This window comes from Massilia sp. CFBP9026, from assembly GCF_034045165.1.
GTDB lineage: Bacteria > Pseudomonadota > Gammaproteobacteria > Burkholderiales > Burkholderiaceae_D > Telluria > Telluria arenae.
This window is the reverse complement of record NZ_JAXCWH010000001.1, coordinates 979,415-1,025,691: the sequence shown is the minus strand read 5'-3', so window position 1 is coordinate 1,025,691 and position 46,277 is coordinate 979,415. Positions and strand designations below refer to the sequence as shown.

The 46,277-nt window shown below is 66.5% G+C and carries 38 protein-coding genes (1 of these 38 cut by a window edge); 20 read left to right on the top strand and 18 right to left on the bottom strand.

Features of this window, described 5'->3' with window-relative positions; translation table 11 throughout:
* Window positions 1–609: 609 nt before the first annotated feature.
* From SOM28_RS04170 to SOM28_RS04155, 4 genes are all read right to left on the bottom strand, one after another.
* Window positions 610–969: a transposase gene (locus tag SOM28_RS04170; protein ID WP_123072076.1), complete on the bottom strand. Its 360-nt coding sequence runs from the start codon at window positions 967–969 to the stop codon at window positions 610–612.
* A gap of 127 nt (window positions 970–1,096) precedes the next feature.
* Window positions 1,097–1,696 (bottom strand): TetR/AcrR family transcriptional regulator, encoded by a 600-nt coding sequence (locus tag SOM28_RS04165; RefSeq protein ID WP_123071496.1) that lies wholly within the window; start codon window positions 1,694–1,696, stop codon window positions 1,097–1,099.
* A 72-nt stretch (window positions 1,697–1,768) separates the two neighbouring features.
* Window positions 1,769–2,677 carry a ZIP family metal transporter gene (locus SOM28_RS04160; RefSeq protein ID WP_320467305.1) on the bottom strand — a complete coding sequence of 303 codons (909 nt, stop codon included), beginning with the start codon at window positions 2,675–2,677 and terminating at the stop codon, window positions 1,769–1,771.
* Window positions 2,678–2,736: 59 nt separating this feature from the next.
* Window positions 2,737–3,738: a manganese catalase family protein gene (locus SOM28_RS04155; RefSeq protein ID WP_123071494.1), complete on the bottom strand. Its 1,002-nt coding sequence runs from the start codon at window positions 3,736–3,738 to the stop codon at window positions 2,737–2,739.
* A gap of 349 nt (window positions 3,739–4,087) precedes the next feature.
* Between SOM28_RS04155 and SOM28_RS04150 the strand changes: the two genes are divergently transcribed.
* Window positions 4,088–4,690, top strand: coding sequence for a hemerythrin domain-containing protein (locus SOM28_RS04150; RefSeq protein WP_123071493.1), 603 nt, complete (start codon window positions 4,088–4,090; stop codon window positions 4,688–4,690).
* Window positions 4,691–4,836: 146 nt separating this feature from the next.
* Here the strand turns inward: SOM28_RS04150 and SOM28_RS04145 are convergent, their stop codons facing one another.
* The 5 genes from SOM28_RS04145 to SOM28_RS04125 form a co-directional block, all read right to left on the bottom strand.
* Entirely contained in the window at window positions 4,837–5,868 is a 1,032-nt protein-coding gene (locus SOM28_RS04145) for a patatin-like phospholipase family protein (RefSeq protein ID WP_320467304.1), read from the bottom strand.
* A 67-nt stretch (window positions 5,869–5,935) separates the two neighbouring features.
* Window positions 5,936–6,673, bottom strand: a complete 738-nt coding sequence (locus tag SOM28_RS04140; RefSeq protein ID WP_123068117.1) for an LrgB family protein — start codon at window positions 6,671–6,673, stop codon at window positions 5,936–5,938.
* Window positions 6,666–7,019 (bottom strand): CidA/LrgA family protein, encoded by a 354-nt coding sequence (locus tag SOM28_RS04135; RefSeq protein WP_123068118.1) that lies wholly within the window; start codon window positions 7,017–7,019, stop codon window positions 6,666–6,668. The genes SOM28_RS04140 and SOM28_RS04135 overlap by 8 nt, the downstream gene beginning before the upstream one ends.
* Window positions 7,020–7,112: 93 nt before the next feature.
* Window positions 7,113–8,207, bottom strand: coding sequence for a 4-hydroxyphenylpyruvate dioxygenase (gene hppD, locus SOM28_RS04130; protein WP_123068119.1), 1,095 nt, complete (start codon window positions 8,205–8,207; stop codon window positions 7,113–7,115).
* A 34-nt stretch (window positions 8,208–8,241) separates the two neighbouring features.
* Window positions 8,242–9,150 carry a LysR family transcriptional regulator gene (locus SOM28_RS04125; RefSeq protein WP_123068120.1) on the bottom strand — a complete coding sequence of 303 codons (909 nt, stop codon included), beginning with the start codon at window positions 9,148–9,150 and terminating at the stop codon, window positions 8,242–8,244.
* A 180-nt stretch (window positions 9,151–9,330) separates the two neighbouring features.
* Here SOM28_RS04125 and hmgA point away from each other — a divergent pair, with 180 nt between their 5' ends.
* The 6 genes from hmgA (at window position 9,331) to SOM28_RS04095 (ending at window position 16,185) form a co-directional block, all read left to right on the top strand.
* Window positions 9,331–10,638, top strand: a complete 1,308-nt coding sequence (gene hmgA, locus SOM28_RS04120; RefSeq protein WP_320467303.1) for a homogentisate 1,2-dioxygenase — start codon at window positions 9,331–9,333, stop codon at window positions 10,636–10,638.
* Between the two features lie 120 nt (window positions 10,639–10,758).
* On the top strand, window positions 10,759–12,084 hold the full coding sequence (locus SOM28_RS04115) for a hemolysin family protein (protein WP_320467302.1): 1,326 nt from the start codon (window positions 10,759–10,761) through the stop codon (window positions 12,082–12,084).
* Window positions 12,085–12,214: 130 nt separating this feature from the next.
* On the top strand, window positions 12,215–12,967 hold the full coding sequence (locus SOM28_RS04110; protein ID WP_320467301.1) for an SDR family NAD(P)-dependent oxidoreductase: 753 nt from the start codon (window positions 12,215–12,217) through the stop codon (window positions 12,965–12,967).
* Window positions 12,968–13,022: 55 nt separating this feature from the next.
* Window positions 13,023–13,844: a TlpA disulfide reductase family protein gene (locus SOM28_RS04105; RefSeq protein ID WP_320467300.1), complete on the top strand. Its 822-nt coding sequence runs from the start codon at window positions 13,023–13,025 to the stop codon at window positions 13,842–13,844.
* Between the two features lie 41 nt (window positions 13,845–13,885).
* Entirely contained in the window at window positions 13,886–14,587 is a 702-nt protein-coding gene (locus tag SOM28_RS04100; RefSeq protein WP_123071823.1) for an MBL fold metallo-hydrolase, read from the top strand.
* Window positions 14,588–14,832: 245 nt separating this feature from the next.
* Window positions 14,833–16,185 (top strand): amino acid permease, encoded by a 1,353-nt coding sequence (locus SOM28_RS04095; RefSeq protein ID WP_123071822.1) that lies wholly within the window; start codon window positions 14,833–14,835, stop codon window positions 16,183–16,185.
* Here the strand turns inward: SOM28_RS04095 and SOM28_RS04090 are convergent.
* On the bottom strand, window positions 16,182–17,480 hold the full coding sequence (locus tag SOM28_RS04090; protein WP_320467299.1) for a S41 family peptidase: 1,299 nt from the start codon (window positions 17,478–17,480) through the stop codon (window positions 16,182–16,184). The genes SOM28_RS04095 and SOM28_RS04090 overlap by 4 nt on opposite strands.
* Before the next feature lie 404 nt (window positions 17,481–17,884).
* On the opposite strand from SOM28_RS04090, the gene SOM28_RS04085 reads away from it, so the two are divergent.
* From SOM28_RS04085 to lpdA, 4 genes are read left to right on the top strand one after another with little or no spacing between them, the layout of a single operon-like run.
* A complete protein-coding gene (locus SOM28_RS04085) occupies window positions 17,885–19,117 on the top strand; it encodes a 3-methyl-2-oxobutanoate dehydrogenase (2-methylpropanoyl-transferring) subunit alpha (RefSeq protein ID WP_147935464.1) in 1,233 nt (410 codons plus the stop codon).
* A 37-nt stretch (window positions 19,118–19,154) separates the two neighbouring features.
* Window positions 19,155–20,165, top strand: a complete 1,011-nt coding sequence (locus tag SOM28_RS04080; protein ID WP_320467321.1) for an alpha-ketoacid dehydrogenase subunit beta — start codon at window positions 19,155–19,157, stop codon at window positions 20,163–20,165.
* A gap of 4 nt (window positions 20,166–20,169) precedes the next feature.
* A complete protein-coding gene (locus SOM28_RS04075; protein WP_123071819.1) occupies window positions 20,170–21,510 on the top strand; it encodes a dihydrolipoamide acetyltransferase family protein in 1,341 nt (446 codons plus the stop codon).
* 4 nt (window positions 21,511–21,514) lie between these two features.
* Complete coding sequence (lpdA, locus tag SOM28_RS04070) at window positions 21,515–22,909, top strand: dihydrolipoyl dehydrogenase (RefSeq protein ID WP_320467298.1); 1,395 nt, start codon at window positions 21,515–21,517, stop codon at window positions 22,907–22,909.
* A 36-nt stretch (window positions 22,910–22,945) separates the two neighbouring features.
* On the opposite strand, the gene SOM28_RS04065 is transcribed toward lpdA, so the two are convergent.
* Both SOM28_RS04065 and SOM28_RS04060 read right to left on the bottom strand, forming a co-directional pair.
* The gene (locus SOM28_RS04065; RefSeq protein WP_320467297.1) at window positions 22,946–23,590 is read right to left on the bottom strand and encodes a TetR/AcrR family transcriptional regulator; all 645 of its coding nucleotides are present in this window, start codon (window positions 23,588–23,590) and stop codon (window positions 22,946–22,948) included.
* 92 nt (window positions 23,591–23,682) lie between these two features.
* Window positions 23,683–24,045 (bottom strand): hypothetical protein, encoded by a 363-nt coding sequence (locus SOM28_RS04060; RefSeq protein WP_320467296.1) that lies wholly within the window; start codon window positions 24,043–24,045, stop codon window positions 23,683–23,685.
* A 275-nt stretch (window positions 24,046–24,320) separates the two neighbouring features.
* Between SOM28_RS04060 and SOM28_RS04055 the strand changes: the two genes are divergently transcribed.
* The 7 genes from SOM28_RS04055 (at window position 24,321) to SOM28_RS04025 (ending at window position 39,756) form a co-directional block, all read left to right on the top strand.
* A complete protein-coding gene (locus SOM28_RS04055) occupies window positions 24,321–25,919 on the top strand; it encodes a methyl-accepting chemotaxis protein (protein ID WP_320467295.1) in 1,599 nt (532 codons plus the stop codon).
* A 208-nt stretch (window positions 25,920–26,127) separates the two neighbouring features.
* Window positions 26,128–27,741 (top strand): methyl-accepting chemotaxis protein, encoded by a 1,614-nt coding sequence (locus SOM28_RS04050; RefSeq protein WP_320467294.1) that lies wholly within the window; start codon window positions 26,128–26,130, stop codon window positions 27,739–27,741.
* 257 nt (window positions 27,742–27,998) lie between these two features.
* A complete protein-coding gene (locus SOM28_RS04045) occupies window positions 27,999–30,248 on the top strand; it encodes a TonB-dependent receptor (RefSeq protein WP_320467293.1) in 2,250 nt (749 codons plus the stop codon).
* Between the two features lie 47 nt (window positions 30,249–30,295).
* A complete protein-coding gene (locus SOM28_RS04040) occupies window positions 30,296–31,687 on the top strand; it encodes an oxygenase MpaB family protein (RefSeq protein WP_320467292.1) in 1,392 nt (463 codons plus the stop codon).
* A gap of 2 nt (window positions 31,688–31,689) precedes the next feature.
* On the top strand, window positions 31,690–35,166 hold the full coding sequence (locus tag SOM28_RS04035) for a hybrid sensor histidine kinase/response regulator (RefSeq protein WP_320467291.1): 3,477 nt from the start codon (window positions 31,690–31,692) through the stop codon (window positions 35,164–35,166).
* Between the two features lie 151 nt (window positions 35,167–35,317).
* Window positions 35,318–38,836 (top strand): hybrid sensor histidine kinase/response regulator, encoded by a 3,519-nt coding sequence (locus tag SOM28_RS04030; protein ID WP_320467290.1) that lies wholly within the window; start codon window positions 35,318–35,320, stop codon window positions 38,834–38,836.
* A complete protein-coding gene (locus tag SOM28_RS04025; protein WP_320467289.1) occupies window positions 38,833–39,756 on the top strand; it encodes a diguanylate cyclase domain-containing protein in 924 nt (307 codons plus the stop codon). Before SOM28_RS04030 ends, SOM28_RS04025 begins: the two co-directional genes overlap by 4 nt.
* A 3-nt stretch (window positions 39,757–39,759) precedes the next feature.
* Here the strand turns inward: SOM28_RS04025 and SOM28_RS04020 are convergent, their stop codons facing one another.
* Window positions 39,760–40,368, bottom strand: coding sequence for a DedA family protein (locus tag SOM28_RS04020; RefSeq protein WP_147935475.1), 609 nt, complete (start codon window positions 40,366–40,368; stop codon window positions 39,760–39,762).
* Window positions 40,369–40,384: 16 nt separating this feature from the next.
* Entirely contained in the window at window positions 40,385–40,828 is a 444-nt protein-coding gene (locus tag SOM28_RS04015) for a helix-turn-helix domain-containing protein (RefSeq protein WP_320467288.1), read from the bottom strand.
* Between the two features lie 162 nt (window positions 40,829–40,990).
* Here SOM28_RS04015 and SOM28_RS04010 point away from each other — a divergent pair, with 162 nt between their 5' ends.
* Window positions 40,991–41,617, top strand: a complete 627-nt coding sequence (locus tag SOM28_RS04010; protein ID WP_320467287.1) for an IS607 family transposase — start codon at window positions 40,991–40,993, stop codon at window positions 41,615–41,617.
* On the top strand, window positions 41,608–42,798 hold the full coding sequence (locus tag SOM28_RS04005) for an RNA-guided endonuclease InsQ/TnpB family protein (RefSeq protein ID WP_320467286.1): 1,191 nt from the start codon (window positions 41,608–41,610) through the stop codon (window positions 42,796–42,798). The genes SOM28_RS04010 and SOM28_RS04005 overlap by 10 nt, the downstream gene beginning before the upstream one ends.
* A 34-nt stretch (window positions 42,799–42,832) precedes the next feature.
* Here SOM28_RS04005 and SOM28_RS04000 read toward each other — a convergent pair whose 3' ends face one another.
* The 4 genes from SOM28_RS04000 to SOM28_RS03985 form a co-directional block, all read right to left on the bottom strand.
* On the bottom strand, window positions 42,833–43,465 hold the full coding sequence (locus SOM28_RS04000) for a response regulator transcription factor (protein ID WP_123070160.1): 633 nt from the start codon (window positions 43,463–43,465) through the stop codon (window positions 42,833–42,835).
* A gap of 65 nt (window positions 43,466–43,530) precedes the next feature.
* A complete protein-coding gene (locus SOM28_RS03995; protein WP_123070159.1) occupies window positions 43,531–44,091 on the bottom strand; it encodes a TMEM175 family protein in 561 nt (186 codons plus the stop codon).
* A gap of 9 nt (window positions 44,092–44,100) precedes the next feature.
* Window positions 44,101–44,784 (bottom strand): YoaK family protein, encoded by a 684-nt coding sequence (locus SOM28_RS03990; RefSeq protein ID WP_370663542.1) that lies wholly within the window; start codon window positions 44,782–44,784, stop codon window positions 44,101–44,103.
* 2 nt (window positions 44,785–44,786) lie between these two features.
* Window positions 44,787–46,277 carry the 3' portion of an amidohydrolase gene (locus SOM28_RS03985; protein WP_320467285.1) on the bottom strand. 405 nt of this gene lie beyond the right edge of the window, so the window shows 1,491 of its 1,896 coding nt (coding positions 406–1,896); the start codon falls outside the window, past its right edge; the stop codon is at window positions 44,787–44,789.

Sequence of the window (46,277 nt, the reverse complement as noted above, 5' to 3'; positions counted from 1 at the left end):
GAGGCGGCGATCCTCGCGCTGAAGGAATGGCAAGAATAAGCATCGCGCATAGCTGATGCTGGAATCAAAAAAACGCGGCAAGCCGCGGTTTTTTTACGTCCGGACGGGGCAGGCCAAGCCCGCCACCGATCCGCTTACTTTTTCGCGGCGGCCGCGGTCGCCTTCTTGGCAGGCGCTTTCTCTGCCACAGCCTTCTTCGCCGCTGGCTTGGCGGCCGATTTCGCCGGCGCCTTGCGCGCTGCCTTCACCGGCGCTGCCGCGCCATCGGCGCCCGGGTCACAAATCGGGGTCACAAATCGGGGTCAGGTCAGAAATCGGGGTCAGGTTGAGATGGTCCGGGTTTCATGGACTTCCGAATAGGGGACAATATGCCCCGGGAGGATTTACAGGGTCACAAATCGGGGTCAGGTCTGACATTTGGACACGACCTGAACTATGTCATGGAGGACTATTGCAGAGGCCGTGTCCGAATGTCAGACCTGACCCCGCTTGTGCGAAGGCTCGGCGTAGCCTTCTTGTACGCGTAGTACAGGCTGCGGCTGATTTCGAGACCATGGCACAGCGCCTTCACAGGAAACTCGTTGCGATGCTCGTCGATGAATGCGTACTTTACTTCTTTAGGCGAGTTAAGTACGCATCGAACTTTTTTAGGATGGCCAGCTCCTCTTGAGTCTTGGCCAATTCGCGCCGCAACTTCTCGATTTCGCTCAGCTCGTCAGTGGCTGGCCTGCCAGGCGCGCGCAGCTCCTTGTCTGGCGCTTGCTTCTCGATCTTGTCGGACCACTTGTAGAGCATGTTGCGGCGAATACCCAGTTCGATGGCCAAGTCGGTGGCGCTTTGCTCTCCCGAATGCAGCCGCGCTACCGTCGTCCTTTTGAACTCATCGGTATAGGTGGTCCGCTTGCGAGGGGTGGCTTCGGATGAAGCGGGAACGATCTCCCGCTTCGAGGGCAACTTCTTGTTTGTCATGTAAATCCTCCCGGGGCATATTGTCCCCTATTCGGAAGTCCATGAAACCCGGACCATCTCAATCTGACCCCAATTACATGACCCCAATTACACACTTACAGGCGAACGCGTACTGACAGGCTGGGATTCAGGCAGGCTGGCATGCGTACTGGGTCAGCAAGGCTTGCCGGCTGGCCGCCAGCATCGCACTGCCTTGCGGGTCGGGCCCGAAGGTGCGCGCGATCTGCAGGGCGCCGACCATGGCGCCGGCCAACGCCAGGGCCTGGCCAGCGGTGTCGGTGCGCCCTTCTTGTTCCAGCGCCGCCTGGACCTGCCCTACCAGCCGCTCGATGCGGCCCCGCGCAACCTCGCGCAGCGGCGCCTCCTGGCGCGCCATTTCCGAGCCGAGCGCACCGACGACGCAGCCCAGGCCTGATTCATGGGCGGCCAGGTGATCGTCGGACAGGTAAGCCGTGACCAGCGCCGCCAGCGGACTGGCGCCGTCCACGCGCAAGGCGGCCGCGCGGCGCTCGAGATTGACGGTGGACGCGGCATCGGCATGCTCGAGCGCCTCGACCAGCAGGGCTTCGCGCGAGTCGAAGTGGGCATAGAAGCCGCCGTGGGTCAGGCCGGCGCCCTTCATGACGTCGGCCACGCCGACGCCTGCGAAACCGTTACGGCGCAGCGCGCGCGCCGCAACGTCAACGATACGCTGATGGGTTTGTTCCCGTTTGGAGGGGATGGTCATGCCGTGCTTGCGGAAATGGGATGATCTTCATGCTACGACCATCCCACCATGGTGGTCAACCGTGTTCGGAAGTCACGACAGCGCCGTGTCGAGCACCGTCATCAGGATGAACCCGAAGATCAGTGCGATGCTGGCCTGTGTGCCGTTACCCGACTGGCGCGATTCGGGGATCACGTCGTTGACGATCACCAGCAGCATGGCGCCGGCGGCGGCCGCCAGGGCGTACGGCAGCAGGCCGGCCGAGATGCCGATGAGGGCCACGCCGAACACGGCGGCGATCGGCTCGACCAGGCCCGAGGCCACGCCCATGGCGACCGCGGTCAGGCGGCTGTAGCCGACGGCGTGCAGCGCCAGCGCCACCACCAGGCCTTCGGGCACGTCCTGGATCGACACGCCGGTGGCGAGCGAGGTAGCTTTTTCGACGTCGATGCCGGCGAAGGCCACGCCGATGGCCAGGCCTTCCGGCAGGTTGTGCAGGGCTACGGCCCACACGAACAGCCAGGCGCGGCGCAGCGATACCTTGTCGGGATCGTTGGTCAGGATGCCCTCGGTGCGCACCGCGCGACCGAGCAGCAGGATCGCGCCGGCGCCGAACATGATGCCGGCGCCGACCATGAGGCTCGATTCCCAGTTGCCGGCGCCGGCCGTCTTGGCGGCGCTCAGGGCGGGGATCACGAGGGAAAACGCGGTGGCGCCAAGCATGACGCCGGCGCCGAAACCAAGGAAGCAATCGTAGGTGCGCTTGGTGAAATTCTGTGCGAACAGGACCGGCAAGGTCCCCAGCGCGGTCGCGGCCGCCGCGGTGCTGCCGCCCGCCAGGGCCGCCAGCATCTTGGGATTGGCATTCATGATCTGCTCGATCATGCTGCCGAGCAGGACGAGGAAGCCGATGGCGCAAATGCCGAAACCGATGGCGCGGCGTGGGGTCAGCCAGCGCGGCAGGCCACGAGGGTGTTCAGTTTTCTCGGTCTGGATATCCATGCATCTTCCTGTAAAGACTGCGCCGGGCCGCATGTCGCACGCGGCCACGGCGCCGGGGATTACTTCAGCGGCTTGCCGCTACCCATCGGATTACCGATGCCGGTATCGTCCAGCGGTCCACCCATCGAAGCGACAGTGGCCTGGCCTTTGGATTCATCGCCCGCGTTGGCAATAGTACCACCGCTTGCCGATTGCATCATGCCCAACTCAGCCCCCGTACGAGGGGTTGCCGCCGGGTTCGACATCGTGCGCGCAGCCATCTGCTGGAGGATGTCGATGTCTTCGTTCGGCAAGGCCACTTCGGCCTGGCCCGAGCCGCCATCGACCGCCATCTGCTTTTCGCGATCGCTGATGAAGTCCCAGTCGGGACCCTGGTTCCAGGAGCCGCGCATTTCGCCTTCGCCCTGCGACATATTGTAGTAGACGCTGGCGAAGGCCGGCACCACCGGCATTTTCCCGGGCGGGAAGTTCGGCTCCATCGAGTACAGCGCCTTCTCGAACGATTTCAAGTGGGCGACTTCGCGCGTCATCAGGAAGCCCAGCGCGTCCTTCACGCCCGGATCGTCGGTCAGCGCGATCAGGCGCTCGTAGACGATCTTGGCGCGGGCTTCGGCCGCGATATTCGACCGCAGGTCGGCGGTCGGCTCGGTGATCGAGTCGATATAGGCGGCCGTCCACGGCACGCCGGCGGAGTTGGTCAGCGGCGCGCCGGCGCCGTACAGCACCTGCGTGATGTGGCTGTCGTTGCCGGCGCCGGTGATCGACTTGTACATCTCGGCTTCTTCCTCGGCCGCCTCGGCCAGGCGGCCCTTGGCGCCCTTGTTGAGCATGGCAACGATGTGGCCGATGACCTCGAGGTGGCTCAGCTCCTCGGTCGCGATATCGAACAACATGTCCTTGCGGCCTGGATCGTCTTCGGCCACCGCCTGGGTGAAGTAACGCATGGCGGCAGCCAGCTCGCCCTGCGGACCACCGAACTGCTCCAGCATCAGGTTGGCCAGGCCAGGGTTCGGTCCGCTGACCCGGACTGTATATTGCAAGCGCTTATTGTGTGCAAACATGACAGGTATCTCCGATTGAAGTGAGAAATCAAACCAGCAGCAACGCGTCCTGCGTGACGCTGCCAGGGACGGGTCGCCGCCGGGATCGGCAACCCAATGCATGCATGTTCTCAGGTCGACCGTGCCGTTTCAGTCAGGGGCACTCCCGTGTCCGTGTAGGACAAATGTGACAATCTGTTATTCCAGATAAACAATCCTCCTATCACCTCACCGGTCATCCTGTGCGTCGTACCACGTGTGCCGCTGTGTGCGCCCCTTGCTGACACCCCACCGGCACGCGCGCCTACAGTCATGATGCGCAGGCGAGGACTACCATATTGTTCAAACAATCACGAACGGGGGTATTACCATGAATCTCAAGCAACTGAGCCCAAGCATTACGGACATGATCCGCTTCGACCACTCGCATGTGATGGTCACCTTCCACCAGTACTCCAAGGACAAGAGCCCGACCGTCAAGAAGGCGCTCGCCGACACCATCTGCGACGGCCTGGAGATCCACGCCACGCTCGAGGAAGAGATCTTCTATCCCGTGATGCGCCAGCGCGACGGCAGCGAGCCCTTCATTCACGAAGCCGAGCCCGAGCACGATGAAATGCGCCGCTTGATCGCCGAGCTGCGCGCCACCTCCGGCGCCGATCCACGCCACGACAAATTGGTGATGGAACTGATGCGCGACGTGATGCACCACGTCGCGGAGGAAGAAACCAAGCTGCTGCCGGACGCCGAGGCGATCCTGGGGAAGCAGCGCCTGTCCGAACTGGGGGCCGACATGACGCGCCGCCGCATGCAGCTGGTGGGACCGAAGGCCGGCAAACTGGCCAAGGAACACCTCGTCGGCTTCTCGGGCAGCACCGCGGCAATGGTGGTCGGGGTGGCCGGCGCCCTGCTGGCGGCGTTCGCGCTCAAGCCGAAGAAGAACACCTGGAAGACGCAGCCGGCGAATACCTGAGGATTTGGTAGTACCGAGGGCCTTCGATACGTCGTCCCCGCGAAGGCGGGGACCCAAGTTTGCCAGCAATTCGACAACGCTCGCAGTACTTGGGTCCCCGCCTCCGCGGGGACGACGTTTTTGAGCTAGGCTCTCAGCGCGGATGCTTACATCTGCTCTGGGAAAAATACCGGCATCAGGTCGAGGGTCGATTTGACCCCGAGATGGGCGCCCTGCTCCTTCAGCCAGAGATCTGCGGTCTTGACGCCCTGGTCGTGCAGCATCTGGAGGAAGGGCATCTCGGCATTCATCTTGGCCGACATACCGTGGTCCTGCAAAAACTCGTTTCCGCTGATCAGATGCAGGTGCTTGGTGTTGGGCGCCGCGCCTGCGCCGCGGCTCTCGTCGGGCACCCCGCTCAAATATTGCAGGGCGCTGACCTCGCGCACGAAGCTGATATTGAAAGCGATCTCGTTCGAGCGATTGGCGATGTCGGCAATATTGGTCGGCATTTCGCTGCGCGCGATCGGATTGTTCTGAATGATGATCAGGTCGCTCGCGGTCGAATGCCGCACCAGCGGCTCCAGCGGCGGATTGGCGACATAACTGCCGTCCCAATACATCTCGCCCTCGACCTCGACCGCTGCAAACACCGTCGGCAAGCAGGCCGAGGCCACCAGACGCTGCACGTCCATCTCTTCTCGCCGGAACAGTTTGCCGGTGCCGGTCCGTACATTGGTCGCGGCAATGAACACCTGCAGCTCCTCGCAGTCGCGTACCCGGTCGAAGTCGATCATCGTGGCCAGGAAGTTGCGTAGAGGGTTAAGGGTGAGCGGACCTTCACGCACCGGCCCCATCATCGCGCCCATCATTTCGAGCAGATGGTAGGCCGGCGAAAATGCCATGGTGAAGGTGGGCGCCATGCGGTCGAGCGGCGTTCGCTGCAGCGGACTCAGGGCCGCCGCGCTGCCGAGGGTGCGCCAGAACCGGTCCAGCGCGCGGCACGCGCCTTCGCGGCCGCCGCCGCGCGCATAGCCGTCGGCCACGACCACCGCATTGATGGCGCCGGCACTCGAGCCGCTCAGGGCGTCGATCACCAGGTCTTCCTCTTGCAGCAACCGGTCGAGTACGCCCCAACCGAAGGCACCGTAGGTTCCCCCGCCCTGGATGGCGAGGCTGATCTTCTTGTAAGTGGTCAAAGTCCGCTCCATCGTGATTGATGCAGCGAGCTTAACGCGGCGTCCGATGTTGCGGCGCAGCGTAGCCTCAGGCCATCCACCCAATCACCAGCGGCACCAGCCACGGCGCCAGCAGCGCCGTCAGTGCGCCGTTCAGGCCCATCGCGAGGCCTGCGAAGGCGCCCATCTCGGGGCTGACCTGGAAGGCGCGCGCCGTGCCGATGCCATGCGATGCCAGGCCCAGCGCGAAGCCGCAGGCGGCGTCCGATCGGATGCCCAGCAACATGAAGACGTAGCGCCCGAACACGGCGCCGAAGATACCCGTGCCGATCACCAGCGCCGCGGTCAGCGCCGGGATGCCCCCTAGCCGCTCGGCCACCGCCATCGCGATTGGTGAGGTGGCCGATTTTGGTCCCAGCGTGTACGCCAGCTCCGGCGTCGCGCCCAGCAGCAGCGCCACGACCACGGCCGACACGATGGCCGTCACGCTGCCGGCCAGCAGCGCGGCGCCCAGCGGCAAGGCGGCGCGGCGCAGGCGCGGCAACTGCCGTACCAGCGGCACCGCCAGCGCGACGGTGGCCGGTCCAAGCAAGAAGTGGACGAACTGGGCGCCGGCGAAGTAACGTTCATAGGACATCCCGGTGAGCCACAGCACGGCCACGACCAGAGCGACCGCGATCGCCACCGGATTGGCCAGCGGCGAGGCCTTGCACAGGACGAAGATGCGCTGCGCCGCCAGGTAGGCGCACAGGGTCATGGTCAGGCCCAGCAGGGGCGAGGCGGACAGATAGACCCAGAAATGGCTGAACTCGGCGAAATCAGGCATCGCCGTCCTTCCTGGCGTCGCCCATCCCGCGCAGGATCAGGCCAGTGACGGCCAGGGCCAGCACGGTGCTGACCACGAGCGAGGCCAGGATGGCGATCCAGTGGCCGCTGCCGCTGCCTGCCGCGACCAGGATGCCGACGCCGGCCGGCACGAACAGCAGCGACAGGTGCGACAGCAGCGTATTGGCGGCTTGTTCGACCAGCGCCTGGAGCTTCGGCATGGCCAGCAGCGCCGCCATCAGCAACAGCATCCCGGCGACCGGCCCCGGCAAGGGAAGATGGAAGACGAATACGATGCCTTCGCCCAGGCATTGGAACAACAACAGGACCGCGAACGCAGCCAGCATACCTCTACTCCTGACGCAAGACGGCGGCCACAGGGGTCGCCGAAAAGTGTGCAGGATAGCAAATCCGGCGCCGCCGCGTGCGCGGCGCCCGTACTACGCCTCGGCCGTGGCAGCTGCGCCGGCGATGGCGCCGCGCTTGACCTGGTCGCGCTCGATCGACTCGAACAAGGCCTTGAAATTGCCTTCGCCGAAACCGTCGTCGCCCTTGCGCTGGATGAACTCGAAGAACACCGGCCCCAGTTGCGGCACGCCGAAGATCTGCACCAGCAGGCGCGCGTGGCCATCCTTGACGGCGCCGTCGAGCAGCAGGCCGCGCACCTTCAGCGCGTCGGCATCCTGGCCGTGGCCCGGGATGCGCTCGTCCAGCATCTCGTAATAGGTGTCCGGCGGTGGCGCCATCAGGGGTACGCCGGCGGCGCGCAGTTTGTCGACGGTGGCGATCAGGTCGTCGGTCAGCAGCGCGATGTGCTGGATGCCTTCGCCGTTGAACTGCATCAGGAACTCTTCGATCTGGCCGCCGCCCGCTTTCCCTTCTTCGTTCAGCGGAATGCGGATCATGCCGTCCGGCGCCGTCATCGCCTTCGAGGTCAGGCCGGTGTACTCGCCCTTGATATCGAAGTAGCGGATCTCGCGGAAGTTGAACAGCTTCTCGTAGAAACCGGCCCAGTAGGACATGCGGCCGCGGTAGACGTTGTGGGTCAGGTGGTCGATGATGGACAGGCCGTGGCCCGGCGGGTTGCGGTCGACGCCTGCGATGAATTCGAAGTCGATGTCATAGATCGACTTACCCTCTTCAAAGCGGTCGATCAGGTACAGCGGCGCGCCGCCGATGCCCTTGATGGCCGGCAGGCGCAATTCCATGGGGCCGGTCGGGATCTCGACCGCCTGGGCGCCCAGTTCCAGCGCGCGCGCATAGGCCTTGTGCGCATCCTTGACGCGGAAGGCCATGCCGCAGGCCGCCGGGCCATGCTCGGCCGCGAAGTAGGCCGCGTAGCTCTTCGGTTCGTTGTTGACGATGAAGTTGATCCCGCCCTGGCGGAACAAAACGACGTCCTTCGAGCGGTGCACCGCGACTTTGGTGAAGCCGAGCGCTTCGAACACCGGTTCCAGCACGCCCGGCGTGGGCGATGCGAACTCGACGAACTCGAAGCCCATCAGGCCCATCGGATTTTCGAACAGGTCTGCCATTGTCTCTTCCTTTATTTAGTTGACTCTTGTTGACTCACGTTTCCGCGAACACATCGGCCAGGAGACCCCGCAACCACTGGTTGCCCGGATCCTGGTTGAAGCGGCGGTGCCAGAAAATATTCGTCTGCAGCGGCGGCAGGTCGAGCGGCGGCGTCGCCCACTCGAGCCCGAACGGCACGGCCGCGCGCTCGGCCAGTTTTTGCGGCACCGTCACGACCAGGTCGCTGGTGCTCACGATATACGGCACGGCCGTGAAATGCGGCACCCGGAATCTCGTCGCCTGGCCGATGCCAGCCCTGGCCAGCGCCGCGTTCACCCTGTCGTAGGGACTGTCGGCGGCATCCACCAGCAAGTGCTCGGCCGCCACAAAGCGCGCCAGGGTCAGCTCGCCCCGCGCCAGCGGGTGCCCCTTGCGGAACATCGCCACGAACGGCTGCCTGAACAAATGGCGCTGGTACAGCGCCTCGGACACGTCCTCGAACGGCCCCACCGCCAGGTCGACCCGCCCGCCTTCCATCTCTTCCTTGAGCGACAGCATCCCCACCCGCACCGAGCTGATCTCGACCTGGGGCGCCAGCTGGCGGCAGCGCTCGATCAGCGTCGGCATGAAATACACTTCGCCCACGTCGGTCATGGCCAGCATGAAGCGCCGGTTACTGGTGGCCGGCTCGAAGCGGCTGCGCTGGTTCAACGCCAACGCTACTTGCGCCATCGCGGCCCCGATCGGCTCGGCCATCTGGCTCGCCAGCGGGGTCGGCTGCATGCCGCTGGCGGTGCGCACGAACAGCTCGTCGCCAAAGCTGCGCCGCAGCCGCGCGAGCGCATTGCTCACGGCCGACTGCGACAGCCCCAGGCGCCGGGCGGCCGACGAGATCTGGCGCTCCCTGTACACCTCCTGGAACACGGCCAGCAGATTCAGGTCGATATCGTGTGCTTCGATCATGGATTTCCCGGGCTGCCGGCCGGTCCGGCAATAGAAACGCATTGTCCACGCCCGGACGGTCGCCCGAACAGCAATATTTATAATATGAATAGTCTACATTTTTCTATTCATCTCGTAAAACATGGCGGATTATTCTAGAGTGGCGCCATCAAAGATACTATCTACCGTCCAGGAGACCCCATGAGCCACGAGCCCGGCCATCCGTCAGCCTATATGAGCGGTTTCGGCAACGAGTTCGCCACCGAAGCCCTGCCCGGCGCCCTGCCCCAGCACCGCAATTCGCCGCAGCGCGTGGCCTATGGCCTGTATGCCGAGCAGCTGTCCGGCACCGCCTTCACCGCGCCGCGCAGCCATAACCGGCGCTCGTGGCTGTACCGCATCCGCCCGGCGGCAGTGCATGGCAGCTTCGTGCCCCTGGAAGCCCCGCGCCTGGTGGGCCGTTTCGATACCCCGGCGCCGCCCAATCAGCTGCGCTGGAGCCCCCTGCCGATGCCCGATGCGCCGACCGACTTCATCGACGGCTGGGTGACCATGGCCGGCAACGGCTCGGCAGAGGCGATGAGCGGCTGCGCCATCCACATGTACGCGGCAAACCGTGGGATGGATGGCCGTTATTTCTACAATTCCGACGGCGAGCTGCTGATTGTGCCGCAACTGGGCAGGCTGTCGATCGCGACCGAGCTGGGCCTGATCGAGGTAGAGCCGCAGGAAATCGCCGTGATTCCGCGCGGTGTACGCTTCCAGGTGCTGCTACCCGACGGCGAAGCGCGCGGCTATATCTGCGAGAATTTCGGAGCCCTGCTGCGCTTGCCCGATCTGGGCCCGCTCGGCTCCAACGGCCTTGCCAACCCGCGTGACTTCCTCACGCCGACGGCGCGCTACGAAGACCTGGAAGGCGATTTCGAGCTGGTGACCAAGTTCGGCGGTCGCCTGTGGCGCGCCCCGATCGGCCACTCGCCGCTGGACGTCGTGGCCTGGCACGGCAACTACGTGCCCTATAAATACGGCCTGCGCCACTTCAATGCGATCGGCTCGATCAGCTACGACCATCCGGATCCGTCGATCTTCCTGGTGCTGCAGTCGCCGTCGGACACGCCGGGCGTGGACACGATCGACTTCGTGATCTTCCCGCCGCGCTGGCTGGCCGCCGAGGACACCTTCCGCCCGCCCTGGTTCCACCGCAACGTGGCCAGCGAATTCATGGGCCTGATCCACGGCGCCTACGACGCCAAGGCCGAGGGTTTCGTGCCGGGCGGCGCCAGCATCCACAACTGCATGAGCGGGCACGGCCCGGACGCCGCCACCTTCGACAAGGCCAGCAGCGCCGACACCAGCCATCCGCACAAGGTGGGCGACACCATGGCCTTCATGTTCGAGACCCGCGCCGCCCTCGTGCCGACCGCCCAGGCGCTGGCCTCGCCCCAGCTGCAGGGCGATTACCAGCAGTGCTGGGCCGGCATCCGCAAGCACTTTCGCCTGGAGCCATGACACGCAAGCACACGCTGCGGTGTTCCCGGATTTTGTCATTTATGCCATGATTCGCGGGCAGGCCATCGTGGCCTGCCCGGCCACGGCCCGGCACGACCGGTCATGGGGCACAAGCCCAGCATGTCAGATATATTGATCATCCTCGTTCTGATCCTGTTGAACGGGGTGTTCGCGATGAGCGAACTCGCGCTCGTCTCGGCCAAGCGCATGCGCCTGGAACGGCGCGCCGAAGAAGGCAGCCGCGGCGCCCGCGCCGCGATCGCGCTGGCCGACAATCCCAGCCATTTCCTGTCCACCGTCCAGGTGGGCATCACCCTGATCGGCATCTTCACCGGCGCCTTCGGCGAAGCCTCGCTGGTGTCGCGCCTGACGCCGCAGATCGAGACCGTCGGCTTCCTGGCGCCCTACGCCTACGAGATCGCACTGTTCGTGGTGGTGCTGGGGATTACCTTCGTCTCGATCGTCCTGGGCGAACTGGTCCCCAAGCGCATCGCGATGCGCCATCCGGAGACGATGGCGACCCTGATCGCCCCGCCCCTGAACATGCTGTCGGTGGTCATGTCGCCGTTCGTCAAGGTGCTGTCGCTCACCACCGAGGCGATCGTGCGCCTGTTCGGCATCCACGACGCCAAGGAAGACGCGCCGACAGAGGAAGACATCGCCGGCATGTTCAAGGAAGGCACCGACGCCGGCCTGTTCGAGAAGACCGAGTACGACATCGTCTCGCGCGCGCTGCGCCTGGACGACCGCCACCTGAAGGCCCTCATGACGCCACGGGTCGACCTGGTCATGATCGACCTCGACGCCGAGCGGCGCAGCACCCTGGAACTGATCAGCTGCCACACCTACAGCCGCTTCCCCGTGTACCGCGGCGACCGCGCCCAGATCCTCGGTTACGTGAAGGTGCGCGACCTGCTGGCGCAATCGGTGCGCCATGGCTCGCTCGAGGCGGTCAATATCGAGCATGCCGTCTCCGACATCCTGTTCGTGCCCGAGACCGTGAGCGCGATGGTGCTGCTCGAGCTGTTCAAGAAGAACCGCGCCGAACTGGCCCTGATCGTCGACGAGTACGGCGACATCCAGGGCATGGTCACCCTGTCCGACGTGATGAGCGCCCTGGTGGGCGACGTCACCGTGATCGGCGAAGAGAACGATCCCGATGCGGTCCAGCGCCAGGACGGCAGCTGGCTGCTCGACGGCGGCGTCGACCTCGACCGCTTCCGCGACCTGATGAATACCGACGTGCGCTTCCCCGACGAAGGGACCGGGGCGTACCACACGCTGGCCGGCTTCGTGCTGTACCAGTTCGGCTACATCCCCAAGACCTCGGAATTCTTCGAATGGGGTGGCTATCGGATCGAGGTGGTCGACATGGACGGCAACCGCATCGACCGCATCCTGGTTGACCGCTTGCCCGCGCCGCAGCCGCTCGCCGAAGAGGCCTGATCTTCCTCCCGCTAAGGAGAGAGAAAGGCGCCGCGATGTCACACCTGCCGCTCCTGGCTCGTCTGGTTGGATGTGAGGCCCACGAACGATCGTGGGCGGTCACGCATCCAACCCAGCAGGAGCAGGCACCATGCAACACAAGAAGGATATCGTTGTCTTGATCACCGGCGGCGCAGCCGGCATCGGCCGCGCAGCGGCGCTACAGTTTGCACAGGGCGGCGCGCGCGTCGTCGTCACCGGCCGGCGCGAGGCGCCGCTCCAGGCGCTCGCCGCCGAACATCCAGGGATCAGCTACGTGGTGGCGGACGCCGGCAAGGCCGAGGACGCGCCGCGCACGATCGCCGCCGTCATCGAGCGCCACGGCCGTCTCGACGTCCTGGTCAACAATGCCGGGGCTGGCGCCATCCTGCCCCTGGCGGACGCCGAAGCCGTGCAGATTCGCGACATCTTCGAGGTCAACGTCATCGGCCCGTCGCTACTGGCGCGCGCCGCACTGCCGCACCTGGAGGCGGCGCAAGGCCTCATTCTCAACCTGTCGTCCACCTTCGGCCACAAGGCCGGCGGCCTGCTGTCCCACTACGGCGCCAGCAAGGCCGCGGTGGAACACCTGACGCGCTGCTGGGCGCTGGAACTGGCGCCGCGCGGCATCCGCGTCAACGCGATCGCCGCCGGACCGACCGAGACCGACTTCCTGGCCGAGCGGATGGGACTTACGCCGGAGCAGATCCAGGCCGTCAAGGCCGACGAAGCCGCGCGCATTCCGCTGGGCCGGCGCGGCGCGCCGGACGACGTCGCCGCGGCAATCGTGGCCCTGGCCGGCGCGATGGGCGGCTGGATTACCGGCCAGGTGCTGGCGGTGGACGGTGGCCTGAACATCAGCTAGCACGCCGCGCAAGGCCAGCGCGTATACTTGTGCTTTGGATCGCACAAGGAGCAGCATGGACGTCGTCAGGCTTGGCCCCCTCATCATTCCGCTGTCGGCCGTGCTGGTCGTGCTGGCCCTGCTGGCGGCGACCACCACGGCCGACTGGCTGCGCCGCCGGCGCGGCTTCGACGCCGGCACCGTGATGTGGCGGATGATCGTGGCGGGCTTCGTCGCCGCGCGCGCCGTGTTCGTGCTCAAGCACCACGACATCTACGTCAAGGCGCCATGGAGCGCGCTGGACATCCGCGACGGCGGCTTCGAGCCGGTGGCCGGCCTGATCGTCGCCTGCGTGATCGGCGCCGAACTGACGCGGCGCCGCGCCGAATTGCGCCGCCCGCTGCTGGCCAGCGTGCTGGCCGGCGGCGCGGTGTGGATCGGCGGCCTGCTGGCGGCCCAGGCGTTGGCGCCGCCGCGGCCGCCCTTGCCCGACCTGATGGTGCGCCAGCTCGATGGCAGCGAGGTGGCGCTGCGCAGCCTGGGGGGACGTCCGCTGGTGGTCAACCTGTGGGCCACCTGGTGTCCGCCGTGCCGGCGCGAGATGCCCGCCATGCAGGCGGCGCAGGCGGCCAATCCGGACATCGGCTTCGTGTTCGTCAACCAGGGCGAATCGGGCGCGGTGGTGCGGCGCTTCCTGGCGACCCAGCAGCTGCGCCTGCAGAACGTCGTGATCGATCCAGCCGGCCAGCTCGCGGCGCGCACCGGCGCGGCCGGTTATCCCACTACCCTGTTCTATGACGCCGACGGCAAGCTGCGGCTGCGTCACGTCGGCGAGCTGTCGGAAGCGACGCTGAGGGACAAGCTGGCGAGCCTGCAAAGAGTTGGCTACCCGCCGTGAGCGACTTGTGGTACAACATCGCGGCAACCGAGGAGATGTCTATGCAAGTCAACCCGATCCAGCTGTTCGACGCCGAATCGTCGACGTTTACGTATATCCTGGCCGCCCCGGGCAGCTACGACGCCGTCATCATCGACCCGGTCGACCGCCATTTCACGCGCGACCTGGCCCATATCGAGCGCCTCGGCTTGCGCCTGACCCACGTACTGGAAACCCATGCCCATGCCGACCACGTGACCTCGGCCGGCCGTCTGCGTGAGCATACGGGGGCGAAGGCCTGCGTGCCGAGCGGCTGCGACATCCCGCCGGCCGAAGTGCAGTTGCAGGACGGCGACCAGATCCGCTTCGGCCTGCACGAGCACATCGCGGTGATCCACACGCCCGGCCACACGGCAGGCAGCATGTGCTATCTGTGGCGCGGCAACCTGTTTACGGGCGATACCCTGTTGATCGATGGCTGCGGCCGCACCGACTTCCAGAGCGGAAGCTCGGACAGCCTGTACGACAGCGTCACCCGCAAGCTGTTCACCCTCGACGACCATGTGCGGGTGTGGCCGGGCCACGACTACAAGGGGCAGTCGGTATCGACCATTGGCTGGGAGCGGCGCCACAATGCGCGCCTGGCCAATCGCAGCCGCGAGGATTTCGTTGCGCTGATGGCAGCGCTCGACCTGCCGCGCCCTCGGATGATGGATGTCGCCGTGCCGGCAAACCGCAATCTCGGCCTGCCGCACAGCGTGTGAAAGATTAGTAGCGCCAGGTGCGCTTGGGCGCTGGTGGACGCTTCATGACCTTCGTTTGAAACTGTTTCCAGATCAGGCCTGCCAGGGCCATCATGATCATCTTGCGCATAATTTCTCCTCAATGGTGGTCGGCGACATGCCGTTGTCACCAGCATAGCCTGAGCCCCTATCTTGCGGCGCAGGTTTGCCTGACCCAAAGGATGCAGTAGAATCCCTGTCTTTCTGGCAAGACCAAGAGACGGACCATGGCCGACGGGCACAACGAACTCAAGCGCGGGCTCAAGAACCGCCACATCCAGCTGATCGCCCTCGGCGGCGCCATCGGCACCGGCCTGTTCCTCGGCATCGCTTCCACCATCCAGATGGCCGGCCCCTCGGTGCTGCTGGGCTATGCGATCGCCGGGGCGGTCGCCTTCCTGATCATGCGCCAACTCGGTGAGATGATCGTCGACGAGCCGGTGGCCGGCTCGTTCAGCCACTTCGCCGACAAGTATTGCGGCCGCTGGGCCGGCTTCGCCTCGGGCTGGAATTACTGGGTGATGTACATCCTGGTCAGCCTGGCCGAGCTGACCGCGCTCGGCATCTATATGCAGTACTGGTTCCCGGACCTGCCGACCTGGGTCTCGGCCCTCGGCTTCTTCGTACTGGTCAACTGCATCAGCCTGCTCAACGTGAAGGCCTTCGGCGAGATGGAATTCTGGTTCGCCGTGATCAAGGTGGTCGCGGTGGTCGGCATGATCGTGTTCGGCCTCTACCTGCTGATCGGCGGTGGCGCCGGCCCTGAGGCGGGCGTGGCCAATCTGTGGCAGCACGGCGGCTTCTTCCCGAACGGCGTGGCCGGCCTCGCGATGGCGATGGCGGTGATCATGTTTTCGTTCGGCGGCCTGGAACTGATCGGCATCACCGCCGCCGAAGCCGACGACCCGGCGCGCACGATCCCGCGCGCCACCAATAACGCCCTGTACCGGATCCTGATTTTCTACATCGGCGCGCTGGCCGTGCTCCTGATGCTGTACCCGTGGCAGAAGGTCGTCACCGGCGGCAGCCCCTTCGTGCTGATCTTCCAGGCGCTCGACAGCGGCTGGGTCGCCAACGTCCTCAACCTCGTCGTGCTGACCGCCGCGCTGTCGGTGTATAACGGCTGCGTCTACGCCAACAGCCGCATGCTGTTCGGCCTGGCCGAACAGGGCAATGCACCGGCTTCGCTGAAATACACCAACCGGCGCGGCGTGCCGCTGGTGGCACTGGGCGTATCGGCGGTGGCAACGGCTTCGGCGATCGTGATCAATTATTTCCTGCCGCGCGAAGCGCTCGGCATGGTGATGACGCTGGCCACGACCGCCCTGGTCCTGAACTGGGCCATGATTTCGTGGAGCCACCTGCGCTTTCGCCGCAGCAAGGAGGCGCTTGGCGCGACGACCGCCTTCCGCAGCCCCTGGTTCCCGCTGTCGAATTACGTATGCCTGGGATTCGTCGCCCTGCTGCTGGTCGTGATGCTGCTTACGCCCGGCCTGCGCATCTCGGTATTCCTGATTCCGGTATGGCTGGCGGTCCTTGGCCTGGGCTACTGGCTGCGCGAGCGGCGCAAGACCCGCTAGTTGCCCCGACCTGCAGCATCTCCTTCTGCCGCATCCCCGTCGAGAAGCGACTCCGGCGCACGACCGGAAGGCGGCTCGAGGATGAAGCGCGGCAGCGTCAGCGCCAGGCCGCTATGCGGCAGCACCACGTCGCCTATGCCTCCCGATTGCGTCCGCCTGGCGGCGCCGCCCGCGCCGACCAGGGTGGCAAAGCCGAAATCGTGCATCACATTGGCGAACAGGATGGCGGACGAATACGTGCCGGGACCGATCCGCACATAGGTTCTACCCGCGTAGCGCAGCGGGTTTTCCGGCTGGGGTTGGCGCCAGGTCGCAATCTCGCCCTGCATGGGCTTGGCCGGTGCGCCCGCCGGGGCCCGCGCCAGGCCGCGGTAGGTCGAGCCGGTCCGGTAGGGCTGCGTCGCCAGATAGGGCATCAAGCCGTCCAGCCACACCACATCGTCCCCTCCACCGTTCTTGCTGATGTCGATCACCAGGCTGGTCACGCCCTGGGCGCGGATGCGGGTAAACGCGTCGCGCGTAAACGCCAGGAATGGCGCGGGATCGGCCATATTGAAAGTGTCGACCGTCAGCACCGCACGACCATCCGGGCCTATGGCGAGATCGAAGGGTTGCCGCGCCTCCTGTTCCAGGACGCGCGGCAGCGTCCGTCGTGCGGGCATGGTGACCGTGCGCCGCAAGCCCTCCTCTTCCAGCACCAGTTCGTAAGCGTCGGGAGTGCCAAACGTCTTCCAGTAGTACAGCCACCAGCGCTGGCCCAGCAGGTTCGCTCGGAAGCGAGCCGTATCGCCGTGCACCATGGACGACAGAGTCGACACGAGTTCCGCTGCGGCCACGCCATTGACGGAGACCACGCGGATCGGCGTTGCAGACAGATAGAGCGCGCCATCCGGATCGATGTTTACTTCGATTGGAAACAGGCCGCCGCCCTCCCCCAGCCACGCACGCGTTTCCTTGCGCCAGTCCGGATAGCCGATCAGGAAGTGACCATCCGCGAGCAGCGGATTGATCGACGCAAGCCGTTGCCACGCTTCGTCGCGCGTGAGCGTGGGCGGCGCCTCGTGCGCGATCCGGTCGAGCGCGCGGTGCACGGCCGGCGGATCGGACGAGAAACCGGGATCCGGGTGCATGCGCGCGATCATGGCGCGGACGAAGGCGATATCTTCGCGAAACTGCGCCGCGCTGATGGGCTGCGCCACGCCATCTGCCGCCGTCGCCGACGCACAAACAAGGAAGAAGAACGTCGCCAGCACCGGGCGAAGTCGGGAACTCGTGGACAATAGTCGTCGATGCATGCGTGCTTTCGATAGTCTTGCCGGTTAGCTCATCCATTACCAATGAATGCTAGCGCCACACTTGCTGGACGGCATGGTATTTGCGACGAAATGCACTATCACGCGACGAATGCGGCCAAACGCCGCCCAGCCACGTACGTCCTCGCGTCCGTTTAGCCAAGCCCAACGACTCGCCCGCTCGATGCTCTATTGTCATCGCTACACCCGGCGCTGTGCGGCGCACCCATGCCGCATAAGCAGCCTGCCTCGCGCCAATCCAGGCAACCCCTACCTCAATAGCAAAAAATGACGGCTTGCTATGTTGCAAAGCAATATGAAAATAGTTTCGCGCAGTTGACGTAAACGTCAACTAAGGGTCTATGATGCCTCTTGCTGCAAAACACCTCAAAAGGGAAAGCATATATATGAGCCAGAGCAATCCTCTGTCGCTGCACGTACCGGAGCCTACCGGCCGCCCGGGCTGCAAGACTGATTTTTCGTTTCTCCAGGTGAGCGCTGCCGGTTCGGTCCGGCGTCCACCGATCGATGTCGCTCCATTGGAGACAAGCGACATCGCCCAACAACTGATCCGCGTGCTCGACGAGCACGGCAATGCCGTCGGCCCCTGGGCCGAGGAGCCCGACCGCGAACTGCTGCGCTTCGGCCTGCGCACCATGATGAAGACCCGCATCTTCGATGCGCGCATGGTGATCGCCCAGCGCCAGAAGAAGATGTCGTTCTACATGATCTCGCTCGGCGAAGAGGCGATCGGCACCGCCCACGCCCTCGCGCTGCAGGACGGCGACATGAATTTCCCGACCTACCGCCAGCAAAGCCTGCTGATGGCGCGCCAGGTGCCGCTGGTCGACATGATCTGCCAGCTGCTGTCCAATGAGCGCGATCCGCTCAAGGGCCGCCAGTTGCCAGTGATGTACTCGGTGCGCGAGGCCGGCTTCTTTACCATTTCGGGCAACCTTGCCACCCAGTACCCGCAAGCCGTGGGCTGGGCCATGGCCTCCGCGATCAAGGGCGACACCAAGATCGCATCGGCCTGGATCGGCGACGGCGCCACCGCGGAATCCGATTTCTCGACCGCCCTCACCTTTGCCCATGTGTACCGCGCGCCGGTCATCCTCAACGTGGTCAATAACCAGTGGGCGATCTCGAGCTTCCAGGCGCTCGCCGGCGGCGAGAGCGTGACCTTCGCCACCCGCGGCATCGGCAGCGGCATCGCCTCGCTGCGCGTGGACGGCAATGACTTTTTGGCCGTGCTGTCGGCCTCGCGCTGGGCCGCCGAACGCGCCCGCAGCAACCTCGGTCCGACCCTGATCGAATGGGTCACCTACCGCGCCGGCCCGCACTCGACCTCGGACGATCCTTCGCGCTACCGCCCGGCCGACGATTACGCCCGCTTCCCGCTGGGCGATCCGATCGCCCGCCTGCGCCAGTACCTGAGCAATCTGGGCTGGTGGTCGGATGCCGAACACGAGGCCGTGCAGGCCGAACTCGAAGCCGAAGTGCTGGCCGCGCAGAAGGAGGCCGAAAGCTACGGCACCCTGGGCGACGAGCGCGCGCCGAGCGCCGCGACCATGTTCGAAGACGTTTATAAAGACATGCCGGAGCACCTGCGCCGTCAGCGTCAGCAGTTGGGAGTATAAGATGGCACGAGACGATCAACCGAAGGACATCGCAACGATGCCGATGACCATGATCCAGGCACTACGTTCGGCCATGGACGTGATGATGGAACGCGACGGCAACGTCGTGGTGTATGGGCAGGACGTCGGCTACTTTGGCGGCGTGTTCCGCGTCACCGACGGCCTGCAGGCGAAGTACGGCAAGTCGCGCGTGTTCGACGCGCCGATCTCGGAAGGCGGCATCGTCGGCACCGCGGTCGGCATGGCCGCCTATGGCCTGCGCCCCGTGGTCGAGATCCAGTTCGCCGACTATTTTTATCCGGCGACCGACCAGATTGTGTCCGAGGCGGCTCGCCTGCGCTACCGCTCGGCCGGCGAATTCACCGCGTCGATGGTGATCCGCATGCCTTGCGGCGGCGGCATCTACGGCGGCCAGACCCACAGCCAGAGTCCCGAAGCATTCTTCACCCACGTGTGCGGCCTGCGCACCGTGATGCCCTCGAACCCCTACGACGCCAAGGGCCTCCTGATCGCCTCGATCGAGAACGACGATCCGGTGATCTTCCTGGAACCCAAGCGCCTGTACAACGGGCCGTTCGATGGCCACCACGACCGTCCGGTCGTGCCATGGTCCGGCCATCCGAAGGGCGACGTCCCAACGGGTTACTACACCGTCGACCTGGATAAAGCTGCCATCGTCCGCCCCGGCAACGACGTCACCGTGCTGGCCTACGGCACCATGGTCTGGGTCGCCGAAGCGGCGGCGCGCGAATCGGGCGTCGATGCCGAAGTGATCGACCTGCGCAGCATCTGGCCGCTCGACCTCGACACCATCGTCGACTCGGTCAAGAAGACCGGCCGCTGCGTGATCGTGCACGAGGCGACGCAGACCAGCGGCTTCGGCGCCGAACTGGCGGCGCTGGTGCAGGAACACTGCTTCTACCAGCTGGAAGCGCCGATCGGGCGCGTCGCCGGCTGGGACACCCCGTATCCGCATGCGCAGGAATGGGCTTATTTCCCGGGGCCCGACCGTGTCGGCGCGGCCCTGAAACGCGTGATGGAGGGTTGATTCAATGGGTATTCACGTTATCAAGATGCCTGACCTCGGCGAAGGCATCGCCGAGGTCGAGGTCGTCGCCTGGCACGTTCAACCGGGCGACGTCGTCAAGGAAGACCAGGTGCTGGCCGACGTCATGACCGACAAGGCGACGGTCGAGATCCCGTCGCCGGTCGCGGGCACCATCACGAGCCTCGGCGGCGCGATCGGCCAGTCGCTGGCCGTCGGCGCGGAACTGATCCGCCTCGAAGTCGCAGGCGCCGGCAACCTGAAGGACAAGGGTGCAGCCAGCCAGGAACCGGTCAAGACGGCCGCCGCCACCGCGCCGGCCGAAGAAGTCGCCGAGCCGCAGCTCGCAGCCGTGGCGGCCAATGAAGCATCCGCAGTAGCTCCTGCCCCCGCCCCTGCCTCCCGGCCGGCGCCGACCGCACGTCCGGCGCCAGTGTCGAAGAGCGCGCCCCAGTTGCGCGCCGAAGGCGAAAAACCGCTGGCCCCGCCGGCCGTGCGCCAGCGCGCCTGGGACCTGGGCGTCGAGCTGCAGTTCGTGGCCGGCAGCGGCCCGGCGGGCCGCATCACCCACGCCGACCTGGACGCGCACGTGGCCGGTCATCGTGGCGGCGCGGCCAATGGCGGCCCCGACGAGCGCTACGCCGAGCAGCATGGAGAACATGCGACGCAAGTGATCGGCCTGCGCCGCAAGATCGCCGAGAAGATGCAGGAAGCCAAGCGCAACATCCCGCACTTCACCTATGTGGAAGAAGTCGACGTCACCGAACTCGAGGCGCTGCGCATCCAACTGAATGCACGCTACGGCGCAGAGCGCGGCAAGCTGACCCTGCTGCCGCTGCTGATGCGCGCCGTGGTGCTGGCCCTGCGCAGCTATCCGATGATGAGCGCGCGCTACGACGACGACAAGAACCTGCTCACCACCTATGACGCGGCCCATATCGGCATCGCAGCCCAGACCGACAACGGCCTGATGGTGCCGGTGGTGCGCCATGCCGAATCGCGCGACCCGTGGTCGAGCGCGGCCGAGATTTCGCGCCTGGCCGACGCCGCACGCACTGGCAAGGCCACGCGCGACGAACTGACCGGCTCCACCATTACCATTACCAGCCTCGGCGCGCTGGGCGGCATCGTCACCACGCCGGTGATCAACCGCCCGGAAGTCGCCATTGTCGGCGTCAACCGCATCGTCGACCGTCCAGTAATCAGGGATGGCGCCATGGTCGCGCGCAAGATGATGAACCTGTCGTCCTCGTTCGACCACCGCGTGATCGACGGCATGGTGGCGGCCCAGTTCGTGCAGGCGATCCGGGGCTACCTCGAATTCCCTGCAACCCTGTTCGTGGAGTGAGCCGATGGAGACGATCAATACCACACTGCTCATCATCGGCGGCGGCCCCGGCGGCTACGTGGCCGGCATCCGCGCCGGCCAGCTGGGCATCCCGGCCATCGTGGTCGAGGGCGCGAATCCCGGCGGCACCTGCCTGAACATCGGCTGCATCCCGTCGAAGGCGCTGATCCATGCGGCCGACGAGTACCACAAGGCCGCAACCTATGCGGCCCAGGAGTCGCCGCTGGGCATCAGCGTCGACAGCCCGAGAATCGACCTGGCGCGCACCGTGGCCTGGAAGGACGGCATTGTCAAGCGCCTGACCGGCGGCGTCGGCGCCCTGCTCAAGAAACAGGGCGTGCGCGTGGTGCACGGCTGGGCGCGAGTCCTGGACGGCAAGACGGTCGAAGTCGAGGCCGACGGCCAGGAAACGGTGCGCATCCGTTGCGAACACCTGCTGCTGGCCAGCGGTTCGCAGGCCGTCGAGCTGCCCTTTATGCCCTTCGGCGGACCGGTGATCTCGTCGACCGAGGCCCTGTCGCAGGACAGCGTGCCGCGGCGCCTGGTGGTGGTCGGCGCCGGCTACATCGGCCTGGAGCTGGGCACGGCCTACCGCAAGCTGGGCAGCCAGGTAACGGTGGTCGAGGCGGCGGAGCGTATCCTGCCAGCCTATGACGCCGAGCTGGTCAAGCCGGTGGCCAAGTCGCTCGAACGCCTCGGCATCGAGCTGCGCCTGGCCACGTCGGTCCTGGGCATGGAAGGTGAACAGGTCAAGGTGCGCGACGCTTCCGGCGTCGAGGCCTACCTCGAAGCCGACAAGGTGCTGGTGGCCGTCGGCCGCAAGCCGGCAACCACCGGCTGGGGCCTGGAAAACCTGATGCTCGACATGGCGGGCCGCGCGATCAAGGTCGACGAGCAATGCCGCACCTCGATGCGCAATGTGTGGGCGATCGGCGACCTCACGGGCGAGCCGATGCTGGCCCACCGCGCCATGGCCCAGGGCGAGATGGTGGCCGAGATCATCGCCGGCAAGCGCCGCTGGTTCCAGCCGGCGGCGATTCCGGCGGTGTGCTACACCGATCCCGAGATCGTGGTGGCCGGTATGTCGCCATCCGAGGCGGCTGCCGCCGGCATCGATGCCATGAGCGCCAACTTCCCGTTCAGCGCTAACGGCCGTGCGATGACGATCGAAAGTACGGACGGCTTCGTGCGCGTGGTCGCGCGCAAGGACAACCACCTGATCCTTGGCTGGCAGGCGGTCGGTGTCGGCGTATCGGAACTGGCGGCAGGCTTTACCCAGTCGATCGAGCTGGGCGCCCAGCTGGAAGACGTCGCCCGCACGATCCACGCCCACCCGACCCTGGGCGAGGCGGTGCAGGAAGCCGCGCTGCGCGCGCTGGGTCACGCCCTGCACATCTAAGCAGAAACGCCGCCCCATCCGGGGCGGCGTTCCAGTTCAAACCGGTGGGGCGCGCGTGCGCGGCGGTGCGGCCAGCGCCGTGCCCAGGCGCAGCGCCGACTCGACCGCGCGCCCGATCGGCGGCTGGTAACCATCCTCGATCCAGCGCAGGGCAATGTGGATCACGCCCCCGATCACCCCCGCCTGCAGCAGTTCATCGTCCGAGGCGGCGGACCCAGTCACGCGCGCGACTTCGCGCCCGATGGCGCGCAGGGAGGCGTCGAAGGCCTGGTCGACGGCGCGGCTCACGCCACGGATCTCGACCAGGAACACACGCGCCGACTGCGGCTCGCGCTGCAGGGCCGCGAAATACGCGTGCAGCATCGCGCGCGAGCGCGCCACCTGGCCGCGCCCGGCCGCCTCGCCCGCGCGCAGGATTTCGCCCAGCACGCCATAGGTGACGGCATTGTAGGAATCGATCAGCAGCGCCTCGCTATTGGCGAAAGACTCGTAGAAATAACGTTCAGTCAGGCCGGCCGCCTCGCAGACCGCCTTTACCGTCGCCTGATGATAGCCGCGCTCGCCGTAGACGGCGATGGCGCCCGCGATCAGGCGGCTGCGGCGCTCGGCGCGGCGCTGCTCTTGCGACTGGCCGCGATACGAGCGCGAGAGTGTGGACGTAGTGGAAAGCTCTTGGTTCATCCCCCACATTTTGACACAACTTTCCGTTGGTTATCAAAATGTGATGAATGTCGGTTTGCTCACCCGGTTGAACGGCCTGCGCGTCCCTCTACCTAAGGCTGGCGGCGCACGGTGCCCTGATCGTACTCGTCGTCGTCGGCATCGGTCGCGCCTGTCGCATTCTGTCGATGTTCGCCGGCACCCGACTGGCGGTTGCCGCCACCCTGGAAACCCCGGTCCGACTGCTCGTCGTTCGAGCCGCCGGCCAGCAGGTCGTCAGTGCGACCGGCCGCGCTTCCCTGGCCGCTTTGCTGCATTGCGCCATCACTGGGGCGCTGGGCCGGATCCTTGCTCTCGGCGCTGGCTCCCACCTCGCCGGTCGCACCGGCGCCCATGGTTGCCGCGCTAGTGGTGCCGTTGGTCACTTGATCCCAGCTACGGCCCTTCACATCCTTGCCTTCGTTGTGCGTCGACATGGCGATCTCCTCATGTTCAGTAACGTGGGACCCATCTTAGCCGTCCGGCGTATGACGGCAATAGGCGGACGGCCTCGCGTCCTGTAGGACTTGGCGTGCCCGGCGATGCCGATGACGATTCGGAACGCATTTTTGCTGCGCAGCAACATGATTATGATTATTGAGATACACTATCGGTTTGCGCATCTCGATTGACGCATGTTATGCAGCGGCCCCGCCTCTGTCTCGCTCTTCGCGAGCTGACGGCCGCGCCGCCAACCAAGAAAGACTATCCAGTGAAGAATCTAAAAATTGGCGCCCGCCTCGGGCTCGCCTTTGCCGTCGTCCTTGCCCTGCTGCTGGCCATGGCGGCCACCTCCCTCACCCGCATGCAAACCGCAGGTGACCTGACTTATCGCCTGGTCAATACCAGCACCAAGAACCAGTTCACGACCTCGGAATGGCGCAAGCTGGTCGAGGTAAACGACGCCATGATCGGCACCATCTATCATGCGGGCAGCGCCGGCGTGGTCGCGCAACTCGAACCGCGCCTGCGCGCCAACGTGCGCCAAGCCGACGCCTTGCAAGCCGACGTCGACGCCAACCTGCTCAACGCGAAGGTACGCGTGTTCCTGGACCGCGCCAAGGAACTGCGCGGCGCCTATGACGGCGCGCGCGACGCCGTGCTCGAGGCCAAGCTGGCGGGCGATCCGGCCCGCCTCGATCAGGCTTATAACGTGCAGTTCGTCCCGCGTGCCCACGCCTTCGAGGCTGCGCTGACGGAATTCGCCAAGCGCCAGGGTACCGCCACCGCCGGCGTCGGCACCACCATCCTGAAATCCTACGCCGAGACGCGCATCATCCTGCTGGTGCTCGCCGTGGCCGCCGTCGCCCTTGGCGCCGGCTTCGCCTGGTTCATCACCCGCTCGATCACCGCGCCGCTGCGCCATGCGGTCGAGGTGGCCGAGCGCGTGGCCGACGGCGACCTGGGCAGCCGGGTCGAAGCGCAGGGCCGCGACGAGGTGGCGCAGCTGATGGAGGCGCTGGGCCGCATGAACGCCAACCTGGCCACCATCGTCGGCCAGGTGCGCGACGGCAGCGCGGCGATCGCGCAGGCGTCCGGCGAAATCGCCAGCGGCAACCAGGACCTGTCGAGCCGCACCGAGCAGCAGGCCGGCTCGCTCGAGGAAACCGCGGCCTCGATGGAAGAACTCACGTCCACCGTGCGCCAGAACACGGAGCATGCACGCCGCGCCAACGGCCTGGCGGCCAGCGCGGCCGGCGTGGCCGGCGAAGGCGGCAAGATGGTCGATGAGGTGGTCGGCACCATGGGCCGCATCGACGCCTCGTCGCAGCGCATCGTCGACATCATCGGCGTCATCGACGGCATCGCTTTCCAGACCAATATCCTGGCCCTGAACGCGGCGGTCGAGGCAGCACGCGCCGGCGAGCAGGGCCGCGGCTTCGCGGTCGTCGCCGGCGAGGTGCGCACCCTGGCCCACCGCTCCGCAGCGGCGGCCAAGGAAATCAAGACCTTGATCGACGATTCGGTGAACCAGGTCCAGCAAGGCACGCAGCAGGTGGCGCGCGCCGGCGCCACCATGGGACAGATCGTGGACGGTATCCGCCAGGTCACGGTGATCATGGGCGAGATCGCCGCCGCCAGCGAAGAGCAAAGCGCCGGCATCGAGCAGGTCAATACCGCCATCGCCGAGATGGACCGGGTGACCCAACAGAACGCGGCGCTGGTCGAGCAGGCGGCGGCCGCCGCCGACGCGATGCGTGAGCAGGCCGGGCAACTGTCCGCCGTGGTCGGCACGTTCCGCCTTGGGAATGGCGATGCCGCCGGGGCTAAGCCGCAGCGACGGCCGGTACGCGTCGCCCTGCCGGCCTGACGGCTCGGCCCACGGCGGCGGCCTGCCGCCACGGCGAATTGCAAAATGCGTAGTACTACGCATGTTGCAAATTTGCCGCAAGGCAATTGCATTGCCGGTTTTGCGGGTTATACTAGGGGTCTTCGATATGGCGCCGCGCGCGGCGCCTGCCGGTCCGGCCGCGCCCGCGGCCAGCCTGCAGTCACCAAGCAGACTGGAAACTACCCTCGTGAAAAAACTGAATATCGGCGCCCGCCTGGGCCTCGGCTTTGCCATTGTTCTCGTACTCTTGCTCGCCATGAGCGCCACCGCCCTGACGCGCATGCAGTCGGCGGCGGACCTGACCGACCGCCTGGTCAATACCAGCATCAAGAACCAACGCAGCGTCGCCGAGTGGCGTCGCAACATCGAAATCAACAGCGCCATCAACGAAACCGTCTATTACGCTCCCGACGCCGGCATCCTCGAGGTGGTCGGTCCCAAGCGCCAGGCGATCACCAGCCGTTCCAACGTGCTGCAGAAGGAGATTGAGGGATCCCTGCGCAACCCCGGCGTGCGCGAACAGTTCAAGCTCGTCAAGGAAGAACGCATCGGCTATATGGCCGCGCGCGACGCCCTGTTCCAGGCCAAGCGCGAAGACAACCGCGCCCGGCTCGACGACATCTACCGTAATCAGCTGAGCCCGCGCACCGTGTCCTATCTGGCCACGGTCGACAGGTTCGCCAATATGCAGATCACCGCCACCGACGGCGTGGCCCAGTCGATCCTGGCGTCCTACGCCAGCACCCGCGTAATCCTGTTCACGCTGGGCGGCGCGGCCCTGCTGCTGGGCGCCGCCTGCGCCTGGTTCATCAGCCGCTCGATCACGGCGCCGCTGCGCCAGGCGGTCGACGTGGCCGAGCGCGTGGCCGGCGGCGACCTGACCAGCCAGTTCAGCCGCCAGGCGCTCGAGCGCGGCGACGAGGTCGGCCAGCTGATGTCGGCGCTGGCGCGCATGAACGGCAACCTGGCGGCCATCGTCGGCCAGGTGCGCGACGGCACCGCCACCATCTCGGTCGCATCCGGTGAGATCGCCAGCGGCAACCAGGACCTGTCGAGTCGGACCGAACAGCAGGCCGGCTCGCTGGAAGAAACCGCGGCCTCGATGGAAGAGCTCACTTCGACCGTGCGCCAGAACACCGAGCATGCGCGGCGCGCCAACGGCCTCGCCGCCACCGCCGCCGGCGTGGCCGGCGAAGGCGGCCGCATGGTGGCCGACGTGGTTGGCACCATGGGCCGCATCGACGCCGCCTCGCAGCGCATCGTCGACATCATCGGCGTGATCGACGGCATCGCCTTCCAGACCAATATCCTGGCCCTGAACGCGGCGGTCGAAGCGGCCCGCGCCGGTGAGCAGGGCCGCGGCTTCGCGGTCGTCGCCGGAGAAGTGCGCACCCTGGCCCACCGCTCGGCCGCGGCGGCCAAGGAAATCAAGAGCCTGATCGCCGACTCGGTCGGCCAGGTCCAGCAAGGCACGCAGCAGGTGGCGCGCGCCGGCGCCACCATGGAGCAGATCGTCCACAGCATCGAGCAGGTGACCGTGATCATGGGCGAGATCGCCACCGCCAGCGAAGAGCAGAGCGCCGGCATCGAGCAGGTCAATACCGCCATCGTCGAGATGGACCGCGTGACCCAGCAGAATGCGGCCCTGGTCGAGGAAGCGGCGGCCGCTGCCGATGCGATGCGCGACCAGGCGGCGCAACTGTCTGCCGTGGTCGGCACCTTCCGGCTGGAACACGGCGCCGCCGGGCCAGCAACCGCGCGCCGCACGGCGCCCGCCATGCATCCCGCATTGACGGCCTGATGCCGGCTACTGGCGATGGGTTTAACGCAAGTTAACAGCGTCACCTGCGTTAACAGTTCGACCAGAAAGCAGCGCGCAAGCGTTGCAATCTGGTCGCACTTTGTTCAATAACTTTACTGCAGACTATTGCCTGTAGACATGAGCTGCTAGACTGGCAGACTTTGCATCCTCTGACGCAATTTTATTTGCTAAAAAGAACAATAAGAGGATGTTCTACCCAGGACGGGTAAGCATCGGTCTACACAGGAGTCGTCTACATGAAAGCAATGCAAGTCCGCCCAGCGCAGAAGCTGCTGGTGGCGGCGGTATCCGGTATCGTCTGCAGCATCGCCCACGCCCAGCAGCTTCCCTCCACCCAGGTTGACGGCACGGCGCTGCCCGAAGTCGTCGTCACCGCCCAGCGTACCGCCACACTGGCCTCGCGCACGCCGGTCGCGCTCAGCGTCGTCAGCGGCGAGCAGCTGCGCGACCTCGGCGCCATCAGTCCGGCCGACATCGGCCCGCGCCTGCCGAACGTGCACATCGACCAGGCCTTCTCGGGCCTGCGCGTGACGATCCGCGGCATCAGCAATAACGACACCACCGACAAGGGCGACCCATCGGCCGCCTTCATGCTCGACGGCGTCTATATCGCGCGTCCGGCCGGCCAGAGCGCCAACCTGCTCGACGTCGACCGTATCGAAGTGCTGCGCGGCCCGCAAGGCACGCTGTACGGCCGCAATACCACCGCCGGCCTGGTCAACGTGATCTCGAACGCCCCGACCGACCTGCTCGAAGGCGCGCTCGGCCTGGAGATGGGCACCTATGGCCGACGCAAGGTCGACGGTGTGATCAACGTCCCCGTCAACGAGGCGCTGTCGCTGCGCGCCGCCATCAGCCAGCTGCGCCAGGACCCGTTCCTGAAGAACGGCCAGGGCACGCCGCACCGTCCGGGCATGGACCGCGACGAACGCGATGCGCGCCTCTCCGCGAAGCTCAAGCTGAACCGCGACTCCACGCTGGTGGTGCGCTACGACCACGGCGAGACCGAGGGAAATAACGACCGCATCGTCCCCGACACCAACTTCTTCACCGGCGTGGCCAGCGGCCGCCCGGTCTGGCGCGACAGCACCACCGACGAGCGCCTGACCAACAGCTTCCGGCCGCCGAACATGACGCCGGTGCAGGGCTGGCACGACCGCCGCGCGCGCGGCCTGTCGGCCGACCTGAGCTGGGACCTGGGCCCGGCCACCGTGTATTACCTGGGCTCGCACCGCAAGCTGGACCAGGCGATCCGCCAGAATTATTACTACCGCGTGGCCCCGACCCTGGCCCTCGGCGTGGTCAACAACTACGACGGCCACAACGAGCAGGATTCGCACGAGCTGCGCATCGCCACGAATGGCAGCGGTCCGCTCAGCGCACAGGCCGGCCTGTACTACTTCAGCGAAGACTCCAACACCTCGTACGCCTTCCAGGGCCTGCAGCCGGTTGGCCTGCCGCCGTATTACTCGTTCCCGCTGCACACCCAGGCGCAAAGTAAGGCAGTCTTCGGCCAGCTGACCTGGCGCGTGCTGGACGGGCTGCGCCTAACGGCTGGCGCGCGCCGCACCGAGGACGACAAGGACCGCGTCGGTTCGACCGACTTCCAGCAAGGACCGGTGTTCAATCCGGCCACCGACCGCCGCCTGCCGAACGCCGCCGAGCTGTCCACCTCGCGCACCACCTGGCGCCTGGGCGCCGAATATGACCTGGCCCCGGGTACGCTGCTGTACGGCAGCCTGGCGACCGGTTACAAGGCCGGCGGCTTCAATGACGGCTGCGTGGCCGGCGCCGAGATTGGCGGCGTCGCCTGCCCTGCCGCCGCCGCGGTCGAACAGGATTACCTGTATTACCAGCCCGAGGAGTTGCGCGCCTGGGAGGCTGGCCTGAAGTCGCGCCTGCTGGATGGGCGCCTGAGCTTCAATGCCGCCGCCTTCTATTACGACTACACCAACCTGCAGCTGAGCAGCAATGCGATCGTCTCGGGCGCCCCGCGCCTGTTGACGCGCAATGCCGGCCAGGCCCGCTCGCGCGGCCTGGAGCTGGAGGGCGAGCTGCGGGTCGGCGCCAACGGCCGGCTGCGCTACGGCGCCACCTTCCTCGACGCCCATTACGCGGCCTATAACCCGAACGCCAGCGTGTCCTGGGCCGGCCGCAAGCTGGATCGCGCGCCGAGCCACGTCTATACCCTGGGCTACGAGCACCGCTTCCACGTGCTGGACGGGCAGCTGCACGCCGGTGTGTTCTCGCGCCGCAGCGCCGATTACGCGATCACGATCCCGAGCAACCTGCTGGAATACCGCATCCCGGCGCACACCACGACCGACGCCACCCTGCGCTACCAGCCGGCGGCGGCGAACTGGAGCCTGCTTGCGCGCGTGCGCAATCTCGAGAGCTCGGTGCGGCCATCGCTGATCGACAGCTTCGGCATGGCCACGCCGACCGCGCCGCGCACCGCCGACCTGCGCCTGGACCTGCGCTTCTGATCCGGAGCTGCATTCTTACGATACCCACCGCCGTAGCAGGAGCCCATATGCACCGCGATGCACCCCATATGCCTTCCCCATCCATGCGCGCCGATCCGCCTGCCGACCTTGCCGTCTCCGGCATGCTGGCCGGGGCCGACGGGCCACAGCAGCTGGCCGACCGCATCGCCGCGGTCAATCGCGAGCTGGCGCGCTGGGATAGCAATGGCGGTCTGGCGCACTGGCAACCGGGCCCCGGTCTCGATCCGCGTGCCGCGGCGGCGCTGAAGGATTACCTGGCCGGCTGCCTGGCCCTGCCCGCGTGGGCCGAGCCGGAGCGCATCGCGCGCGCCGAAAGCCTGTTCATGGACATGAGCATGCTGTCCTGCACCCTGCTGTTCTGCGCCAGCCTGCCCGAGTGCTACGTGCTGCCCGACCTGTCGGCCGTGCTGCACGCGGCAGGCCAGCTCGAGGCGCACACCGACTACCGGGTGCGCGCCACCGCCGCCATGATCTTTCCCGTCATGCTCGCGGGCGGACTGACCGCCGGCGAGGGCGCCGGCGTGGCCCAGGCGCTGAAGGTCAGGCTGATCCACGCCACCATCCGCCACCTGATCCTGCGCGGCTCGCCCGAGGATTCGCTCGGCGCCGGTCCCGTGCGGCCACTGCTGCCCGCCGGCGGCGGCATCTACCACACGCTGTATGCCCACGGCTGGGACACCGAGCGCAACGGCCTGCCGTGCAACCAGGAAGAGCTGGCCTATACCCTGTTGACCTTCCACTATGTATTCCTGCGCAGCCTGCGCAAGCTGGGCCTGGGCCTGGAGCGCCAGGACGAGGAAGACTACCTGCATGCCTGGAACGTCCTGGGTCACATGCTCGGGATCGAGCGCTCCCTGATGCCCGATACCATGGAACAGGCGCAGCAGGCGTTCACGGAGATCCAGGCGCGCGGACGGGAGCTGGTGCGGGCGCCGGATCCGCGTCCGGCCCTGGCGGCGGCCCTGATGCGCGCCATGGAAGACGAGATTCCACTGCGCCTGTTCAAGCCCTTCCCGACCCTGCTCACGCGCCACCTGTGCGGGCGCGACGCCAGCGCCGATCTCGGGCTGAACAAGCGCCGGCCGCTAGTCTCACGGCTCGTGTTCGCGGGCGGCCTGGCCCTGGTGCGCGCCATCGACGCCACCGTGCGCCTCATCGTGCCGGGCTTCTCGATCAGCCGCATGCTCACGCGCGCCTTCGGCTACCGCCTGGTGACCCGCTTCCTGATGGACCAGACCCGGCCCCTGCGCCTGCCCGACGCCCTGCTGGGCCAGGTGCAGGATGCGCTCGGCCAGTGGCGCCACGATCCGCGCGCCCCGCGCTGGATGAACCGGCTCGAAGCGAAGCTGGCCGGGCACCGCACCGCGGCAACGGCAGACTCCGGCGCTGACCCCGAAGCAGACAAACGGGCGGCTTGACCATGCGCGCCCTGTCCATCTTCCTCGGCCTGGCGCTCTGCCTTTTACTGTCCAACGGCGCCGGCGCTGCCCCGGCCAGCGTCGTACTCTTGGCCGCCGACACCCCGGCGGTCGAAGGCTGGCCCGCGGCGAGCCTGCTGCGCGACACCAGCAAGACCCTGGACGCGGCCGGCGCCCTGGCCGCGCCGGAACGCTTTGCGGCGCCCGACAAGGCCTATGGCACCCTGGGCCTGAATCCGGCGCCGAGCTGGATCCGCATCCCGTTCCGGGTCGCGCCCGACGCCCCTGCGCATTGGGTGGTGCAGTTCGACGTCGCGCTGCTGGAATACCTCGACGTCTACCTGGTCGATGGCAAAGCGCTGCGCAAGCTGGCGGCCACCGGCCGGCGCCAGGATATGGAAGGCGCGCTCAAGGGGCGCGTCCCCGCCATCGCGCTCGAGCTCACTCCCGGCCACGACTACACCCTGCTGGTGCGGGTGCAGTCGCGCGGCCCGAAGCTGCTGCCGGTGACCTTCTTCCAGCCGGACGCCTTCCACCAGGCCTCGCTCGTGGAGCAGATGCTGCAAGGCCTGCTGCTCGGCATTGCCGCCTGCCTGGTGCTGTACAGCGTGGGCCAGTGGGTCGCCCTGCGCGACGGCCTGTTCCTCAAATATGCGCTGTTCATCGGCGGCCTGACCGTCTACCTTGCGACCTGGTACGGCACGGCCGAGCAGTTCCTGTGGCGCGACCACCTGTGGCTCAGCGAGCATATGATGGGGATCTCGTCGATGATCGGCTCGGTCGGCGCCTACCTGTTCGTCGAGCAGATCATGGCGCGGCCCGGGCGCGACCGCAAGTTCCGGATCGTGATGCGCAGCGGCGCCGCGATCTGCGCGCTGTCCGCCGTGGCCTGGGCCTTCGACTGGATCGCGCACCTGCCGATGATCGTCATCACCTCCACGGTCGGCGCGGTGCCGATGCTGCTCGGCGTGCCGGCGGCATTCCGGCGCATGCGCGAGCGCGACGCGATCGGCGCCTATTTCCTGGTCAGCTGGGTGGCCAGCTACGGCGGCACGATCACCCAGACCCTGCTGGCCGCCGGCGAGGTGCCGGTCAACTTCTGGACCGCCCACTCGCTGCAGCTGGGCATCACCTTCGACATGCTGGTCTTCATGCGCATCCTGAGCCTGCGCGCCAAGGCGCTGCGCGAGGCGATGCAGCGCGCCGAAACCGAGGCGCGCATGAAGTCCGAGTTCCTGGCCAATATGAGCCACGAGATCCGCACCCCGATGAACGCGATCATCGGCATGAGCCGGCTGGCCCTGATGGCCGATCCGAATCCAAGACTGGGCAACTACCTATCCAAGATCCTGGGCGCCGGCGAACACCTGCTGGGCATCATCAACGACATCCTCGACCACTCGAAGATCGCGGCCGGCAAGATGTCGGTGGAGGCGGTGCCGTTCTCGCTCGACGAGATGCTCGAACAGCTGTCCAACCTGGTCGGGGTGAAAACCGACGCCAAGGGCATCGAGCTGGTATTCCGGGTCGGGCCCGGCGTGCCGGCGCGGCTGGTGGGCGATCCGCTGCGCCTGGGCCAGGTGCTGATCAACCTGACCGGCAACGCGGTCAAGTTCACCGAGCACGGCGAGATCGTGGTCGCGGTCGAGGCACGGCCCGGTGCGGCCGGCGACGGCCGGGTCATGCTGGCGTTCTCGGTCAGCGACACCGGCATCGGCATGACCGCCGGCCAGCTCGAATACCTGTTCGACTCCTTCACCCAGGCCGACAGCTCGACCACCCGCCAGTACGGCGGCACTGGCCTGGGCCTGTCGATCTCGCGCCAGCTGGTCGAGCTGATGAAAGGAACGATCTCGGTCCAGAGCACGCCCGGCGCCGGCAGCCGCTTCACCTTCACCGTCCCGCTCGGGATCGACGACGGCCAGGGTGGCGCCGGCGCGCTGCGCCCGGCGATCCTGACCGACCTGCGCGCCCTGGTGGTCGACGACAGCGCCAGCGCGCGCACCGCGCTGGCCGAGATGCTCGACACCTTCGGCGCCCAGGCCGACAGCGCCGCCTCGGGCGAGGAATGCCTGCGCATGCTGGCCGCGGCGCAGGCCGAAGGCCGCCCCTACCAGATCGTGCTGATGGATTACCTGATGCCCGGCCTGGACGGCATCGCCACCATCCGCCGCATCCCCGCCCATGTGGCCGGGGCCACGCCGCCGGCGATCCTGATGGTGTCGGCCGTCGGCCGCGAGGCGGTGCTGGAAACGGCCGGTGAACTGCCGGTCGACGCCTTCATCAACAAGCCGGTCGGCCCGGCGCTGCTCTACCACAGCATGCTGCAGGTGCTGCATCCGCACAACGTACCGGCACAGGACAATGTCGACGAAGGCGCCGAGCGCACGCCGCCAGGCATCATGGCCGACCTGCCGCGCCTGGACGGCGCGCGCATCCTGCTGGCCGAGGACAACGCCAACAACCGCGAGGTCGCGCTCGACTTCATGGCGGCCGCGCGCATGCAAGTCGACGTCGCCTTCAACGGCGTGGAAGCGGTACGCATGGCGCGCGAGGGCGACTACGACCTGGTGCTGATGGACATCCAGATGCCGGAGCTGGACGGCCACGCGGCCACGCGCCAGATCCGCCTCGATCCGCGCCTGCGCACGCTGCCGATCGTGGCCATGACGGCGCACGCCATGGCCAGCGACCGCGCGCAAAGCCGCCTGGCCGGCATGAACGACCACGTGACCAAGCCGATCGACCCCGACCTGCTGTTCTGCACCCTGCTCAAGTGGATCGACCCGGCGCGCCTGGCCGGCCGCACCATCCCGCAAGCCTCGGGGCAAGGAGCGGCGACGGCGCAGCCGGCGACGGGCGCGCGCGCCTTGCCGGCCGTGCCGGGCATCGACTGGCGCCTGGCCCTGGACAATGTCGACGGCCAGCGCAGCCGGCTCGAAAAACGCGCCGGCAGTTTCGTGCGCGAATACGGCAGCGCGCCCGACATCCTGCGCGAGGCATTGAACGGCGGCGACCATGCGCGCATGCAGTCGCTGGCGCACAACCTCAAGTCGAGCGCGGCCTATATAGGCGCCTTCGAGCTGTCCGCCGCCGCCGGCCGCCTCGACCAGGACCTGCGCACCGGACTGCATGAACGGATCGGGGTCCAGGTGCCGGCGCTGATTGCCGCCGCCGAACCGGTGCTGGCCGGCCTGGCCCAGCTGGCGGCCGCCGGCCGCCCGCAGCCATCCGATCCGCAGGCGCTGGCGGAGGTGTTGGCCCGGCTCGACGCCTGGCTGCGCGCCGACGATGCCCGCGCCGAGGATGCGCTCGACCAGCTCGAAGCGCTGCTGGCCGGCCGCCCATGCGCGCAGGACCTGGCGCCGCTGCGGCGCGCCATCGACGAGGTCGAATACGGCGCCGGGCTGGCGCCGCTGGCGCGGCTGGCGCAGCGGATTGGAGTCCAGATCGTGCCCCAGACCGAGGACAGTGCCTGAGGCGGCGCGCCGCCCCGCACATCGGTCCGGTACTGCGCCGCGCTACCGCGCGCCACCCAGGGCCGGTTGCGGGGTGCACTGGCACTGTCCACGGCAGAGTCTTCCTGCTAGACTGCCGAGCGGTTCGCCTGCCGCCTCTACCGAAAGATCCATGACGCCCACGCCATCTGTCCCGCACCTCCCGGCCCCTGGCGCCTTCGTGCGCCTGGCGATGGCGCTCATGCTCCTGATGCTCTGTGCGCTGCCGGCGCTGGCCGCGCCGCTGCAGCTGGCGCGCGACGCCCAGGTGATCGAGGCCTGGCCGGCGGTGACCGTACTGCACGACGCCGACAGCCGCCTGGACGCGGCGGCCGCACTGGCGGCGCCGGAGCGCTTCGAGCAGCCGCGCACCGCCTACGCGACCCTGGGCATGCTGCCCGGGACCACCTGGCTGCGCATCCCGGTGACGGTGCCGAAAGACGCCACCAATGGCTGGGTGCTGCAGGTCGACTACGCCCTGCTCGACGAACTGGACGTCTATCTGGCCCGCCCCGAAGGTCTGGAGAAGATCGCCAGCCTGGGCCGCATGCAGGCGCAGTCCGGCGAATCGCTTGCCGGCCGGGTGCCGGGCGCCCTGCTGCGCCTGATTCCCGGCACCGACTACACGGTCTTGCTGCGCGTGCGCTCGGTCGGCCCCAAGATCCTGCCGATCACCTTCATGCAGCCGCACGCCGTGCTGCCCAATGCGCTGGGCGAGCAGATCCTGCAAGGACTGCTGCTGGGACTGCGCATCACCCTGTTCCTGTATGCGATCGGGCAGTGGACCACGCTGCGCGACCACCTGTTCGGCAAGTACGCGCTGCTGGCGGCCGGGGTGACCGTGTACTCGGCCGCCTGGTTCGGCATCGCCGGCCAGTACGTCTGGCCCGGCAACGCCTGGCTGCTCGAACACGGGGCCGGCATCGCATCGATCCTGGCCTCATGCGGCGCCTACCTGTTCGTCGAGCAGTCGCTGGCCCGCCCCGGACGCGACCGCATCTTCAGCCTGCTGATGAAGACCCTGGCCGCCCTGTGCGTGGTGACGGCGCTGGGCTTCGGCTTTGGCCTGATCAGCCATCGCTACCTGGTCATGATCGTGGGCACGCTCGGCATCCTGCCGATGCTGCTCGGCCTGCCCGGCGCCTTCCGCCGCGCGCGCGCCGGCGACATGGTCGGCACCTATTTCCTGATCGGCTGGGCCGGGGCCTTCGCCTGCGCGCTGATCACCGCCCAGCTGATCGACGGCAGGCTGCCGGCCAACTTCTGGACCATGCACGCACTGGTGTTCGGCAGCACCTTCGACATGCTGGTCTTCATGCGCATCCTGGGCCTGCGCACCAAGGCGATCCGCGAAGCGATGCTGCGCGCCGAAGCCAGCACCCGCATGAAATCCGAGTTCCTGGCCAATATGAGCCACGAGATCCGCACCCCGATGAACGCCATCATCGGCATGAGCCGGCTGGCCCTGATGAGCGAACCGGCGCCCGCCCTGCGCAACTACCTGGGCAAGATCCTTGGCGCGAGCGAACACCTGATGGGCATCATCAACGACATCCTCGATTTTTCGCGCATCGAGGCCGGCAAACTGCATCTCGAGGAGGTGCAGTTTGACCTGGACGAGCTGCTCGAACACCTGTCCAGCCTCACCGCGGTGAAGGCAGAAGCCAAGGGCCTCGAGCTGGTGTTCCGGGTCGGGCCGGGTGTGCCGACGCGCCTGGTCGGCGACCCGCTGCGCCTGGGCCAGGTGCTGATCAACCTGACCAGCAATGCCGTCAAGTTCACCGAGCATGGCGAAATCGTGGTGGCGGTCGAAGCGGTCAAGTCCGTGGCCGGGCGCGTGACGCTGGCGTTCTCCGTCAGCGACACCGGGATCGGCATGACCGAGGAAGCCATCGGGCGCCTGTTCCAGTCGTTCAGCCAGGCCGACAGCTCGACCACCCGCAAGTATGGCGGCACCGGCCTTGGCCTGTCGATCTCGCGCCAGCTGGTCGAACTGATGGGTGGCGACATCGCGGTGCGCAGCGCGCAGCGCAAGGGCAGCTGCTTCACCTTCAGCGTGCCGCTCGGGATCGCCGACGGCCAGTCCGCCGCCGCCAATGTACGCCAGGCCCTGCTGCAGGACGTGCGCGCGCTGGTGGTGGACGACAGCGCCACCGCCCGCAGCGCGCTGTCCGAGATGCTGGACGGCCTGGGCATGCGCGCCGATACCGCGGCCTCGGGCGAGGATTGCCTGGCGCTGTTGAAGCACGCCGACGCCGCCGGCCAGCCCTACCAGGTCGTGCTGATGGACTACCTGATGCCAGGGCTGGACGGGATGGAGACGATCCGCCGCATCCGCGGCTGCGCGCAAGAACACGGGCACGACCGCCCTCCGCCCGCGATCCTGATGATCTCGGCCTGCACCCGCGAGACCGTGATGGACGAAGAAGGCGAACTGCCGGTCGACGCCTTCCTGCACAAGCCGGTCGGTCCCGCCCTGCTCTATCACAGCCTGCTGCAAGCCCTGCACCCGCAGCTTGGCCCCATCGAACCTATGGAAAAATATTTGCCGGCCATGGCCGACCTGCCGCGCCTGGACGGCGCGCGCATCCTGCTCGCCGAGGACAATGCCAACAACCGCGAAGTGGCGCTCGAATTCATGGCTGCTACCCGCATGCAGGTGGACGTCGCCTTCAACGGCGTGGAAGCGGTGCGCATGGCGCGCGCCGGCGACTACGACCTGGTGCTGATGGACATCCAGATGCCCGAGATGGATGGCCTGGCGGCCACCCGCGAGATCCGCCTCGATGCGCGCCTGCGCGAACTGCCGGTCGTGGCCATGACCGCGCATGCGCTGGCCAGCGACCGCGCCTTGAGCCGCCTGGCCGGCATGAACGATCACGTGACCAAGCCGATCGACCCCGACCTGCTGTTCTGCACCCTGCTCAAGTGGATCGACCCGGCGCGCCTGGAAGGGCGCCCGGCGCCGCAAGGGCTCCTGCCCGCCGTCCAGGCGCAGGCCCCAGCCCACGACCCAGCCTCCACGGCGGCTCTGCCGGCGGTGCCCGGCATCGACTGGCGCCTGGCCCTGGACAAGGTCGACGGCCAGCGCCGGCGCCTGGAAAAGCGCGCCGGCAGCTTCGTGCGCGAATACGCCGCCGCGCCGCGCATCCTGCGCGACGCGCTGGCGGCGGGCGACCACGCGCGCCTGCAAGGGCTGGCGCACAACCTGAAGTCGAGCGCCGCCTACGTCGGCGCCTTCGAGCTGGCCGGCGCCGCCAGTCGGCTGGAGCAGGACCTGCGCGCCGGACAGCTGGAACGGGTCGGCATCCAGGTGCCGGCGCTGGTGGCGGCCGCCGAATCGGTGCTGGCGGGCCTGGCCCAGCTGGCCGCCGCCACCCTGCCCAAGCCGAGCGATCCGAAGGCGCTGGCGGCGATCATCGCCCGCCTCGAGGGCCACCTGCGCAGCGACGATGCGCGCGCCGAGGACGCGCTGGCCCAGCTCGAAGCGCTGCTCGCGTCCAGCATCGACCCGAACCTGTACGACGCCGCGCTCGATGGCGTGCGGCGCGCTGTCGCCGATATCGAGTATGCTGCCGCGCTGGCGCCGCTCTCTGCGCTGGCGGCGCAACTCGATCTCTGTCATAGCCTCAGCCTCGAAAGCAGCCGATGAACATAGTGGAGAACCAGAAAGTGCTGGTGGCGGATGATGACGCCATCAATCGCGAAGTGCTGGGCGAATTGCTCAAGCCCGAATACACGGTGCTGCTGGCCCGCAACGGCGCCCAGACCCTGGAGCGCGCCACGCGCCACCTGCCCGACCTGATCCTGCTGGACGTGATGATGCCCGACATGGACGGCTACGAGGTGCTGCGCCGGCTGCGCGGCGACCCGCAGACGGCCCACATCTCGGTGATCTTCATCTCGGGCCTGGACCGCCCCGAGGACGAGGCCAACGGCCTCAAGATGGGCGCCTCGGACTACATCGTCAAGCCCTTCAACCAGACCGTGGTAATGGCGCGCGTGGCGCTGCACCTGCAGGTGGTGCGCCAGCGCCGCATGCTGGAACGGCTGGCGAACATCGACGGCCTGACCGAACTGGCCAACCGCCGCCGCTTCGACGAAATGTACAGCCTCGAATGGCAGCGCGCGCGGCGTTCGGGACGGCCGCTGTCGCTGGCCCTGCTCGACATCGACGCCTTCAAGCAGTTCAACGACCGCTACGGCCATCCGAGCGGCGACCGCGCGCTGCGCTCGGTGGCGCGGGTAGCGGGCGCCGCCATGCGCCGCCCGGGGGATATGGCGGCGCGCTACGGCGGCGAGGAATTGCTGCTCATGATGCCCGAAACCGACGCGCTCGAAGCACGCCGGATGGCCGAAGGGGTGCGCGAGGCGGTGATCGCCCTCAACGTCGCGCACGAGGCGTCGGGCGTGGCGCCGCTGCTGACGGTGAGTATCGGCGGCGCCACGCTCGATCCGGAGGGCGACGAAGGGCCAGCCGAACTGTTCGAGGCGGCCGACGCCCAGCTATACCGCGCCAAGCAGAGCGGACGCAACCAGGTGTGGTGGCGCGAGGGCGGCGCCGCGGTCTGAAGATTACTGGGCCTTGGCGCGCTTCTTGAAGGTCGCCACCCGGTACAGATACCAGCCGAAGAGGCCAATCAGGATCGCCTTCGACACTGGATCGACGTAGTGGGCGACCCGTTCATACTGGCTTTCCAGCATATAGCCGGCGCCGGTCAGGATGCCGGTCCAGACCAGCGAACCCACCGTCGAGTACAGCAAGAACTGTCCCATCGGCATGCCGGCCAGGCCGGCCGGCACCGAGATCAGGGTGCGGATGGCCGGGATCAGGCGCCCGAACAGCACGACCTTGCGTCCGTGCTTCTCGAATGATTCCATCGCATGCTCGATGTCGCCATGGGTCACGGTCAGCCAGCGCGCATGTTTGTCGGCAAATTTCTCCAGGCGCTCCTTGCCGTAGACCTTGCCGGCGTAATACCAGGGCAAGGCCCCCGCCACCGAGCCTGCGGTGCCGGCAATCAACACGCCAATCACGTTCAGGTCGCCGCGCGCGGCGACGAAGCCCGCGAACGGCATGATCAGCTCGGATGGGATTGGCGGGAAAATATTTTCCAACGCCATCAGGGCGAACACGGCCAGGTAACCGCCGCTCTGCATGAACTCGGTGATGAAGTCGAACACGGGGCACTCCTACGGGTTAGGCAGTCTCCACCATATCCAGTTCGATAGTGCGCTTCTGTTCGCTTTCGTACGGATCGGCGGCGAGGCCTGGCCGGTTCAGGCAGCGCCACACGTGGGGCGAAAGGCCGATCACCTCGTGGAAAGTGCGGGTGAAATGCGACTGGTCGCAGAAACCGTGGGCGTGGGCAATGGTCGTCAGCGGCGTGTCCGAGCTGACCATCGCCTCGCAGGCGGCCGCCAGCCGGCGCCGGATCACGTACATGCGCGGCGGCACGCCGACGCTGTGCTTGAAGGCGCGCGTGAAGTGGCTGACGCTCAGGCCCAGTGTTGCCGCCAGGCTTGCCGTGCGCAAGGTGGCGCCCAGGTTGGCGTCGATGTAGTCGGTGACCCGCCTGACCTGCCAGCGCGGGAGGCCGCCGTGGCAGGAGGTGGCAATTGGGGACGGAAGCGCTGTCTGCATGGTGCTCTCCAGGGTTGGCGTGACGCGAACGAACTGGAGTGCATGTTGCAGTGTGTGCAAGATATTGCACAGACAAGATAGGGGCGGCCTTACCCCCCACGAAAGTGGGGGTTATTAACAGTTAGATGAGAACTTGTTTGAATTTATGCAGTCTTATGCATTATGAACAAGTTCGTTTCCATCAGCTTGGCTGCGCAGGCCTTGGGCGTCTCGACCAGTACCTTGCGTCGCTGGGAGGCCAGCGGTCGGCTTACTCCTTTGCGAACAGAAGGAGGTCAGCGCCGGTATGACTTGTCTGCCTTGCGACCTGAAGCTCGCAGCGGTGCTCAGGCGGTGCGTAAGACTGTCGCCTATGCTCGGGTTTCCAGCCATGATCAGAAAGCGGACCTGGAGCGACAAAAGCGGGTACTTGAATTGTACTGCGCGAGTCATGGATGGGCGTTCGATATGATTGCCGACCTTGGGTCCGGCATGAACTATCGCAAGAAGGGCTTGAAACGTTTGCTCGACGGGATTGTCGAAGATGAGGTTGGACGCCTGGTCTTGACGCATAAGGATCGACTGCTGCGTTTTGGCGCAGAGCTGATATTCGCCCTGTGCCAGACAAGACAGGTCGAAGTAGTCATCATCAACCAGGGCGAGGACACCAATTTCGAAGAAGAGCTAGCCAGCGATGTGCTCGAGATCATCACCGTCTTCTCGGCCCGTCTCTATGGAAGCCGCAGTCACCGCAACCAGAAGCTGATCGATGGCGTGCGTGCAGCAGTCAAGGAGTCGCAATGTACCTAGCCCATCGCATCCGACTCGATCCGAATAATGTACAGGCGACGTATCTGGCGCGTGCGGCCGGCACTGCACGTTTCGCCTATAACTGGGCCTTGGTCGAGTGGAGGCGACAGTACGAGGCAAGCAAGGTCGACCCGGCGGTGGACAAGCCAAATGAGGCGGCATTGCGGTGCCAGCTCAACGCGATCAAGCGCAAGCAATTCCCCTGGATGCTAGAAGTGACCAAGAACGCACCGCAGATGGCGATCATGCAGTTGGGGCGAGCATTCGAGAATTTCTTCAAAGGGCGTACCCGCTATCCCACCTTTCGCCGCAAGGGCCGTGACGATCGATTTACATTAAGCAATGACCAGTTCCGTGTCGGGGAGAAGCGCATCCGTATTCCTATACTGGGATGGGTCCGCATGCACGAATCCCTGCGTTTCTTCGGGCGCATCGTCTCTGCCTCGATCAGCCAGATTGCCGATCACTGGTATGCGAGCATCACCGTTGATATCAAGGATCAACTTCAACCGCCAGCCGAAACCCAAGGCGCGGTGGGAGTCGACCTCGGTGTCTCGGCGCTGGCCACACTGTCGACCGGTGACGTGTTTAACGGGCCGAAAGCGTTGCGCACACTGCTCGCCCAGCTGCAACACCTGTCGCGCGAGGTTTCGCGCAAAGTCAAAGGATCGCGCAATCGTGCAAAGGCGAAAGCCAGGCTTGCCCGGCTATACGCCAGGATTGCTGATATGAGGCGCAATAGCCTGCATCAGTTGAGCGCCTATATCACCGGCCATTTCCACACCATCGGTATCGAAGACCTGAACGTAAAGGGCATGCTCGCAAATCATTGCCTGGCCCGGGCGATCGCTGACATGGGATTTGGTGAACTGCGCCGCCAGCTGGAATACAAGGCTGCGCGGCGTGGCGGTCAGGTCGTCGTGGTGGATCGTTGGTACCCGAGCAGCAAGATATGCTCGTGCTGTGAGCACCGGATGGATGTGCTCCCACTAGCGGTGCGTCATTGGCGTTGTCCTGGCTGTGGCACACTGCACGACCGGGACGTCAACGCGGCAATCAACCTGAGAAATATGGCGGTGAGTTCCACCGCATCGGCCTGTGGAGGGGCAGGCACTGGCCTCGCGCGTCAAGTGCGAGGTGAAACCGGCCCCGGTGAAGCAGGAATTCAACAGCCAAGTTAACTATGGATAGCTTCGCGTAAGTTTGAAGGAACGGTTAGATTTCCAGGAAGCCGCGTTCGATGCCGATGGTCACTGCATGGGTCCGGTTATTGGCGCCCAACTTATCCATGATGCTGCGCAGGTGGCCCTTGACCGTGTCTTCGGACAGGTTCAGGGCGGCGCCGATCTGCTTATTGCCGTTGCCGCGGGCGATCAATTCGAGCACCTGCAGCTCGCGCACCGTCAGACTTTCCTGGCCCAGGTGGCGCGCCAGCTCGCCGGCGATCTCGGACGGGATGTAGCGGTGGCCGGCGGCCAGCACGCGAATGGCGTCGGTCAGTTCCTTGCGCAGGGAGCTCTTGAGCAGGTAGCCCTGGGCGCCGCTCTTGATCGCCTGCATGGCGCGGGCGTCGCCGCGGAAGGTGGTCAGGATGGCCAGGCAGGCGTGGGGGAATTCGGCCCGGATCGCCGCGATCGCGTCCATACCGTTCAGGTGCGGCATCTGCAGGTCGACCAGGGTGACGTGGGGCCGCAGCTTGCGGTAAAGCGCGACCGCCTCGAGGCCGTCGGACGCTTCGCCCACCACCCGCATATCGGGCTGGCTGGCGATCACGGCCGCGATCCCCTCGCGCATCAGGGGATGGTCGTCGGCGATCAGGACGTCGATGGTGCGCTGTTGACTGTTCACGGTGCTCCTCTTTTTATTCTTGGCTGGCGACGGGCATCATGCCAGCGCCGGCATCTGGCGTCCAGTCACGACGCCGCGCGTTCGATCCGGTTCGGCACCAGCCACAGCGCCGCCAGCAGCACATGGATCAGCGCCGCCAGCGGCGGCTGCCACAGCGACACTCCCACCGCCAGCGCGTACATGGCCAGCGACAGACGGTTCTTGGCGTTCTGCCAGGTGTGGGCATGATCCAGGCCGGCCAGCGTCCCCAGGCGCCACGACAGCAGCATGAAGGACACCGAGCACAGGAACAGCACCACGCCGTACAGGGCCACCGGCGCCGGCGCAGTCGGGTATTCGGCAGCCCAGGCGGTCACGAACGGGATCAGCGACATCCAGAACAGCAGGTGCAGGTTGGCCCACAGCGTCGCCCAGTCGACCCGTTCCACGCGCTCGAACAGTGCGTGGTGGTTGACCCAGTAGATGCCGACGTAGACGAAACTCAGGGCATAACGCAACCAGCCTGGCACGACCGCCAGCATGTCGCCGAGGGTCGTGCCGTGCGGAGGCGTCAGCTCCAGCACCATGATGGTGAGGATGACGGCGATCACGCCGTCGCTGAACGCCTCCAGGCGGGTTTTGGTCATATTGGCCTCCTATGCCTGGTCGAGGCTGGGCTTGACCAGGTGCAGGCACAGGATCGCTACCGGTACGACCAGCGCCACGAAGCCGAACGCCAGGAACAGGAAGGCCCCCGCCGCGCAGCCGATCGCGAAGCCGAACAGCGGCCAGAAGAACTTGCTGCAGCGCGCCGTGGTGGCCGCGTCGCCGGCGCCGCGCAGCTGATCGACCGTGTCGATTACCAGCTGGGTCACGTTCCCGGTCATCATCGAGGTCGGCGCCAGGTGGGCCAGCAGCAGCTTGCTGGCCGCGCTGTGCGCGCCCATGGCCGCGGTGCCGAGCAGGCCGGCCGCCATGGCCAGCGCCGACATGTCGCGCGCCACCGGCTCGGACAGCATGCCGCAGGCCATGAAGCCGATCAGCAGCACCAGCTGCAGCAGGTACGAAGGCCGGTGCGCGTCGACGCCGCGCCGCTCGCACGACGCGACCAGCAGGCGCGCCGCGGCGATGCCGAGGATGAAGGCCGGGAAGGCCAGGATCTTCAGCAGCGACGGGATGTTCGCCGGATCGGCCAGCGAAGCGCCGAGCAGCACGAAGTTGCCGGTGACGTGGGCCGTGAACAGGCCAAACAGGCCAATGAAACCCAGGGTGTCAACATAGCCGCCGAGGAAGCCCATATTGAAACCCTGCAAGCGCGATGGAGTTGGAGTAGCGGCCATCATCAGAACGCGAAGCAGCTGCAACCCAGCGCGCCCCAGAAGCTGCTGAAATCCGACACCGGCATGCTCGAGCGGCGCGCCTTGTCATGGCTGTGGGCGTGCACGCCGCATGGGCCGCTGCACTGGTGCGGCAGTGCTTTCTGCTGCACGCTTTGCTGCACTCGTGGTTCGACCTTCCTCCAATGGCCCGGCACCTTGCTCACCGGCGACCATTCGGGCAGCACCGGAATCGGCGGCGGCCCCAGGCTCGTAAACTCAGCGGCGCCGTACACGATGCGGCCACCGACCACGGTCAGCACCGATTCGATCGCCTTGATCTCTTCGGCGTCGATGCTGAAGAAATCCTGCGACAGCACCGCCAGGTCGGCCAGCATGCCTTCACGGATGCGGCCCTTGCGTTCCTGCTCGTTGGAGAACCAGGCACTGCCCGCGGTCCACAGTTCCAGCGCGACCTGGCGCGGCAGGTGGCCGGCGGTGCCGTACAACGGCAGGCCACCCACGGTGCGGCCCGTCACCAGCCAGTACAGCGACGTCCACGGGTTGTAGCTGGCCACCCGGGTGGCGTCGGTGCCGGCGCCGACCGGCACGCCAGTTTCCAGCATTCGTTTCACCGGCGGCGTCGATTCGGCCGCGGCGCTGCCATAGCGTTCGACGAAGTACTCGCCCTGGAAGGCCATGCGGTGCTGGATCGCGATGCCGCCGCCGAGCGCGGCAACGCGGTCGATATTGCGCTGGGTGATGGTCTCGCAGTGATCGAACATCCAGTGCAGGCCGTCGAACGGGATGTCGCGGTTGACCTTCTCGAACACGTCGAGCATGCGCGAGATGGATTCGTCATAAGTCGCGTGCAGGCGGAACGGCCAGCGCTGGGCTACCAGGTGACGCACCACGCGTTCCAGTTCGTCTTCCATGCCGGGATCGAGGTCGGGGCGCGGCTCCAGGAAATCCTCGAAGTCGGCCGCCGAGAACACCAGCATCTCGCCGGCGCCGTTGGCGCGGTAGTAGTCGCTGCCCTGCCCCGGCGTCACCATGCCGGTCCAGCGCTGGAAGTCTTCCAGCTCCTTGCCCTTGTTCTGGGTGAACAGGTTGTAGGCGATGCGGATCGTGAGTTGCTCGGCCTTGTCGAGTTGCTCGATGACGGCGTAGTCCTCGGGGTAGTTCTGGAAGCCGCCGCCGGCGTCGATCGCGCTGGTCAGGCCTAGTCGATTCAGTTCGCGCAGAAAAACGCGGGTCGAATTCACCTGCAGGTCATAGGGCAGCTTGGGGCCCTTGGCCAGGGTCGCGTACAGGATCATCGCGTTCGGACGCGCGATCAGCATGCCGGTCGGGTTGCCGGCGCCATCGCGCACGATCTCGCCGCCCGGGGGATTCGGCGTGTCCTTGGTGTAGCCCACCGCGCGCAGGGCGGCGCGATTGAGCAAGGCGCGGTCGTACAGGTGCAGGATGAATACCGGCGTATCCGGCGCGGCGGCGTTGATCTCGTCCAGCGTCGG

Excerpts from the sequence above, each read along its gene's own strand:
- SOM28_RS04075 (WP_123071819.1), top strand. The coding sequence starts at position 20,170 with ATGGGTATTCACGTTATCAAGATGCCTGACCTCGGCGAAGGCATCGCC.
- SOM28_RS04060 (WP_320467296.1), bottom strand. The coding sequence starts at position 24,045 with ATGTCGACGCACAACGAAGGCAAGGATGTGAAGGGCCGTAGCTGGGAT.
- SOM28_RS04150 (WP_123071493.1), top strand. The coding sequence starts at position 4,088 with ATGAATCTCAAGCAACTGAGCCCAAGCATTACGGACATGATCCGCTTC.
- SOM28_RS04080 (WP_320467321.1), top strand. The coding sequence starts at position 19,155 with ATGCCGATGACCATGATCCAGGCACTACGTTCGGCCATGGACGTGATG.
- SOM28_RS04015 (WP_320467288.1), bottom strand. The coding sequence starts at position 40,828 with ATGCAGACAGCGCTTCCGTCCCCAATTGCCACCTCCTGCCACGGCGGC.
- SOM28_RS04040 (WP_320467292.1), top strand. The coding sequence starts at position 30,296 with ATGCACCGCGATGCACCCCATATGCCTTCCCCATCCATGCGCGCCGAT.
- SOM28_RS04170 (WP_123072076.1), bottom strand. The coding sequence starts at position 969 with ATGACAAACAAGAAGTTGCCCTCGAAGCGGGAGATCGTTCCCGCTTCA.
- lpdA (WP_320467298.1), top strand. The coding sequence starts at position 21,515 with ATGGAGACGATCAATACCACACTGCTCATCATCGGCGGCGGCCCCGGC.
- SOM28_RS04110 (WP_320467301.1), top strand. The coding sequence starts at position 12,215 with ATGCAACACAAGAAGGATATCGTTGTCTTGATCACCGGCGGCGCAGCC.
- SOM28_RS04035 (WP_320467291.1), top strand. The coding sequence starts at position 31,690 with ATGCGCGCCCTGTCCATCTTCCTCGGCCTGGCGCTCTGCCTTTTACTG.
- SOM28_RS04085 (WP_147935464.1), top strand. The coding sequence starts at position 17,885 with ATGAGCCAGAGCAATCCTCTGTCGCTGCACGTACCGGAGCCTACCGGC.
- SOM28_RS04140 (WP_123068117.1), bottom strand. The coding sequence starts at position 6,673 with ATGCCTGATTTCGCCGAGTTCAGCCATTTCTGGGTCTATCTGTCCGCC.
- SOM28_RS04125 (WP_123068120.1), bottom strand. The coding sequence starts at position 9,150 with ATGATCGAAGCACACGATATCGACCTGAATCTGCTGGCCGTGTTCCAG.
- SOM28_RS04160 (WP_320467305.1), bottom strand. The coding sequence starts at position 2,677 with ATGGATATCCAGACCGAGAAAACTGAACACCCTCGTGGCCTGCCGCGC.
- SOM28_RS04090 (WP_320467299.1), bottom strand. The coding sequence starts at position 17,480 with ATGCATCGACGACTATTGTCCACGAGTTCCCGACTTCGCCCGGTGCTG.
- SOM28_RS04100 (WP_123071823.1), top strand. The coding sequence starts at position 13,886 with ATGCAAGTCAACCCGATCCAGCTGTTCGACGCCGAATCGTCGACGTTT.
- SOM28_RS04025 (WP_320467289.1), top strand. The coding sequence starts at position 38,833 with ATGAACATAGTGGAGAACCAGAAAGTGCTGGTGGCGGATGATGACGCC.
- SOM28_RS04005 (WP_320467286.1), top strand. The coding sequence starts at position 41,608 with ATGTACCTAGCCCATCGCATCCGACTCGATCCGAATAATGTACAGGCG.
- hmgA (WP_320467303.1), top strand. The coding sequence starts at position 9,331 with ATGAGCCACGAGCCCGGCCATCCGTCAGCCTATATGAGCGGTTTCGGC.
- SOM28_RS04030 (WP_320467290.1), top strand. The coding sequence starts at position 35,318 with ATGACGCCCACGCCATCTGTCCCGCACCTCCCGGCCCCTGGCGCCTTC.
- SOM28_RS04135 (WP_123068118.1), bottom strand. The coding sequence starts at position 7,019 with ATGCTGGCTGCGTTCGCGGTCCTGTTGTTGTTCCAATGCCTGGGCGAA.
- hppD (WP_123068119.1), bottom strand. The coding sequence starts at position 8,207 with ATGGCAGACCTGTTCGAAAATCCGATGGGCCTGATGGGCTTCGAGTTC.
- SOM28_RS03990 (WP_370663542.1), bottom strand. The coding sequence starts at position 44,784 with ATGGCCGCTACTCCAACTCCATCGCGCTTGCAGGGTTTCAATATGGGC.
- SOM28_RS04105 (WP_320467300.1), top strand. The coding sequence starts at position 13,023 with ATGGACGTCGTCAGGCTTGGCCCCCTCATCATTCCGCTGTCGGCCGTG.
- SOM28_RS03995 (WP_123070159.1), bottom strand. The coding sequence starts at position 44,091 with ATGACCAAAACCCGCCTGGAGGCGTTCAGCGACGGCGTGATCGCCGTC.
- SOM28_RS04165 (WP_123071496.1), bottom strand. The coding sequence starts at position 1,696 with ATGACCATCCCCTCCAAACGGGAACAAACCCATCAGCGTATCGTTGAC.
- SOM28_RS04045 (WP_320467293.1), top strand. The coding sequence starts at position 27,999 with ATGAAAGCAATGCAAGTCCGCCCAGCGCAGAAGCTGCTGGTGGCGGCG.
- SOM28_RS04155 (WP_123071494.1), bottom strand. The coding sequence starts at position 3,738 with ATGTTTGCACACAATAAGCGCTTGCAATATACAGTCCGGGTCAGCGGA.
- SOM28_RS04115 (WP_320467302.1), top strand. The coding sequence starts at position 10,759 with ATGTCAGATATATTGATCATCCTCGTTCTGATCCTGTTGAACGGGGTG.
- SOM28_RS04065 (WP_320467297.1), bottom strand. The coding sequence starts at position 23,590 with ATGAACCAAGAGCTTTCCACTACGTCCACACTCTCGCGCTCGTATCGC.
- SOM28_RS04010 (WP_320467287.1), top strand. The coding sequence starts at position 40,991 with ATGAACAAGTTCGTTTCCATCAGCTTGGCTGCGCAGGCCTTGGGCGTC.
- SOM28_RS04095 (WP_123071822.1), top strand. The coding sequence starts at position 14,833 with ATGGCCGACGGGCACAACGAACTCAAGCGCGGGCTCAAGAACCGCCAC.